Here is a 57,671-nt window from a genome sequence, read left to right as displayed (position 1 = left end):
CCCGGAACTCATCCAACATAGCCTGATGCTGCCCGTTCAGTCCGTTGATCACCTCAATGACTTTCGTGGCCTGCTTCAGCTTCTGATTAGCTTGTCTCTCCATCGCCTTGCGTTCCTTATCTGATGTCCGGAATTGCTCCAATGCTGCCTGCTGCCGGTCTATTATGTTGCTGCCGCCTGAAGTTCCGTAATTGGAGATATAATTCTGCAGGGCATGGCTAGCTTCAAGCACAGCCCCTTTCATACCCTCTCCGCCCAGTGAAGATTGAAGTGAAGAGACCGCATGAACAACCTGCTGGTATAGGCTCTCCTGCCCCTCAATCTCTTGCCGGAAACTGTTCATCAATTCATCGCTGTGAACTAATTTGTCCGCCTGTTTCCGGATAGATTGAATCATCTCCGCTTCTGACCCGGATGAATCGGTTGATCCCGGTGTTACATCATTCGTGACCTGATCATACCCTTTATTGGATGAACGATTCTCCGAATCCTTGATAACCTGCTTCATCTCATCGTTCAGATTCCTTGCTTCCTCCCACAGCTTATATGCATCTTCGAGAAGTTTGTCTTTCTCCTTCTGAAACCTGCTGGCCTCACTCGAAATTTCTGAACCAATGGAAGAAATTCCGTTCTGATAAGCCATAAGCTGCAGCGTGTACAGCTTCTCCTTAGGAGGCCTGTCCGCATCCTCCTGCTGTTTAGCCTTATAATCGGGGTACTGTGATGCCCCATCGGCAGCAGTAGAAATACTTCCTCCAAGCGAAGCATCGTAGATGGATCGTCCGGGCGGATCCATAACCAGCTTCGAAAGTTTGATTGCATATTCGCCTGCCCTGCGCTGCTTGACCAGCATTTCATCGAGGGCCTCTTCCCGCCTGTCATACAATTTGCGAAGCTGCTTAAGCACATCTACCGTATTAGAAGCTTCCTTCATGGACTGCGACAACGGTTTAAACTTGTTGACAAGCTCCAGCGTGAAATCAATCGGCGCTTTATACTTCATATCCTCGATAATCTGCCGGTTGAATATGTCATAGGTACCCAGCGGACGCTGCAGTTCAAGTCCTGAACTGTCGAGCTCCATTGCCATTAACCGAAATGCATCGCTTCGATCTCCTGGATTGAGGCTATCATTCAACACATTGCCCATGATCAAATCCCCGCTGCTGTCGCCAAAGGCATATAATCCATATTCCTTCTGCAGCTGCGGATCATAAGATGACATCACAGAACGTACGGCTGCTCTTGTCAGGCGTTCGCTCTGCACCTTCATGGCGGCTATACGCGAATAATCAATAAATATGGCAACAAACATGAATACAGCAGCCAATGCGATAATCAAAAAAACAGATACAGATCCATCAGACGACCGGACTCCCTGTTTTCTTCTCCTGCTCGACTTTGTTTCCCCTTGTTTCCCCATGACTATCGCGGACCTCCGAACTTTTGTAGAACTTCTCCTGCAGCAGCCTTATCCGTTCCATTGCCTCCGCCTTGAAACTTCGATCCGTAATAGCGCATCAAATCTACCGTCCGAATAAACTCGACAGGATCAACCACAATTGATTGTCCGCTTACCTTGATCTGACCGCCATCATCTAACATCCGGCTGAGCGGCGTAAGCGATACTTGCTCGTTTAATGACGTTGTTACTTTTCGAATGAGCAGTTGATTGGTATACCGCATCTCTCCCGCCATACTTGACGGCACAGCCATACCTCCCTTGTACATCTTAAGCTCAGGCAGCTTTCCGCCAGCAGACTCGCCTTGCGGCAATGAGATTGACCTCGTCTCGTCTCCCCCGGCCAAACCAAATAGAGTTCCTAACACATGATCATCCGTCAACCGCCAATATAGTGAATCATGCTGCCCCAGCTCCACAGATCCCGAGGCTGAAACCTTATGGCTGTTGTCCCAGGCATACGCAGTCCGTTCGGAAGCTGCAGCTGAAGCTTGGACCAGCATAGACTGTTGATAGATATATAAGCATAGAAACAGAAGCAAAGCCGTCACCATCAACACAATGGGAAGAACCAGGGAAGCTTCAACCGTGAAGCTTCCTCTCTCGTCCTTCCATTTCCTCGCAAGCATCTTATTCAAGGAACTCCTCGCTCTTGTTATTCACAGAATCAAACAGATTATTAACCAGCGACGTAATCTGATCCTTGAATATGAGCGCAATAATTAAAATAACAACGAGGATTAGGATCATCTCGAGCGTTCCAATCCCTTTCTCATCCTTCCAAAAAGCCTTCATTCCATTCTTCATCACGGTTAGCATCATATTCATACACCGATCCCTTCTACATGTTCATCATCATAAATGCAGGTGCTCCAAGCAAAACAATTACAATCATAAAAATTACGACCATCGGCAGCACCAGCTTCGAGGAGGCCTGCTCCCCCCTTGTTCTTCCGATGGCCTTGCGCTTCTCCCACAGCACACGCGACAGATCCCGAAGCGCCAGTACAAAGTCATTTCCGCCTCGACGAAAATTAAGCAGAACCGTAGTTGTAAATATCGACACTTCCTGAACGCCGCATCGTTTGTTAAACTGCTCGAAGGCTTGCTGGAACGGATGGCCTCCCTCCCATTCCAGCACCATTCTCTTAAGCTCGGCATACAGGGGATGATTCATATCCTTGTTCCGTTCTACACAGTGAATCACTGCCCGCTGCACCGTTTCTCCTGCCCCAACAAGCAGCACAATCTTGTTTAGAAGCTCCGGCAGCTCCATAATGATTTCTTGCTCGCGCAGCATCACTTTTTTATGCAGATCCTTAACCAAAGCAACGGGTAGCAATGCGCCTAACCCCAATCCCGCTATAAGCCCCATAACCTCTCCCGATAACAATGCCCATATACATCCACCGATCCAAATTAGCCATGTATACGCAAGTGCCTCGGCCATAAACAGCAGCGTCATTTCTGCACTGTGCCGCAAGCCGTATATTTTCTGGACGGAGCCCTGCATCCGATAGAAGACAATCGGAATGCGCATCGGAACCTTCCCCCGCTCCAGCATGAACAGCAGAGGCGGAGCCAGCCTTTGCAGTCTCAGTCCCGCCATGGACAACTTGCTAAGACGATGGTATCGTTCGCCGCACATTTGATTCAGCACCACCCAACCACCCACAAGCAGAACCATCAGCGCACCGGATATCCATGTCAACATGCCCGCTTCACCTCCTTACACCTTGATGTTCATCATTTTGCTAATCCACAGGAAACAGCCTCCTAAAGCAGCCAATGCAAAGGTTGAAATCAAGATCCCGGCTCCGCTGTACATAGGCTCCATGTAATCGGGAGACGTCATATTCATGAACAGCAGCAGCAGGAACGGCGCAGCCAGCAGCGCCTTGGATTCAAACCGCTTCTGGGCAATCATCACGGATATCTCCTGCTGTATGTCCAGCTTTTCTCCGATGACGGAAGAGGTTCTGCGAACGACTTCAACCAGATCGCCGCCTGTTCGTTTGCACGTTGAGAAAACATCTGCGAAATTCGTAATATCCTCCATCCCTGCTCTCCGGGCAAAATCCTGCAGCGCCACTTCAATCGGTTCACCGTATTCCAAACGGGACACAATGACTTTAAGCTCAAAGATCAGATCACTGCTAGCTCCGGGATCGAGCAGCAGTAAATCCTGTACCGCATCCCTGAACCCGTTCTCTACGGAACGGCCAGCCGACAGCGATGAGGACAAAGAGTACAGAGCCTGCTTAAAGTGGAGATTCAACGTCTTGCGTCTGCGATCCAACATAAATCGGCGCCAAAACTTAGGAATCATCAAACCACCGGCGCCAAGCAACAATGACAAAATCAAATGGTGATAAAATAGATAACCGATGAAAGAAAACAGAACTCCGCCAAGGATGACACATGCCGCTCTTTGTCTTATCGAGAGGTGATATACACTGTAATCCGGAAGGGTGTTCGTTCGTTGAGCGGTAATTCGCTCGGCCTTCCCGCCAGCCTTACGCCGTTTCATCGCCTGCTCGCCTTGTTCCTTCTCGGAAATCGGGACTGAGCTGTGAGGCCGGTTCATTCCGCCACCCCCACGATCTTCCTCAGCGGCCAATCCGTAATCCCGGCCATTTGAAGCTTGTCCGAGCATCGAAGTGGGTTACCGCAAGGTTCAAGGCCCCCAATAACCCGGCCGGACGCTTCCCCGCTCTCACGGAATCGATACAGCGGGTTCAAGAGCACTTCCCCGCCGTTCATCCCGATCACTTCGCTAATCTCCGTTACGCGCCGCGAACGATCTCTTAGCCGCGATAAATGAACGAATACATCAATAGCCGAGCTGATTTGCTGACGGACCACACTGATTGGGAGATCCGCACTGCTCAGCACCATTGTCTCCAGGCGGCTGATCATATCCTGTGTGCTGTTGGCATGACCTGTCGACAGACTTCCGTCATGCCCGGTATTCATCGCCTGCAGCATATCCAGCGCCTCGCTTCCACGAACCTCACCCACCACGATCCGATTGGGACGCATCCGCAGCGATGAACGGATCAGATCGCGCATGGCGATTTCCCCCCGGCCTTCTGTGTTGGCATTCCGTGTCTCAAGTGACACCAGGTTTGGAATGGTTACGATCTTCAATTCTGCCGAATCCTCAATCGTTATGACCCTTTCATCAGGCGGAATATACTGCGATAGGGCATTCAGGAAGGTTGTCTTCCCCGAGCCTGTTCCACCGCCTATAAAAATGTTGTACTTGCCCTTGACCAATACCCGGAGCAGTTCTGCCGCTTCCTCCGATAACGCCCCCCTTTCGACCAGATCATGCATCGTCATCGGCGATTCCGGAAATTTGCGAATCGTCATGGTCGGGCCTTTCAGTGCTATGGGGGGAAGCACAATGTTAACCCGCGAGCCATCCTTCAATCTCGCGTCTACAATAGGTGTTGACTCGTTTACTACACGGTTTACCGTACCGACAATGCTCTGAATGATATCTTCGAGGCGGCTCTGCGACTCGAATTGGAGCGGCAGCTTCTTCACCTCACCATCCTGCTCAATGAAAATATCCTGATGGCTGTTGATCATAATCTCCGTTATTCTGGGGTTATCCACTAAGGGCTGAAGCACATCCAACCCGCGAAAGGAATCATACACTCTCCGCACCAGCCTGCGCTTCTCTGCGGCCGTTAGCTCCAAAAGCTCGCGCCTTCTCCACACCATCTCCTCGATGCGGGCCATCAACTCCGAGTTGTTCACGCTGGAGCTCATGTCCAGCTCAGACCGAACCTGATCACGGACGGACTTGAATTGATCTTCCATCATATTCGCTACCCTCCGCCTGCAAGAGCTGGCCTAATACCCGAGTTATCCAACAGCTGCTGACAGAGCTTCAATACTTCCCTCTGGTATATGGGTGAGGACAACAGCAGCTCCTCTTGATGGAGCTGCTTCCATGAAGGAATATAAGGCAGTACATCGTCAATACCAATATCCTTGCGGGGGAGACTGTTCACCAGTTGGCCAGTAAACCGATTGACAATGAATCGACTGCGCTTCTTCATACTTCCGAAGAGTGCAGTGTTCTTTAATTCCAACTGATCCATCCATACACAGCACTTATGCATACTAATAAGATCATCCAATAGAACCCAGATCAGCAGCTCGGCTTGTTCGAGAACGGCCTGCATTCGTTCCCCCATGTACCCTTCCGTATCCACCACAATGGCATCGTAGTGATGACAAGAAACTAGAGAGGTCAACAGCAAAGACGTATCCTCCAGGGTCATCTCCGTCATTTCCTTCACATTGAAACTCGGCTCAAAGGAATCACACTTCAGGCTATGATGCCTGACAATGTAAGGGGTTATCGACACCTCTGTCCTTGGAGCCAACTCTTGCGAGGCCTTCATGTCGTACAGCAATCTGGAGAAGCTTCCCTCCATGCCTACCGAGCCGGAAGGAAACAATGCGCTGCTGTTCACCGTCTCCAAGTTAAGATAGAACACTCTCAGCCCCAACACGCCCAGCTGCTTCGCCATATTCATTGCGATCGTCGACTTGCCGCTCCCTCCAAGAGGAGATACAATGCCGATAACCGGTGTCGTTTCGGCATTCTGTTTCTCTAAAGAGCCGCCATTTCTCTTACAGCAGGCTATCATGACCTCCAGCAGCTGAGGCAGGGGCTGATACTTGGGCGTACTGCTGCCGTCTTCCATCCGTGAGAGTGGTGAATCACCTTCGCTAAGAAGCAGCCAAGGCACGGGGGCATCCCCCCGGCTGAGCCAGCTCTCCAACATTTCAGCATCCCCCACGACCAGATTCGGTACTTCCCCCGAGCTCATATAATGAAGAAATGAATCCATGCGGGTAAATGCCGTCACTTGCAGAGCTGATCCGTAGGAACTGCCATACGCATAGTTCAGCAGCGGTTCGACATACCGGGAATCCTGCACTGCCAGCACAATTCGGGCCGGTATCATAAAGCCAATCCCTCTCTTCTGCAACAACGCAAAAAAGCACCGTTCATGCCGCGTAATCGCGGTCAATGAACGGTGCTTCCGTTGTCTGCTATAATTTGACATTAGAATATCACAGTTGCTGCAGAACGGCAAGATTTATTTTTATTACATAGATAGCCCTTAATCACTATTGTCAAAACGTGGATATATGCACTACTATATAGGATTAGAACTAATGTTCTCTAAATAGTAACTACTTATATAGAATGAACCTATATAAACTCCTATACTATCTGGACGAATACATACATGCCAGGAGAGTGACAACAAGTGAAACAACGAATGTTAACCGCTATACTAGCTGCCTTGCTTCTATTATCAGGCTGCAGCCAGCCAATAATGTCTCCAGCAACATCCAGCGAGCAGACTTCAACCCAAGCCAAGTCCGGCACGGACACGGCCAGCTCCAATACAGCGGCCTACCCAACCGATGACCTCAATCTCCCGAGGGTTGCGGTAGAGCTGGTCAAAGCCATAGACGGAGACACCATCAGTGTTATGTTTGAAGGAAAAAAGGAAAATGTTCGGCTGCTGCTGATCGATACGCCCGAAACCAGTCATCCGAAATTGGGCGTACAGCCATTCGGGCCCGAGGCCAAAGCCTTTACAAAGGAACTGGTGGAACAAGCCGATCGGCTGGAACTGGAATTTGACATCGGTCCGAACCGCGATAAATACTCCAGGCTGCTCGCCTACGTTTATGCCGATGGAACCATGGTTCAGGAAGCGCTGCTTCAGGAAGGACTCGCACGTGTCGCCTACATCTATCCGCCCAACACCCGGTACGTTGACAAATTCGACGATTTGCAGCGAATCAGCCGGGAGCAGGCTCTCGGCATATGGAGCGTAGAGAACTACGCCCAGGAAGACGGATTCCATCCGGAAGAACAGGACGCGAATAAAAACAACAATAATAACAATAGCGCCCCAACAACCAAAACGCCGATTGAGAACCGCGAGAAGCCCAAGCAAGGCTGCGACATTAAAGGGAATATCAATTCCAAAGGCGAAAAAATCTACCATACTCCCCAATCTCCCTATTATGATCGCACGAAGCAGGAGCAGTGGTTCTGCACGGAGGAAGAAGCCGTCCAGGCCGGCTTCCGGGCGCCTCGCAATTAGAATTGAATTTCAGGATATGAAATGAACATTCATGTTCATCTTATATACATTTTAGCCGTATGTGAAAAGGAGCCACGAGTCATGGGGAAAAAGAAAACACCAGCAGCCCAGCCCAATGAAAGCCAGCCGCTTAATCCAAGCTCTGCCGCACTGTACAAAACCGTCTGGAGATGGCACTTCTATGCCGGCATCCTATTTGCTCCTTTTCTGATCATCCTGGCTATAACCGGCTCCGTTTACTTATTTAAGCCCCAGATTGAACAAGCGCTATATCGGGACTACTACACGGTAACCCCTCAGGTTGAACGGGTAACTCCAAGCAAGCTGGTCGGACAAGTTAAAGAGCTCTACCCTGATGCTACCATTACCAAGTATCGCCCCGGCGAGTCGGACTCCCGCTCCACGGAAATCAGCATGACCTCTGGCAATGAATCCATGACCGTCTTCATGAATCCTTATACGGGAGAGAAAATTGGCGAGCTGAAAGACAAAGACCGCATAATGGACAAGATCGAGGAATTCCACGGTGAGCTGATGGTCGGGACGATCGGAGACCGAATCGTCGAACTAGCCGCCTGCTGGGCGATTGTGCTCATCCTGACCGGCCTGTATTTATGGCTTCCGAAAAATAAAAACAAAAGCAAAACCAAGAAGAAGAGAAGCCTTGCCGGCGTCCTGTATCCAAGGCTCGGCAAGGGCAAGCAAATTCTCCGCAGGGATCTGCATGCCGTTCCCGCCTTCTGGGTTGCAGCAGGCATGTTATTTCTCATCATGACCGGATTGCCATGGTCAGGCCTGTGGGGCAGCAACTTTCAGACCGTGGCAACCAATACCGGTGCCGGCTACCCTCCGTCCATCTGGTCTGGCAGCGCGCCATCCTCCCATGTGGTGCAGACCAAGGACGTGGCAGAAGTACCCTGGGCTGCAGAGAATCTGGAGGTGCCGAACTCCAGCATCTCCGACTTCACTCCGCTTCCGATCGAAGATGTAATGTATGTCGCGAGAAGCGAGGGCATTCATCCGAGCTATACGATCAGCATCCCGCAGCAAGCGGATGGTGTCTATACGCTGTCCGCCTATCCGCCTAAAGCCCAGGATGAGGCCACGATGCATATCGACCAGTACAGCGGAGCGGTTTTGGCAGATTATCGCTATGATCATTACGGATCGGTCGGCAAAGCCGTCGCCCTTGGGATTACGCTGCATAAAGGAACCCAATTCGGCATCGTAAACCAGATCTTCAGTTTGCTTATATGCGTGGGAATCGTTCTAATCGCGGTAAGCGGTCTGTACTTGTGGTGGAAGAGAAAACCGGAACATGGGCTGGGAGCACCGAAGGCACCCGAGGTGGATGCCAAGCATAGGAGAGTATTCCTTCTGCTCTTCATCGCTCTGGGGATTCTGTTCCCGCTGGTGGGATTATCGCTCATCATCGTCTGGCTCATCGATCGGTTTATCGTTCGGAGAATATCGGCTGTCAAGACATTTCTGAATGCCTGAACAACATATTCAAACCATAACAAGGGGTGGCGGTTTCATGATCGTAAAAAGCCGTTTTATAATGTCCATTCTGCTGTCGGTCCTATTGCTGAGTGCTTGTTCGGCCAATCCTGACGCAGCCAATCGGTTCGAAAAGGAAATTCCGCTGATCGCCGAGGTTAATATCCCCGACACACTATCCGTGAGTCAACCGGAGACCATCGAGATCATCCTTACCCAGGGCGGCCAAAGAGTGCCGGGTGCGGACTTTGTCCATTACGAGCTGTGGAGCCATGACGGCTCCCTGCGTGAGCCTATGACGGATGCGGTAGAGGTAGGAGAAGGTGTGTATACAGTAACCAAAACCTTCGATAAAGAGGGGCTTTATTTCTTTAAACTTCATTGCGGCAATAACGGCTCCATCATCATTCCCCAAAAACCGTTCGCCGTCGGAGCATTGTCCGAGGCAGAGCTTGCCTATCTCCAAGCGGAAACCCCGACATTTCAAGAAGGCACAGCTGAACATCAGCATTAAAAATAAGACTTCATCTAGGATAAAAACCGGCGCCGAATCTCCGGCGTCGGAACCATGCATTCGTTGGAGCGTCCAAACCAGCGGTAACGGTTCTTTGCTACCCAGCGGTACACCAGGTTCCGTAAGACAGGCGGAATCAGGATGAGCGCATACGACAGCGACCATGGAAAGCGAAGACGCCGTGCAATGCGAAGAGCACCTGTCGACCTTGTATAATACTTCCCATTTTCAATCAATATCATCGTTTCGGTTGACTCTCCATCAAATCCCCCTTGGCGCAGCAGCTCCTGTCCAATCTCCGATTGCAGCGAAGCAAAGCGGAACGCCCCCGCAGGATCTCTCCGAATAATGAATTGGGTCAACCCCTGGCACAAATGGCACACGCCATCGATCAGCACAACGGCATAGTCCTCATTATTTACGATGCGTTGATCCTCCATAGTTCGCAGCCCCCTCGTATTATATAAAAAAACACGTCTCTCGACGTACTTTCTCAGACAACAGATTGCATACAGCAAAACTCATTCTTGCAAGTTAAGATTAGCAAGCCGCTAATCGAATAGTTTACACTTTCTTCCTTAAAGAAAAAACGCAGGAGCCCTCTCCTACGCTTGATCAAGTACGCTATTTTTGGTTTTACTACTCAGCAGCTTTACTCAGCCACTCGCCGTCTTTCATCTGCTGGTCGAATTCGTTCGAGAATTTCTCCATGCATTTGCATATGAAATCTTTACGACAAACCGGGCAAGGTACTTTCCCAAGTCGGCTGAGCGCAGTCAGTTTCCATTCCGGGAAGCGGTTGTAGAATACGCGAATATCCGTTCCGTCAGCCGTGTGGATAATGAATTCGTATAGCCCTTCTTTGTCATTGCTTCCAGCTGTGGTCACACTTGCAATATGCGGTCTGTATGGCATGTCATCACCCGTTTATTTTATTTAAATTCCTTATGACTGGTTTGTACTTTCTGGTACTTAGTCATATTAAAGAATTTTAGAGGTGATGTCAACCGAAGAACACATCCAGGATCGAGCCAAGCTGGCCTCGCTTTTTCCCTTCCAATATATCCGGGTTGAACACTTCCACATATCCGCAGTTTGTGCAGGAAACAAACAGGAAATGGTTGTGCTGAATATCAAACATCTTGCTTAGTCCTGCTCCCGACATGGAGACCTCCTTCGTCTGGCAGTGATTGCCTCCGCATTTACTGCACACAAACCGTTCCTCGATCATTTGTTCAATACGCATCCCAGGTGCCCCTTTCTCAATACTTAATCATAAGGAGAAATACGGAGTTTCATGTAAAAAGTTTCATATATGCAAGCTGAGCTGACAAAAAAAGATGACCCTCATATAAGAGAGTCATCCCCATTTCTTATTCTTGTTCTTATGGTTAGCTTACGCTTAACTCCACGTCGATGTTGCCTCGGGTTGCCTTGGAATAGGGGCAGAACGCATGCGCTTTTTTGGCGAGGTCCTCGGCCTGGCTTCGTTCGATACCCGGCATTTCAATCTTCAGCTTCACCGCAAGCTTGAAGCCGTCAGCACCTTCGTCTTTTCCGATCATCACCTGGGAGTGGATCACAACATCCTTAAGCTGCACGCCTTCTTTACGGGCTATATTAGCCAAGGCGCTTTCGTAACAAGCCCCGTATCCAGCCGCAAACAGCTGCTCCGGGTTGGTTCCATCCCCGCCGGGTCCTCCCAGTTCCTTCGGCATGCTTAATTTGTGATGAAGAACTCCATCCGTAGATTCAACGGAACCTTCACGTCCTCCAATGACTTTTACATCTGCTGTGTATAATGGTTTCATGCTCGTTCATCTCCTTCATACCCTATTATGATCTCTACATGTACTCTTTAAACTTATGGCACAGATTGAAACGACAAATAGGGCAGTTCTCAGGAAACACCTTATTTACCAATCATAAAAAACAGCAAAAAAAGCTGTGATTCAAATGGATGATTCCACTTCAATCACAGCTTTTTCTAAAGTATGCGGTAGAGAGGACTCGAACCTCCACGGGTATACACCCACTACCCCCTCAAGATAGCGTGTCTGCCATTCCACCACTACCGCATAGTATAAGGGAAGTTCTGTAGCGAACATTCCCTATTATACTGTTCTGCAATACAAAAGTAAAGAGTTAATTATTGAGCTCCAAATTCGGCACCTGCATAGCTATGTCTTGTCATTTCTCTTATCCTTGCGGTAAGCAGAAAATTCAATATATTCGCGAATGAACTCCTTCTCATTCTCTGCAAGTCCCGACATGGCAAGATCAGCCGCTTCCGGGTCCACTTCATATTCTCCCCGGGATTCCCTGACCCGAGTATTGGGACTGCCCTTGCCAATAATCAGCCAATCCAGACTCACGGAGAAGAATGCAGCGATCTCAATCAATTTATTTGTGCTCGGCGTTGTTTTCCCCCTCTTCCAGTCACCAAAATTTCCTGTGCTGATCCCGAGGGTTTCGCAAAACGCCTTCTTGGTCATACCCCGGCTTTCTATGAGATGTTCGATTCGTTGGTAAATAGACTGCATTAAACAACCGCCTTCCTAATTCTCTCTAAAAAGAAAATATCTTATGTACGTAATTTTTTCTTGCACAATGACTTAATTAAGTGTATAATCAATATATATTGCCTAAATTATACCATAGTACTCATAGATCGTTGTATCTTTTACTCATGAGTCTATTTAGTACGAGGAGCGAGTAATTTTGCCCTACGATACCATAATCACATCTTGGAACAATGCAGTTCACTCCTTGAACAAGGGACTGATGATCATTACCCCCGACGGCATCATCGACAAAATGAACGATCCGCTCATTGCCATGGCCGAACAATACGGTGTTTCCCCTGAGTTCAAGTGGCAGGGGACATCCTTTTTTGATATCACTTCCCAGCAGTTGGGACAGGCCTCATTCGATCATTTTTTTGATGTGGTGGACTTCCCTGCCATCAAGGATGTTATAGCAGGAAAGCTGCCTGAATATTCCTTTGAATATGCAGTGAATGGGAACGGTCAAGATATCTGGGTGCTATGCGAGGTCATGCCGCTGCTTATGAGTGATGACAACCTTATCCATGGAGCCATGCTCTCCTTCACTGACATTACGAAGTTTAAGCACAAGGAGCTGCTGCTGGAGCAAGCACTGGCCCACAGCTATCCCTTGCCGGGACACATTCCGATCTGTGCCGTATGCAAATACGTGCGCCATGCCGAAGAATGGGAGCCGGTCGAGAGCTATTTGGAGAGTCGTCTCCCGATTGAATTCACACATGATATTTGTCCCGATTGCATCCGCAGATTATACCCCAAATATTCCTCCATCCTGGATGATCCCCAGATACCTGATTAGATGAATACATAATACAGCACAAATAAGCAGCTTCGTCATCCGAATAATACGGAAGGCGAAGCTGCTTATTCATCATTCGGCGATCTTTCGTATATTACGCGCTCACAAAACGAAGCAGAGGGCTTATGAGAGCCGGCAGCACCGATACATGCCCTTCCCCCTCAATTTCGGTAAAAGCGGTTTCCAGCACGTCTTCTTGCCCCTTGAGAAACGCATACAGCTCTCTGGCGTCTTGAACCATGGACGGTTTCTCCTGAGCTCCGACATATATGTGCAGCTCTTTGCGCTGTCCAGTTTGCAGTATACGCGCTTTCCCTTCTTCCCATTGCTTGTACAGCATGTAGTTCTTCCACCATACGGAGGGACATGCCGCTATGTACCGCTGAAAGGCCTGCGGCCTGGTAAACAGTGTATGCAAGGTAAAATAACCCCCCAGCGAGTGCCCAAATAACGCCTGCTTCGCAAGGTTTACCGGATACTGCCGTTCTACTGCTGGCTTCAGCTGATCCTCGATGAACGCATGAAATGCCTCGACACCGCCTGTCTCCGGCCATTGAAATCCATTGGGACGGACCGGCAGCTCATCGGTATCCGCATATTCCGTAAAGTTATAGAAACGCTCATTACTCACGATAGGACTGTCGCTGTCAAAGCCGATGCCCACAATAAGAGCCGCAGGGATGCCGCGGGGCGTACGAGACTGAATGCGAATCGCCTCTGCAAGCGATCCGAAGGTAGCATTGGCATCCAGTGAATACAACACAGGATACCCGCCCTCGGGCGGAGGTCCCATCGGCTCGGCGATGAAGATACGGTATTCACGGCCCGTAAGGTCGGACTGCATAGACCAGGTCACCGTCCCGGGTATGTGAAACAAGCTGTCGTTAGGCTGGGCGCTTGGCCCCTCACCCTGAGCTTGCTTCGCCTTCAGCTCCTCCCCTTGGGCCTCCTTCATGAACAACCATTGCAGTGCATCGGGAAATCTTCTGGCCATAAAGATGGCGTCATGGGTTCCATCCGGATCTACCTTCAGCTGCAGTCGCTGCTTGCTCATCCCATTTTCACCCCAAAACCGATGGGCCTCAAGGTTATTAGGGAACATATTCTTCTGTGCATTTTTCTTATATACACCCTCTTGACGCCCCACAGACATAAATACCCTCAGGCTGGCTGGCAGGCTCCCCTGCTGCCTGATGAAATCCATAACCCCCTCATACCACAGCGAAGCCGACAGCATCCCGATTCTTCCAAAACTCTCGGGACGCCAATATCCCGCAAACATCGAGATCAGCCCGCCAAAGGAGCCGCCGATAATCGCCGTATGTCCAGGCTCAGGTAGTGTCCGGTATTGTCCGTCAATGTGGACTTTAATGACGTCAGCCACTTCGTCTACGTAGGCTCTGCCCTGCCCTCCGAAGGGGGGATTCCCATCCAGCAGAGAATCTGCCGGCCATGGCGTATACTCATCATTGCGGTTTACAGGTGATATTCCGACCAGGATAACTTCATCCAATTGCCCGGTTGAAAACAAATGCTCCACATAATTCAGGCAGTCCATGAACAAATCTCCATGATCCTGCACATAGGCAACAGGATAAAAGCGTTCCGAATCATCCTGATAAGAAGGAGGCAAATACAGTTTGAGTTCCCTGTTCTCAACCACCAGCTGCTGATAACGATTCATGTAATCCTCCCGAAAGCTTCTTTTATTTTCTCATGCGAATCAATAGATAGATGAAATAAGGCACTCCGATCACAGACACCACAATCCCTGCAGCCAGTTCGGCCGGAGCAAATATCGTTCGGCCGATGAAATCGCCGATGACAACAATCGCCATCCCGGCTATGCCGCTGACAGGTATGATATGCCTGTGCCGCAGTCCCACCAGCTGTCTGGCCAGATGCGGAGCGATCAGACCGACAAATCCAATGCTGCCGGACACGGCAACACTCGCGCTGATCAAGCCGATGCTGCACAGCAGCAAAATATTTTTCTCACGTTCTACAGATACCCCTACACTCTTCACGCTTTCTTCACTAAGCTGGAACAAGTCGAGCACCTGTGAGCGGAACCATATAACAGGCGGCAAAATAATGAGCCAAGGCAGCATAGTGACCACGAACTTCCAATTGGCACTGTGAAGGCTGCCGGCCAGCCAAGCTACGGCCATCTCGTAATCCGACGGGTTCATTTTGAGAGAGAAGAACATCGTTATGGCCCCAAAACCGGAAGCAATCGCAATACCCACCAGGATAAGCCGCTGCGGGTCCAGCTTCCCGCCTTCTCTGGCAAACATAAATATGGCCGTTGTCGCTGCTAACCCGCCTGCAACGCCAAACATGGGCATCATCATAACCCCAAGCCAGCCTGACATCGTGATCTGCCCCTGCAGTAAGAACATGAACAGAACAACCGCCATGCCTGCGCCGGCATTGATGCCGAGAATGCCCGGGTCTGCAAGTCCATTACGCGTTACGCCCTGAATAACGGCCCCGGCCATGCCCAGCGCAAATCCTACGAGTGCACCAAGTACAATGCGCGGAAGACGGAATTCAAACACAACGAGATCGAAGTCCGAATTGGGATTCAACCGGAGCAGCGTCTGGAATACTTCCTTAATCGACATGTCAAAGGTTCCGTTCGTCAAACTGAAGTATATCGCCGTCAAGACAATAGCAATTCCTCCAGCAACCACAAGCGGGAATCGATAATACGTGTTACGCACGCTGCGCCCCTCCCCTCGTCTTGATCAGATACAGGAAGAAAGGAACCCCGATTATTGATGTAATGACACCGACCGGCGTTTCAAACGGGAAATTCACAAAGCGCGCAAGAATATCACATAACGCAAGAAACATGCCGCCTAATACTCCCGAGACGGGTACAATCCATCGATAATCGGAACCTGACAGGAACCGGGCTATATGAGGGATAATCAAGCCCACAAAGGCAACCTTGCCCGCCAGCGCCACCGACACGCCTGTCAGAATAACAACCGCCAGCATCGCGAGGGCTTTGATCAGCCATGTATTCACACCAAGCCCCTTGGCCGTCTCATCTCCAAGCGACAGGAGTGTGATCGATTTGGACAATGCGATGGCAAGGCATAGACCAACGATAGCAAAAGGAATGCTCAGCTTGATCAGCTCAGGGTCCATTGCATGCAGCCGGGCATTGTACCAGAAGCTGATGTTTTGCGAGATTTGAAAATAGGCGGCTATCGCCTCTGCAGTCCCGCTAAGAAACGTACCGATCACGGTACCGAGTATAGCCAGCCGAACCGGACTGAGCCCATTCGGTATGAGCCACGCCAATCCGAACACAACGGCAGCCCCGATGGCCGAACCGATCAATGAACTGACGATGTACATATTGGAGCTGGCATTCGGGATAAATACCATAAACAGCGTGACGGCAAACACAGAACCGTCAGACACCCCCATAATGGATGGTGAAGCCAGATAGTTCCGCGTCATGCCCTGCATTAAAGCTCCTGAAACCGCGAGGAAGGCACCGATGAGCATCGCGCCTACTACCCTTGGCATTCGGGAGCTCATAATAATCTGATGATCAACACTCTCCGAGTCAAAAGCAAAGATGGAATCCCAGACGGTATCCATCGTAATATTCTTGGCCCCATACAGGATGGAGGCCGCTATGAGTAATAAACAGACTGCCGGGGCCATCACAAGGATGACAGCCGGCAGTGATTTTTTGAACCCCATGAACAACACGCCTTATACGTTTATACTGGAACTTTTATTTACTTAGTCAGATTCTCGACTGCAGCTTTCAGGAACATAATTTTGCTGTATGCTGTTCCGCCTTGAGCAAGCGGATCGACCACATTGACAAATGCGGTGCCGTTCTTGAATGCGTTCAGGTTCTTCATGATTGGATCATTCTGCAGCTCTTCCAGTGCATTGGGCGTATCCTTGTTCTCATCTGGTGAGAACTGTACGAATACATAATCCGGATTCATCTCCGCAATTTTCTCTTTTGAGATCAATTCCTGTGCCTTGGCTGCCGCTACTTCTGCTGGTACTGCAATCCCCAAATCCTCATACAACACCGGGTTAAAGAATACGCCGGCAGGGTATATGTACATCTCGCCTGCACGAATACGAATCGCCAGAACCTTCTTGTCCTTCAGGCTATCTCCAAGGGTAGTTTTGACTTCTTCCAAATCTTCTTTATATTTGGCTATTTCCTGCTCAGCCTGCTCCTGCTTACCGCTTAACTCGCCAAGCAGTTTCAAGTTGCTTTCCCAGTTGGTTGACACATGGGAGTATGGAATCGTAGGCGCAATTTTGTTCAACTGTTCAATAACTTCAGGTTTGGCTTTGGACGATCCCAAAATGACATCAGGCTTCAGAGACAGGATCGATTCAAAATTCGGCTCCATTTTCTCACCGACCGACGTGGCTTCCTTCGTAATCGACTCAAACATCGGCGGGAATTTGCCTGAGAAGGTGATGGCTCCAACCGGATTTACATCCAGTACAATGGCGTCCTCCATCGCTTCAACCGCACCGGTGATGACAATACGATCCGTTTTTGCCGGAAGTGTGTATTCCTGATCGAGGTATTTCACAACCTTTGTATCTGACTCAGCGGTTTTCGCTTCTTCATTCGAAGTGCTCTCCTCCGCGGGTTTGCTCGTTTCTGCCGCACCGTTCGTGCTTGCTGCGTCCGTATCCTTAACTTCGTTGCCCTCTCCACAAGCGGATAACACCAAAGTGAATACCATCAACAGCCCTAAGACCCATTTCATTCTCTTCATCTCTCTCCATTTACCCCTTCCATGATCAATGATCACTTAATAATTGATAATGATTATCATTATTGATTATGGTATAGGATTTGCCCTTTTTTCACCATGGACAAATAACCGGATTCATCATGGACATTTTCCGGAAAACAACCGGAAGGCCTCCTCAGCCATATGCTCCATCGCGATGGGCGAGTACTCGCGCCAAGGATAAGAGGATAATTGATGGAATGATCCCTCTCTCACTGCTGGGAGCGTCATCCATTCCGGCGTAGCCTGCAATCTTCTCCAATGGGCCAGTGTCTCGGAATCCTGACGAATCAGAAGCAGAATATGCCCTGCGCAGCTCTCTTTGATCTGCTCCATCGTCAGCCCCCTGCCGTTCTCGAAATCCAAAGACAGCGCGGGCTGGAAATTAAAATCATCATATAATAATTCCTTCATGCCCGGATGACTGTAACTCATCAGCTCATCCTGATGCAGGCGTGCGGTCAAAAGGGTCCGCTGTCCCATCCTGCCAGGGGGGAGCTTCTCGCGGTAGGACGATATTTTCCGATGAAACCCTTCAATCCACTGCTCCGCCTCCGGCAGCTTGTCCAGCACTTCCGCCAACCCAAGCAGATTGCTCTGCCATCCCTCATGCTCTCCCGGCATCTCGTAGAGAGGGGCGATCAGCCGAAGCTGGTCCTTCTCCCATTCTTCTATTCCGTATGCACAAACAATAAGCTCCGGACGCGCCGAAGCAAGCTTCTCCAGATTCGCATATTTATTATGATTCTGACGGTACGCATCGAGATGCACCGGAATATCCGGACCGAGAACATTATAATAGTGTTGCGACCACTTGGGATGAAGCGGAGCTGCATATGGCGTGAAATCCAGCGGCATGACATAGCCCAGTAGGGTAGTTGAACCATACAGGGCCATTTTATTTTTCCTTGTCTTCATATACACCGAGGGAGAGATTCCAAATGCCTTCTTAAACTTGCGGCTAAAATAAAACTCATCCTTGTATCCCACCATATGCGCAACTTCCCGCAGCAAAGAATCCGAACCCAGCATCAGCTGCTTCGCCTTGTTCAAGCGCACATTCGCCAAATAGTCCATCGCGCTATGACCATACGTCTTCTTATACACCTCTACAAAATATTTAGGACTCAGCTCGGACAGGCCGGCTAGTTCGTCGATCGTTAAATCTTCATTATAATGTTCTTCAATATACTCCTTCACCCGCTCCAGCGCTTGTCTCTTGTCGTTCTTGGCGTATGGACCGCATCCAGCGACCATTGTATATAACAGCTCTTGAAAATCAATCTGTACCCTCCACTGTTTTAGGGGGTCCTTGCTGTGAAATTCCTTGTGCATCGTGCGGCAGACAAGATTCAAGCGGTCAGGGGAGCTGACAACGAATATGCCGTCATAGGGCGTGAAAGCTGCGTCGTCCACCTCATGCAATCGACCACAGCCCAACTCGCCTTCATAAAAACCAAAATGAAGGATCGCAACCGCCGTCAACTCTTGTTCCTCCACACTTCGATGATCGTCGCTCGTAATACCAAACGTGGATCCCGCCGCACAAAAATAAACACACCCCTTATTCATTCGGGTGATTTGTTCTGCCTGCTGCAAAGAGGCCTCCCCGCTAAGGGGGACGACCAGGGCCGACTGTACGGTCAGCTGTTGGTCAAGGGACAAGCTGTGTCCATGAACGATATCGATATTCCATAAACGGGCCATCAGCCCTCCGTATTCTTTCGGATCATTCTTATCACTGCTATTGCTCATCAGATTTAACATATATATTAGATCCCAACCTTAATTAATGAGAATGGTTATCATTATCATATAATTATCACACACCCTGTCAAATGTCCAGTGGGACCATCCTCTTTTCAGAATTGTCACAAGTATAGACCCAACATAAAAAAGCAGCCTTGCCTCCACAGGGAGTCATGACTGCTTCTTCAAATGGGATATATCTAATGAAGGTACATACAGGTGGGTCTTTAGAATGCGATATTTTCCTTCCCCTCCATGAGGAGCCTCTTCCTAGGCCCGCATATTCAGGGTTAATTCCGCCGAAGGCGCTGCCGGTTGCGAGCCCGGGCCTCGCCGCCCTTGCGGCCTGCCTCTTCGCGGCTCATCTTGGCATCTTCGGTATGGTTCTGATTTCTCGACTCTCCACCCATCTGGCCGATTTCTTGATAGAACTCACGTCCATGTGAGCTTGAGGTTGACTCTCCGCCTTTGCGTCCGATATCCTCATAGAAGTCCTTGCCATGGGTATCCGAAGTAGCTTCTCCGCCCTTCTGGCCGATCTCCTGATAAAACTCCTGATTATGCGAATTAGACGTAGATTCTCCACCTTTCCTGCCGATTTCCTGGTAGAAATCTCTATCATGAGCACGAGAGGTTGCCTCCCCGCCCTTTCGTCCAATCTCTTGATAAAATTCTTTGTTATGGTTGTTCGCAGTAGCTTCTCCACCTAAACGTCCTGCTTCTTCACGGCTCATCTTTCCATTGTTGTTGTTCTTAGCCATTCTGAATCACTCCTTATAGGTTATTGGAAGTTGTTGCTCGTCCACGGTATCATATTAACCTTGTGAACGGCGATGAAACATAAATTTTGCATAAATGCGCAAGTTTGCATCAAGGTCATCCTGCACAAAGTATTGATATACACGAAAAAAAAGCCCCGCACAAAGTGCGGGACTTTTTATCAAAATCTGTATGCGGTAGAGAGGACTCGAACCTCCACGGGTATACACCCACTACCCCCTCAAGATAGCGTGTCTGCCATTCCACCACTACCGCATAATACAAGGGTACATCCATCGATACTAAATAAAAAATGGTGAGCCATGAAGGACTCGAACCTTCGACACCCTGATTAAAAGTCAGGTGCTCTACCAACTGAGCTAATGGCTCTCGATGACAATCTTGCAGCTGCCATATAAGAAAAATGGTGACCTGTAGGGAATAACCTCTCTTCGTTCGAGACTGCGATGCTTATCCTAACGAAGATCTTGCTCCGACGAATCGACGGGGTTCTCATCCCTGAGGTTATATAAGAAAGTGGTGACCCGTAGGGGATTCGAACCCCTGTTACCTCCGTGAAAGGGAGGTGTCTTAACCCCTTGACCAACGGGCCACTTTAACCACGTCGCCGTGACGACAAGATTGAGTATAGCATAAATTTAAAAATGCTGGCAAGCTTTTTTTTCGTAAATTTTAATATTTATTTTCAGTGTTTTTTCGGCCCATAATCAGCCCAAGAAACCAGCCGCTAGCTGCGTTTCTGTGACGGTATTTCCCACACCCTGCACATGGTATGCATGAGCGTCCACTCTCGAGCTTACGATCTTATGCAGCTGTTCATCTATAAAATGCAAAGCAGCCCCATCATCGGCAGCATATCCGGATTGCGCCTCACCATTAAGTACAAGATTATGGTACGACGGCCTTCTCTTACTCTCGCCATCATAGTGAGGGCAATGGCTTCCCTTCAGCATACCCAACCCCTCAAGCTTGTACAAGGGTGCATTCAGCGGATCTGTAATCCCTTCTTCAAACCAGCATATGGAGCCAGCGCTTAACCCCGTTAATAAAACACCGAGACTGCGACGTATGCCTAACGCTGCTTATGCTCCGACGAACCCTATCCAGGGTTCTCATCCCTTTGCAAAAAAAAGCCCCCAATCACTTTGTGATGGGAGCTTTCTTCGATGTAACGCTAAACGGAGAGAGAGGGATTCGAACCCTCGCACCACTTACGCAGTCTAACCCCTTAGCAGAGGGTCCCCTTATAGCCACTTGGGTATCTCTCCATATGGCTCCCCGAACAGGACTCGAACCTGTGACAACTCGATTAACAGTCGAGTGCTCTACCAACTGAGCTATCAGGGAACATTAAATAGAATACTAATAATTTATCATGACTTCTTAGGGGAGTCAAGCGATAGAAGCGTAAGACGTCCGCTGCACTTGCCGCACCTGTACCGGGCCGGGTTCATCTTCCGTTTCCGCAAATACTCGGTCCCGCAGGCGCCGCAGCGCAGCATATAGCGATAAGGTTCCGGCTGGCGACCCGTTGCCTTGCCCTTCGGCAAAGATTTGCAGAATCGGCTTCCTCCAACGGCTTGCAGCAATTTTTTGAAATCGGCATCCCGATGCTGATACCCCCTCCCTGCAATATGCAAATGGTAATGGCACAGCTCATGCTTAATAATCTTCTCGACCTCTTCCCTGCCGTGCGTAGCAAGCTGATGCGGATTGATCTCGATATGATGGCTCTTCATAAAATACCGGCCGCCCGTTGAGGACAAACGCCGGTTAAAGGTCGCCTGATGCCTGAACGGAACCCGGAAGCTCTCCAGCGAAATTTTCTCAACCCAAGCCTGCAGTTCTTCATTGCTCATCTCGTTCATCATAACAATATCTGATCCTTCCTTTACCTTATAAATGCTACTTGAATTTTAACTTCTCTCTGGGCTACACTGTCAAGTAGAAAGTATGGAGGGAGAACCTGCAATCATGCCGAACATGCGTTACGTTATATTAAAGGGACACGAGGGGCTGCAGTTCGTCGAAATGCCTGGTGACCACGCTTACCAGCTCAGTGCTCTGAATTTACGCCTTAACAAGGAAATCGATAAACTCACCGCCCCAGGCAAACCTCAGCTGCCTCTTGCTGTAGCTGAATGCGACAATCTTGATCTGCTGCAGGAATCGCTGAGCATTCAAGGTGGTCTGGACTACATAAATGAGCTTGAGCAGGCTTTTGCTTCCCTTAACGAAACAGAGTATCCACTCATCTCGCTGCTAACCGAGATTCGGGCTCTTCAAGCCCAGCTTGAGCAGTGGTACGAGGAAGAGGCGTAATAATCGAGGTAGACCTGCACGCTTTGGGCTTTTTCCCCATATGCTATCCATACAGATGGAATTAGCAAGAGGAGGAGATACCCTTGCCGCAATGGCTCTGCAATCAATTAATACGTGCTTTCCGTAAAAAGGACAGACGTCAGATCAAGCTGCTGAACGAGTGCTGGTACTTTTACCGGAATTCACCGGGCGAAGAGAATTCGAATGCCCGATAGGGCGCTGCAACCGATCCATAAGTATGACAATAAGCCGGACTGCTGTCCGGCTTATTTTTGTGTGTATTTTATCATGATAGCTGAAGGGGAGCACGATCTACTGCAACTTACAGAAAGCTGCGCTTAGCCGGCCAGGAGCCTTGTAGCTTCCGCAGAAAAATAATTTGTCCCGTATGGTATGCATCATGCGTAATTAAGCTGGCTATCCGCTGTGGAGATTCGGTGATCTCTTCTTCCGGCATCTGTTCTATTTTTTGTCTTAGCGCAGTATGAACTTCCTTCAGCTGCTCCTGAGCTGTTTCCCACGCCTGCTGGCTTGGATCGTGTATGAGAAAAGTCTCGTCATTGCCGATTCCTTCGTTACTTAGGGGTGTCCCTTCCAATCTTGCGAGCAGCCGCTGCTTATAATACAGCAAATGCTGCACGTTCTCCCAAATGGAATTCGCTGCCTCCCCCTCCGGTTTCCAAAGAGCCTGCTCAGCCGTCACATCCTTCAGCGCAGGAAGAAGCGGCGGATACCAGTCCTCCTGCTCCATAGCGTTATCCCAGTAAAGTAACAACAGTTCTCGCATGTTCATATTCGATCGCCTCCATTTTAATATGTAACTACCTTAAATAAAATAGATCGTTACTGATAAACTAACATACTGCCGCCTCCATTACAAGTAACTAGCAACATAAATTTTTACTTGTTACAATAATGGAATGAGAAAGGATGAGTTTCATGTTATGGGATGATTTTCTGAACAGTGAATGGCATGACTGGAGAGGCAGCGGCCGGTCAGAGGACAGGCTTTATCGTGAGGATTGGCTCACCGATTTTATAAACGAATATCATCTTCAAATGACCCTGCCGCTAAAATCGGATGAACTGGATCTGTTAAAACAGCTTCGCTCCTTCCTCCGAAAATGCGTGCAGCACATCGTTGCGGGAGAACCCCCTTCCCGCCAGCAATTGGAGGAATTGAACCGCTGGATGGCCGCAGGGCCAGTCGTGCGCCAGCTTGGGATGCAGGGGGACCAGAAATTCGTGCTGACCTACACCCCTGTAAATCCGGATTTGCAGGTGTTATCCGCGGAGATAGCGGGTTCTTTTGCGCAAACCTTGGAACAAGGCGAGCTGACTCGATTCCGCATCTGCACCAACCCGGATTGTCTGTGGGTGTATTACGACGATACGCGCAACCGCTCCAAGCGATACTGTGATGACAAGGCCTGTGGCAACCTCATGAAAGTGAGACGGTTTCGGGCGAAGAAAAAGCAGCAAGCCGATATCGAGAACTAGGCTAGGGTTAGGGCGCTCAGTAGATCGTTTCTTATATTTAAATGGGTTGGAGGTAAAAATCATGAGTATAAAGAGGGTTACTGAAGCAGAATTAGCTTGGGTTAACCGGCAGTATGAACAAATCGGATTTATGCCAAGCAAGCTACAGAATGAAATCATTGCCATCGTTATGTCTCAAGGCCACTATGCCGGTGTTGGCAGACTGGTTATGTTGAATGCGCATGAGGCTGAGATGGGCGGCATTTATATACTGGATGCATTTCGAGGACAATCCCTTGCACAAGAGCTCGTTTCATACCTGGTAGAAGAATCGAAAAGACAGAACCTCAAGACGGTGTATTGCATTCCGTTTGAAGAGTTGCAGCATTTCTATGAGAAATTCGGCTTTCATGCATTCGATGCCCCTGCCTCCAATGCCAATCCCCGGATTTTAGAAAAATATCACTGGTGCCTCAAAACATACGATAAAAACGTCCTGCTTCTAAAGCTGACCCATGACGGGTAAGCTCTGGGTAATAAAAAGCAGCGGTATGCCGCTGTCTGAGCTTCACAAGCAGTAGAACGAATAAGAGCCGTAACTCCCAATGGGAGATACGGCTCTTTCATCATTTTATACGCCATTGCGTAAGGTTCGTTCGATCCGGGGATTGCTTGGATTGCTGTCGGCCAGGTGTTGAACTAATATGGGATCCTGTTACTGGTCCTTTGGCTTACGCATCGTCAAACCGACGCGGCCTTTCTTCAAATCAACGTTCAGCACCCATACCGTAACGTTATCTCCCACGGAGACAACATCCATCGGATGTTTCACAAATCCATCACTCAGCTGGGAAATATGCACCAGACCGTCGCTCTTGATGCCGATATCAACAAAAGCACCAAAGTCGATAACATTGCGCACCGTTCCCTGAAGCTCCATTCCCGGCAGAAGATCTTCGATCTTCAGCACGTCCTGACGGAAGATTGGCAGCGGCAGTTCCTCACGCGGATCGCGTCCCGGACGCTGCAAGCTGTCCAGAATATCACGCAGCGTTGGCACGCCAACCTCCAGCTTCACCGCGAGGTTCTCCGGCTGCTGCGCATCCAGCAGCTCAGCCAGCTCCTTGCTTCCGAGCTTGTCCAGCCCTACCTGAAGCTCCTGGAACAAACGGTCAACGACCGCATATGATTCCGGGTGAATCGGCGTACGGTCCAGAACGTTCTCCCCTTCCGAAATCCGCATAAAGCCCACGCACTGCTCAAACGTCTTGGCGCCTAGCCGCGGAACCTTTTGCAGCTGCTTGCGGCTTACAAACTTCCCGTTCTCTTCCCGGTATTTCACGATATTCTTGGCAATGGTTGCGTTGATCCCTGCCACGTACGAAAGCAGGGATGGCGATGCGGTATTCACGTCAACTCCGACATGGTTAACCGCAGACTCCACGACAGCTTTCAGGCTTTCCTCCAGATGCTTCTGGGTTACATCATGCTGATATTGACCCACGCCGATCGATTTCGGATCGATCTTCACCAGCTCGGCAAGCGGATCTTGTACCCTGCGCGCAATTGAAGCCGCGCTGCGCTCGGCTACATCCAGATCCGGGAATTCTTCCTGTGCCAGCTTGGAGGCAGAGTACACACTTGCTCCGGCTTCATTAACGATGAGGTAAGCAAGCTCAGGGTCAGCGATTTCCGCAATAATCTCTTCTGCTACAAATTGCTCCGTCTCACGGGACGCCGTCCCGTTGCCAATGACAATGAGCTTGATCCCGTATTTCGCAATCAGCTGTTTGAATTTCGCAGCAGCCTCCTGCCTCTTGTTCGCTGGCGGCGTCGGGTACGTTACCGCTACTTCAAGCAGCTTGCCCGTGTCATCAACCACAGCAAGCTTGCAGCCGGTGCGATAGGCCGGATCGACACCCAATACACAGCGTCCCTTCACCGGTGGCTGCAGCAGCAAGCTGCGCAGGTTCCCTGCAAAAATAGAGATCGCCTGATTCTCCCCTTTTTCCGTAAGCTCGCCCCGAACCTCCCGTTCAATGGATGGTGCGATGAGTCGCTTGTACGAATCCTCGATCACCGCGGTAAGAATATCCGATACGGATGACGGGCCCTTAAGCACCTGTTTGCCGATGTACCCATGAATGGATTCGGAAGGAACCTCAAGCCCCACCTTCAGAATGTTCTCGCGCTCCCCGCGGTTAATGGCCAAAATCCGGTGTGGCGGCATTTTCTTCGCCAGTTCCCGGTAGTTGTAATAGTTCTCATACACGGATTCCGCCTCGGTATCCTTCGCCTCTGAAGTCAATATGCCATGGTCCATACTGAATCTGCGCACCCAGGAACGAACGGTTGCATCGTCGGCTATATTTTCAGCCAAAATATCCATCGCGCCTTGCACTGCCTCTTCGGCCGAAGCCACACCCTTCTCTTCATCAACATACTTGACGGCCTCAAGCATCACATCGGCTTGCTTCGGCTGCGACCAAATCCACTCGGACAGCGGCTCGAGCCCCTTTTCCTTCGCGACGCTTGCCCGTGTCTTGCGCTTCTGCTTATACGGACGGTATAAATCTTCTACTTCCTGAAGCTTGACAGCAGCCGTGATCGACTTCCTCAGCTCTTCCGTCAGCTTGCCCTGCTCCTCTATGATGCGAATGACTTCCCGCTTACGGACTTCCAAATTGCGCAAATAGTTTGTCCGCTCTTCAATGTCACGTAATTGATTCTCATCCAGTTCGCCTGTCATTTCCTTACGATAACGTGCAATAAACGGTATGGTATTGCCCTCATCCAGAAGCTCAACGGTCGTACGCACCTGTTTCTCGGACAATTGAAGCTCTTTCGCCATTTGCTTGACGATCCGTTTTAATTCTTCCTTGCGAATCTGTTCTTCATTTACTTCCACAACAGCTTCTAATTCAGACAATGATATCCCTCTTTCTTCAATGAAACTATATTACCTATTATCCCAAACTTAAGCGCTCATTTCCACCTCATAGCTTACATCATAAGGGTTTAAGCTGTTTTTAATGTCGATTTCATCTCATTTTAAGATTCGCTTTATATTCTTAATAGTAAGAAAATGCTGCTGCCGGATATCCACACCTTCATGATGATCAGGGGGTCACCTTAGATGAATGACAAACAAGCCATTGCCTGGTCCGTTGCCTGCCTCCTGTTTATTGCAGTCGCGGTCACCACGGCCTACATTCTCATCCCAACTAACACCTAAATACGAATCTTCAATAAGAAGCGTGCTCCCAGCTTCTCATGCGCATCGCAGGCAGATGGCAGTGCGGCCATCTACGTAAAAACCCTCAAGGAGTTCGTCCTTGAGGGTTTTTATGGCCATCGTTCTATGTGGAACATGCAACGCTTGGATTGAATTAAAAATCAATCAAGCCCAGACTTATTTGCAGGGAATCATCCACCTTGCTCATCATTTCATCATCAAGATGGGTGATTTTGTCAGTTAGCCGCTGCTTATCAATCGTCCGGATCTGCTCTAGCAAAATGACGGAATCCCGATCAAATCCATGCGACGCCGCGTCGATTTCGACGTGAGTCGGCAGCTTGGCTTTTTGAATCTGTGCCGTAATGGCTGCAACAATCACAGTCGGACTAAACCGGTTGCCGATATCGTTCTGGATCACAAGAACCGGCCTTACGCCGCCCTGCTCCGAACCGACAACGGGTGATAAATCCGCAAAAAATACGTCGCCCCGTTTAACGATCACTGTCTACACCCCGCTTACTAAGCGGTCTAGAGTGTTGTCTGCATCTTCCTCCGCGTGAAACGCCTCAGAAGCCATGGTCAGGTTAATTTTGGCCATCTCCATATAACCTCGCTGCATGGATTCACGAATGTAACGTTTCTTCCGTTCATTCAGGTACAACTTCATGGCCTGCCTAATAAGCTCACTGCGGTTGGAATTTTCCAGCTGAGCGATCCCGTCCACTTCCTGCAAAAGATGATCCGGCAAACTGATCATGATTCGTTTGGTGTTCTGCATATTGGCCACCTTCTATCACACCCCCACAACCTTCTCGCCCTGTGCACCAGTATTACATTATTCAAGGAAATTTATACAAAAGAATATATATGCCGAAGGTATATCAAGTATGCTGCATATCATTATAAACTACAATCGACACTTTCGTACAGACTTTAGCGACATATTCCTATTTCGAGGGTGTCTGTACGTATTCCTTCTTTCCTGAATAAATTACTTGGGGCACAAAAGGCCTTTAAAGGTGATTCCAGAGTGCATTTACCGTCTTAACGGGTATATCGTCGCGTATATACTGACGTGGTACCCGGTGGGCAATCATGCAGACGACCTCGTAGTGGATCGTTCCCAGCTTGGCTGCCAGCTCATCTGCCGTGATGCATTCGCCAGATTGCTGGCCGATGAGTACAACCTCTTCACCAGCTTTAATTTGTTCCGCCTCCTCGGCGAAAGGTTTGAGCGATACCATACATTGGTCCATACAGATATTTCCGATTACAGGGGCGCGGCGGCCGCGTATCAGCACTTCCGCTTTACCGCTCAGCATACGTGAGAAACCGTCGGCGTAACCGATAGGAAGGGTTCCAATTCTCTCTTCCTGCTCTGTTACATATTTCGACCCGTAACTGATGCCGGAATGCGGAGGCAGATTTTTGACGTAGACAAGCTTGGTCTTTAACGTCATGACAGGGCGGAGGCTCACTGCCTTCCGATTCACCTCATCCGAAGGATACAATCCATACAGGCTAATGCCAATACGAACCATATTATAAGATAATTCGGGTGTATCGATGGCAGCAGCGCTGTTACCCGTATGTATGATCGGGATATGGTAGCCCTTATCCCGAAGAGCGTCCGCTACGCCCTGAAAACGGCGGTACTGTTCCAATGTATAGTCTTTGTTGTGTTCATCCGCTCTTGCAAAATGGGTAAACATTCCTTCGACAACAACCTGCGGTAGTGAACATGCTTCTTCTATAAAAGTAAGAGCATCTTCACCAGGAAGCAGGCCCAAACGACCCATTCCGCTGTCAATCTTGATGTGTACCTTAAGTGGCTTCTCCGGCTTGACCGGCAGTGCCTTTATCGCTTTGAGCACTTCCGAACTGAACAGGGTTATGGTTACATCATACTCATAAGCGGTCTCTACCGCCTCCGGTGGTGTATAACCGAGCACCAGGATCGGAATAGAAATGCCTCCTTGCCGAAGCTCGAGCGCCTCATCAAGGAAAGCTACGCTTAAGTAAGCCGCTCCCAGTTGCTGAAGTTCGCGTCCCACTTCTACAGCTCCGTGACCATACGCGTTAGCCTTCACACACGCAAGCAACTCCATGTGCTTGGGCAGCGCCTCACGAAAAGCGTTATAGTTAGCGCGCAGATGGTCCAGGTTGATTTCCGCCAGGGTAGGTCGATATATCGCTTGCAATTCCAGTCACCTTCTTACCATTTTGAAAAAAGCATTAGGTTTACATTAGATTAATGGTAATGTTCCCGCGAGCAACTGTCAATTGAGCCAAACTGCTTATTTCTGAAGCTCGCGGTACCCTTGTAGTGACGAAACTTGGTGAAACATCGGAATATCTGCAAGAAATGCAGGCAGAACCCCTGACGGATTGCCTTTATTTGGAAAATAGGCGAATGGCCCCATTGTCGGAATTTTGCCCTCCTTCAATGCTTGGTATCCGCCTACTTTGTATTATTTACCCGATTCTCCCTGCATGGAAGCAGCGACTTTCACCATTTCACTCACAGGAAGATTTGCGCTGGTGATTCGGTATTCGACTCCTTCTGTATTCCAGGTCAGCGTTCTTTGCTGATCGCCAGTGAGCAGCCCTACCGTTGTGAAGTCGATGTAAATCGCTTCGCCCGGTACGAGGGAAACCGCACGATCCACCGGTCTGGATTCCATAATCGTGTATTGGTACACGCCGTCATACTTCAGGATGACCGCATGATCCTTGCTCTCTGCAACCTCCATGGTGTCCTTATTGGTAACCCCGGCAGGAAGATACTCCGGATAAATAATGCCGAACGATCCCATGTCGCCGCCGGAGGCCGTTGGCGTCAAACCATCTGTTCCCTGGGCCCCATTGCCATCTGCTCCGGAAGCCACCGGCACTCCATTCTCGTCCACTTCCGCAAGCGTTCCCTTCGCATCACTCATTGCGCTCAGATTCTTGTTGGTATCAAACGATTCCTTCGTCAGATTGGTGTCAAATGTAAAGGTATTGAATTTAACCTCAACTACGACATTAGCTTCCGAATCCGATACTTGTACCTGTTTCGGAGTGTAATTGTCCTTGGCGAGCCATATCTTCTGACGAATCAGGGAATGGCTGTGGTAGTTCGCCGCCACATCGAACACGTAGCTATCCTTATCCTCGGCAAACTGACGGGTATTGTCGCTCAGAATGCTGCCCAGCAGCGTCTGATACAGATATACCTGTCCCTGATTATCCGGCCAGTCGCTCTTGAAGCGGAAGCTCTTGTTCAGGCTTGGCGTCAGGACGAACACACCGTCATCATTACGAAGCACGATTTGCGTAATATCCTTTTGCCCATTCGTTAAGCTGATCCGGTAGTAAGATGGTGACTGATACCATACCTCCACCTGGTACTCCTGCGGCGCCGAACCGGTATGTATGGTCATAACGCCCGCTCCCTGGTAAGCACCCTTGGCACTTTCCAGCTTATCAGCCACCTTGCCCAGATCCTTCACAACGCTGTCCGCATTTTTCTTCCCGCATCCCGCCAGTATTGTTGTTAAGCATAATACTACCGCGAGCAGCACCCATGAAATCCGGCGCATGTCATCATCCCCTTCAACACTTGTTTTGACTTGATTGATACATGTCTATGAGGGACTTGGTCACATTATGCAGACTAGCCTGACAAGCACCGTTACGGCAGGCCTCGCAAGGGGTTCATTGTCTCGGACAAGAAAAAAAGCCCTGGCGGATTCAGCGGATCGTTGATTCCATAAGGGCATATTTTCTTAAAACATCTTGATTGCTCTCATAAGTCATCCAGAGCATCCCCTCTTAAGGAGCTGAGTGAAGAGCAACAGACTCATCAGGGACAGCATTCGTATAGGGCGCGAACCATTCCTCATCCACATGGTCTGGAGATGGAAGGCCTCGTGTCATCGGATCAAAAATCCAGAATATACCTACAGCGAGGACAGCAGCCCCACACCCGGCGATCACAGATGAACCAGCAAACACAACACCCAGGGTTCCTCCGATCAAACTTCCCAGCGGCATCGCAATCCCGCTGATTCCGCTGGCTGCCGCCAATACGGTTCCCAGTCTCTTCTCGGGAATTGCCTTCTGGATGACCGAAATAATGATGACGTTCGTAACGCCTCCAGGAAACCAGGCCAAGCCGTACACCAAAACGACAAGCCAGGTCCATGGGGTAAATACGCTTAATCCCCAGGCAGCTCCGGACAAACAGAATGCACCGGCAAACAGATAGCCGAGCGGTAAGCGCTCAAGCTTCATATAAGGCGTCAATATGGCACCCAGGAGGCTTCCGCAAGCCGAAGCCATAAGCAGCATTCCATAGATGCTGGCCCCACCAAGACTGTCAGCAAATGCTGGCATGACCGTAAATGTTGCCCCGCCTGCTGCATTAATGACGATAATCCCGATTTGGATCCGTGCAAGAGGCGTTGCCAGCATGTAGCGAAGCCCTTCCTTCATGTCACTCCAATAACTTCCCATCGTGTTCCGAATACTTTTAGATTTTGATGAACTCGCCTCTGATATATTATTATCGTTGTTATCAGAAGTTTTGGTAGATTTCTTGATCTTCAATTGCGCGAACAACAGCGCACCGATGAAAAATCCGGCCGAATTCCATAAGTAGAGTGAAACTGCACCTAAAACCACAATCAGTACGCCGGAGATGGCGTTACATGCAACATCGATGCCCTGATTTGCAATCGAGAATAACGAATTGCCCTGTGTCAGCTGTCTTTTCTCAAGAATACGGGGGAGCGCCGTCATTTGCGCCGGATAGACCCACATATTCAGTGTCGATAAAATCGGGGTGATGGTCAGGACCAGACCAACCGTCAAGAAGTCAAAATAGAACGCAAGCGGTATGATCAATAACATTACCGCCTGAACCAGCTGGGTGTTTACCAGCAGTCCACGTAAGGGAACACGATCAATCATCGGACCGGACAGAATCTGAATGATTCGCGGCAGGATGGACAGGAAGCCGGCAATTCCGGTATACAAGGTTGAACCGCCGAGGTCATAGACCAGCCACATCGCTGCAACCGCATATAAACTGTCACCAATATTCGTTAAAATCCGGCCGATAAACAGCAGCACAAAATTTCGGTTCTTGAAAATTTCCATTCAGCTTCTCTCCATTTCGAAGTTTAATAGTTAAGCCTGGTAGAGGCCGTGTTGGCCTCTATTTATCTTCGAGCTCCGTTGAAATCACATTGATTCCGATTGCAAATTCCTGACTGTCGCTTGATTTCGTCGCGATGGTTTTGTTCACCCATTTCTCGAGCAGTTCCTTGAATTCCGTAGTCATCTCTTGATATTGATCGCCGTTCAGCTGCAGCCTCAGGCTTATCCTGGTTCGGGTCGCCGCCGCATAATCGTCGGCAAGGACGGGGTCCATCATTTGCGTTCCCTTGGTGTTAAACCACTTGGCTTTGGATTTATAATATTTCTCTACAATGCCGCCGACAGTCCGGGTCTCCACCAAATCTATTAATCCGCCGTCGTATAACTTCTGAATATGATAGTGAATGCTCCCTGGCGATTCTCCCAATTCGTCCGCTACTTGCTTGGCGGTTTTGGCCGTATCCAGCATGGTTCCGAGAATCTTCACGCGTTGTGCACTGCCGAGCAGCTTGGCTTGTTCCACCGATATCTCAATGCTCTGATTATGATCTTGATCCATGTTTGCCAGCACTCCATTCTAATTGAATTGTTCATTCCAATTCTGTAATTTGATTTGTTATTTCCGTTCATTCCATTTTAGTTTATCATTCTAATTTTCTAGATCGGTATGTCACAATAATAAACCACCTATTACCATTTGTAAATAGGCGGTTTATTTTTTTGTGTTTTTTTTCTAAAGAGGTTTGACCATGTGGTAATAAACGTGCCCGTTAATCATAATTTCCTTATCCGTGCTATACCCTCTTCTTTCATATAAAGAATGAGCGCGATGATTGTCCGTCACAACAGCGAGCGCGATTTTATCATACTGAAGTTCCTTCGCCTTCTTCTCCGCATGGCTTATAAGTGCCGAACCTATTCCCTTTCCGCCAAACTGCGGGGAAACGGATAAGGTATCGATATAATACTCATCCTCATCGGATTCTTTATCCAGGGCGATGGCCTTGTCATTTTTCAGCTTCCGCAAACGCTCCAGGATCGGACGATCCAGTTCCGCCACCTTATCGCCCCCGTATGCCACGATAATGCCCGCTACTTCGCCGTCTACCTCTTTTACGGCAGCCTGCCGGTGACTGAGCCTGCCTTCATCCGCATGAAAATATTGCTCCAGCACTCCAATCGCCTTCTCTTCGCTTTCTTCCCCTGTCAATTGGTGCGCTACATCGTGCAGCGCATCATACAATAGCCTTACCGCTGCAGGAGCATCTTGTTGTCTTGCTAATCTGATTGTCATGTCAGTTAAGCCTCCGATTACATTCAATAATTCAAACATCCCAGTCCTCAACCTCATAAAATAAATCCATCTCGGATGAAGCTGTAAAGGATCGACGGTTTAATCCGCTGGTTCCGATCTTCTCATGCAGTCCAAAACCTCTGGATACCTTGAAAGCAAAAGTTAAACCATGAGGTATCATTGCACTTCCTCTATACAAACCCTCTCCGCAGTATGGAAGCTCAAATCCGGCATAAATGGATGGATAGGGCGGTGTGGATGGTGGCACTTTCACCTGGACGGTGACCTTCACAAACTCGGGCATCTCATCCACGACCCTCATTTCTTTATCCGCGGTCAAACCCCCATATTGAAGAAACATACGGGTGCTGCCAAGAGCTCTGGGTGTGATGCTTCCGTCAGGCCATACACGAAGCACATCCGGATCCTCGACATGGAATGTCCCGTTCATGAGCGTTTGAACAAATCCACTGGTATATGTAATAACCGGATTCAGCTGTTTGAGAGGTCCGTTTATGCCCACAACGCTATCCCCATGGAGTTGAATAGAAGCTGGTTCTCCGATATGGCCAAAAAAATATAACAACGGCGCTTGAGCTCTGCCTGCCCAGTCTCTCTGACTGTGGCCTGCGCCCGGATCGAGGAACAGCATAAGATCCTCTCCCGGTACAAAGCCGTCATGAATGAGTCGCTCTGCTTCCACTCGGGCGTATTTTTCCATGAAGACCCCTTCTGCTCCGCCCATATCCAGCCATATTCGCAGGTTCGGATGCGTACCGTATCTTTGGTAAAATGGATATTCCTGCAGTTGGCCCTCAGTGTCAAACTCAGTCTTCACGAAAAAGGGTGACATCACGGCGATGCTTCCAAAAATCTCCGGACGGCGAAATCCTGTGTTATAGGTGACAATGCCGCCTGCCGAGGAACCCATCATAGCCGTGTATTCGGCCCTTGCAGCGTTCGAAAGGTTGCATTCATGTAGGGCATCACTTCTTCAATGATAAAGGCTTCATATTGTTCACCCGCAAACGGGGGGTCGGTCACCTCATGCATCCTTGGATTGTCATGGAAGTATTCGTTCAGTCTTTGATGGGGAACCGTTGCGATACCAACGATAATAATCTCCTCCATCCGTCCTTCGGAAACAAGTCGATCTGCTGTCTCATGCATCTCCCAGGACTCCCCGGTCACGTCTGCAGAAAAAACATGCTGCCCATCATGCATATAGAGTACAGCATAACGCTTCTCCGTATTCACATGATAGCTGGGCGGAAGATATACATACAAACTTCGGGTATTACCAAGGTTAACCGATGGAAAATCCGCGATTTCCACCATTCTTGAGGACATATTGACCATTCTAACCCCTCCTGCCTATTTTTGCACCACAAGGACCACTAAATGCTGCTTACACTGGCAAAAAACGTTACCTGAACAACAAAAAAGGCACAACCCGATAAATCAGGTTGTACCTCTGAGGTAAGCATTGCCTTACCCGTCATTATACTGGGGAATTTCCCCAATTTCAATATCAGGATTTACCCTCGGGCGGCTCTTTGGGCACATAATTAAAGATATCGCCATCCACAAAAGTATCGATCAAACGCTCCAGCCATTTATAATAGGCGACGGCCTCACGCATTTTAGCCTGATCCTCTTGCAGCACCGCTGCCAATACTTCATCATGCTCATGCTCCTTATGGAGCTTCTCGGTTTCATCCAGCGCTTTGCGCAGAACCATAATGTTGCTCTCCACCGATTTTCGCCACTTAATATCAAAGAAGTCCACGAAGCTCTGATACCAATCGTACTCGACTTCATACAGATCTTTGCGGGAACCCTTCTCCCACACTTTGTTTACCATTTTATAATCGAGCAGTGTCCGCACGCCTGTACTCATGCTGGTCTTGCTCATCTTCATTTCCTGTCCCATTTCATCCAGGTTCATCGGTTTATCCGCAAAATAAAGCAGTCCGTATAAATGCCCCGTTGAGAGTGGAATGCCGTACAAATCCATATTTCGTCCAATATTCTCAATGACACGCTTACGAATCTTATGCACGGCTGCCTGCCGTTCATCATCTAAATGGTACAAGCCCATGCTTGCAGCCTCCTCTATCTGTAGCCATCCAAGAAGTCATATCAACCTAACCAAACCAGGTGGACTCGAATTGTAGTGTGAACGATCTCAAAGAAATCTAATCAATCCCAATTCAACACACATTCTCTGATCTATTGTAGGGAAAGCTATTTTAAAAGTAAAGAAGATCGCTCCAGAGGATATAGGAGCATATGGGAGCATATGAAAGGATAACTTTGTACAGTTTTTACTGTACGTACTTTATGTACGGATATAACGTTTGATACTTTACGTATCGGTTGTTACAATGGGTGACATGGGTTTACGAGACGACATCGGTACAGACTCGGTCAATTGGACGCGTCTCTATACATTCTAAAAGGAGGAGTACTTTTGGCTATTCTGCAAGTTAACAAGGTCAGCAAATTGTTCGGCACGAATCCGGAACAAGGGATTCAACTGCTTGAGCAGGGCTGGGGTAAAACGCGAATTGCGAAAGAGAAAAATATAACGGTTGGCGTTAACCGTGTCAGCTTCGACATTCATGAAGGCGAAATCTTTGTCATCATGGGGCTGTCCGGCAGCGGCAAGTCTACATTGGTCCGTTTGCTAAATCGGTTGATTGAACCAACATCGGGTGAAATATTGATTCATGGCAAAGATCTTCGAAAAATGAATAAGGAACAGCTGCGGGAGGTTCGACGCAAGAAAATCAGCATGGTGTTCCAGAAGTTCGCTTTGTTTCCCCATCGCTCGGTTGTAGAAAATGTGGAGTACGGATTAGAGATTCAAAAGGTAGACAAGAGCAAGAGACGCGAAGCCGCCATGAAGTCACTTGAGCTCGTAGGCTTGAAGGGCTGGGAAGAAAAAATGCCCGACCAGCTTAGTGGCGGGATGCAGCAGCGCGTCGGGCTAGCCCGCGCACTGGCCAATGATCCAGAGATTCTGCTTATGGATGAAGCATTCAGCGCACTCGATCCCCTCATCCGCCGAGATATGCAGGACGAATTGATTGAGCTTCAGGACAAAATGAAGAAGACGATTGTGTTCATCACGCATGACCTGGACGAAGCCCTGCGAATCGGCGATCGCATTGCCCTGATGAAGGACGGCTCCATCGTTCAAATCGGAACACCGGAAGAGATCCTGACTCAGCCTGCCAACGACTACGTGGAACGTTTCGTGGAAGATGTGGATCTGTCCAAGGTGCTCACGGCTTCCCGGGTTATGCGCCGTCCCGAGACCATTACGATGGATCGCGGACCACGCGTTGCACTTGAGCTTATGCGCGAACGTGGAATCTCGAACCTGTTTGTCATTGACCGTTCCAAGAAGCTGCTTGGCGTCATAACGGCCGAAGATGCATCCGATGCGATGAAGAATAACCGCAAGCTTGAGGACATTCTTATCACGGACGGCCCGAGCGTCGGACCCGATACACTGCTGAATGAATTGTTTGAAATTACAAGTATGTCCAAAGTGCCATTAGCCGTTGTGGATGATAACGGCAGGTTGATGGGCGTCATCGTCCGCGGTGCTGTGCTCGGTGCTCTGGCTGGAGAAAGCAAGAGTGGGGAGGTGACGCAAGATGCCTAAGATTCCTCTCGCAAGCTGGGTTGATTCACTGGTCGAATGGATGGGAGACGTATTCTCCGGCTTCTTTGACGCGATCTCTTTGATCATCGAGAAAATCGTGCAGCTGTTTACGGATCTGTTCATGCTTCCTCATCCGTATCTGTTCATTGTCATTCTGGCTGTCATCGCCTATTTCTTGGGCCGCCTGCCACTGACTTTATTCACGGCGATCGGTTTTCTGCTCATTGATAACCTCGGCTACTGGTCGCAAACGATGAGCACGCTGAGTCTGGTCATCACGGCAGCTTTAATATCGGTTCTACTGGGTGTTCCGCTTGGGATATGGGCGGCTTACAGCAGGTCCGCATCCCGGATTATTATACCGGTTCTCGATTTTATGCAGACGATGCCGGCGTTTGTATACTTACTCCCTGCCGTCACATTCTTCAGTCTGGGTGTTGTTCCAGGGGTTATTGCTTCGGTTATCTTCGCGATTCCGCCAACGATTCGTCTGACTCGTCTCGGGATTATGCAGGTATCCGGTGAATTAACGGAGGCTGCGGATGCATTCGGTTCGACTTCCGGACAGAAATTGTTCAAGGTTCAGCTTCCGCTGGCCATGCCAACCCTGATGGCCGGCATTAATCAGACCATCATGCTGTCCTTGTCGATGGTCGTTATCGCTTCGATGATCGGTGCTCAAGGCATTGGTGCCGAAGTTTATCGTGCAGTGACTCAGCTGCAAATCGGGAAAGGGTTTGAAGCTGGCTTGGCCGTCGTTATTTTGGCGATTGTCCTCGACCGCTTTACACAAAATATATTTAAATCGAAAAAAAGGGGTGCTTAATTTTGAAAAATCAAAAGTTTTGGTTGTCGCTAAGCTTGGTCGCTATTTTAATCCTGTCCGCATGCGGCGGAAACGGCGGTACGGATGGAACTACGGATAATGGAGCAAACAGCGGCTCCACCGCTTCCCTCGGCGAACAAGTAAAACATGAAATCATCGGTATTGATCCAGGTGCAGGTATTATGAAAGCAACGGCTGCTGCTATCGAGGAATATGGATTGACAGACTGGAAACTGATCGAGGGTTCCGGTGCAGCCATGACGGCAACACTGAATAAAGCTATCAAGAACGAGGATCCTATCATCATTACCGGTTGGACGCCTCACTGGATGTTCGCCAAATATGATCTGAAGTATCTGGAAGATCCGAAAAAAGTATTCGGCGAAGCTGAAGAAATTCACACGATTGCCCGTCTCGGACTGAAGGAAGATCATCCGGAAGCTTACAAATTCCTAAGCAATTTCAAATGGACCTCTGACGATATGGGTCAAATTATGACTGCTATTCAAGAAGGGCAAGATCCGGAAGCTGCTGCTAAGGAATGGGCTGACAGCAACACAGAGAAAGTGGATGCCTGGCTTGAAGGCGTGCAGCCGGTTGAAGGCAAAACTTTCAAATTCAGTTATGTCGCATGGGATTCCGAGATTGCCAGCACCAACCTGCTGAAGGTCATCATGGAAGACAAACTGGGCTATAAAGTAGAGGCGCTTCAGGTCGAAGCAGGCCCGATGTGGACCGGCGTTGCCAACGGCGACGTTGATGCAACCGTAGCAGCTTGGCTGCCATTGACACATGCCGACTACTGGGATAAATTCAAGGACAAGGTCGAAGACCTTGGCGCTAACATGGAAGGTGTAAAAACCGGCCTGGTGGTTCCATCCTACGTGGAAGCTAATTCGATTGAGGATTTAAAATAAATACTTGTGAAGCCATCCCATGGAATATGGGGTGGCTTTTCTTCTAAAGAATGAGTCAAGATTGTCGGCCTGTGTTGGAGAGAGGATGTATCCGTTCCGGTCGCTGTTGAAACCAGGAAAACAGGATGATACTCTTGCGGCATTTTCCCGGTTTCAAAGGCGAACGCCAGGTCTCCTCCCTTGATACATCCTCTTTTCTTGACTTCGGCCTCCAATCTTTCCACGTAAAAAGAGCCCTCCCATTCATCTTGGGATGGCTCTTTGCGGTGGCGGGGCTTGGCTGACCCGTATTCTACACGGTCAGCTAGCCTGAGTTATTGCCAGGCAAGCTGTGAGGTCCCCATTGGGACTCACAGGCTTGCCGGCCGCTTCTTGCGGGCTGTAAGTCCCTTTGAGAGACTTGCAGCTTTTGCTGGCGCGCACGCGGCTAATCTTTTATCGTTACCGTTACTGGCGAGTATTCGGCGATCACGGTTTGACCGTGCACCGATACGCTGCCTTGCGGCGTGAGGTCTTTTTCAGTCATGATGCCAAGGGCAATGGTGAATTTATTGAATTTGATCGGGATGTTGTTCTCCCGGCGAATTTCTTCTCCATTTACGTAGAACACCGCTTCGTCCTCGGCACGGTTATACGTAATTTTGTAAGTATTGAACTCCAGTGGTGTAAAGTGTGTGTCTTCCTCTTTAAAAATACAGAAGTAGCGGGTCTTGTCCGATTCCGGCACCTGAACGCCCGGGAACGGCAGAACAGCATATACGCTGGCATACTTGTCGTTCGAAGCAAAGAAATCCAAGGCTCCGCCGGTGCTAAAATCAAGCAGGTTCAGGGATACATAGCCGTCATACAGGTCGCCAGGCACCGTGCCCTGGGTGCGCGCCCGGATCTGCAGCTCGAAGGTGACCTCACCGGATTCCGGCACTTCCACTTCCTCGTTGGAATAATACATATGCTTGGCATTATCGAGAATTTGGATCTGGTTATTCTGGCGGCTCAGCGGCGCGCGAACGTACAGGATTCCGTTGCGTACGATAACGACAGCATTCGGCTCCCGATACTCCCAGAACGAACCGTCCGGCAGCGGGAAACCGCCGATCTTCCATACCTCGCTCTCGGACAGGATGGAGTGAAAATCACCAAAAACGCGTTGTTGTTCCATCTAATTCCCCTTCTTTCTTACAAAGTCTGAATAATTCCCTGGATGATCAACGACAGGATCAGCACGCCGCCGCAGCGCATGGTGGTCATGGTTGACGCGCCCATTAGCGGTAAATACGCTTCGGAACGGTTACTGTCCTTCAGTCTTCCATATACAAGATACAACGGAATAATCGTAAGCAGTGCTATCAGTGCGTAAGGCGGAAGCGCTCCGGCTAATACGCAGACTATCAAAGACAGGCAGGCCAGCAGCAGCAGAACACGCGAGAAGTTCAGCGCTCTTTTTTCACCCCATACCACGACCAGGGTCTTCTTCCCGGCCTGACGGTCCGCCTGCCAATGCAAGAAGTGATGATTGAACAAAATAAGCGTTGTCAGCAGCCCGATAGGCAGTGACAGCAGCAGCGCCCGTATATCCAGATGTGAGGTTTGAACGTAGTATGCACCCATCACAGGCAAAATACCGAAGGACAGCAAAATAGCAATTTCACTGAAGCCCTTGCCCCGATATCCGAATTGGATGGGCGGTGCGACATAGAAATACGCAATCAATCCGCCAAGTGCACCGAAAACGAATGCCCACCAGCCACTGATTAAACTTAGAATAATGCCGCTCAGTGCAGCTAATCCGAACAGAGACCAGGTGATGAGCTCGAATTTGCGAAGCGACCAGACGCCTTTCGTAAGGAAGCCCGAATTCGTGGAGATGGCATCGACATGCTCCTGCGCTTCCGTATCGGTTCCGTTCTTATAGTCCCACAGATCGTTCACCATGTTGGAGAACAGATGCGCAGCCCCGCTTCCGATCAAAGTCAACAAAAAGAGGCCTATATGAAATTGGCCTGTCCATACATAAGCCCCGAGTGCTCCCAAAGCAACCGGAATCAGCATGACGGGAATGACTTTGATTCGGGAAGCTTTTTTAAACTGTGTAAGGGCATCCACGTTGATATGCTCCTTTCTCTTCTATTAATACAGAATAGAACGCCTGCAAGTAGCTTGCAGACGTTTAGCGTTGTGAAACATAGAACTTGCATAAATAAGAATATCATAATTGTCGAACTTTGTAATCCGTTTGTTAGAACTTGGCTTCCCAGCCATTATACCGATGACCGTTCGATGAGCTCGAAGGCAAGCTCCTTGCGAACCGGTTCCTTCAGCTCTCCTTGAATATGTGCATAAACAAGCCTGAAGGCCTCCGACCCCATATCGAACAATCGGTTATCAATGGTGGTCAGCCCCAGCATTTTGCCGATCGGCTGATTGTCGAACCCGATAACAGCAAGCTCTTGCGGTACGTTCAGTCCTCTCTTCTCCGCTTCATAGATCAACCCGGCTGCCACATGGTCGCCCGTGACCAACAAGGCACTGGGACGTTCCTTCATGCCCGACAGCCGATCCATAATGGCAGCGCCGTCCTCAAGATCTATACAGCCATCCAGGATCCACTCCTCGCGGTAAGGCTCCCCGATCTCCTGAAGCACTGCTCCGTATGCCTTTTGACGTGCTCTCGTGCTCGGGCTGTCCAGTCTGCCTACCGTGAATCCGATGCGCCGATGTCCCCGCTCCATTAAATAATGCATAGCGCTGCGAAATGCCTCCGCATGGTTAATATATATAGAAGAAAATAATCGTTCCCCTGCATCCCGGCAGCATACAATCGGTCCATACGTGCAGTAGGCTTCGATCTGTTTAGGAGTAACCGACGACGATAAAATAATGATGCCGTCAATCTCGCGGTTGCGCAGCATCTCCAGCACTTCCAGCTCCTTATCCGGCGCATATCCGGTCTGGCACAGGATCAGGCGATAACTGGCGGCAAGCGCTTCTTGGCCGGCTCCCTCCATCAGTAAGGAGAAGTAGGCATGATTAATAAACGGCAGCATGATGGCAATATTCATCGTTTTACCTGTAATCAGATGAACCGCATTCATATTCCGGGCGTATTTCAGCTGTTTCATCGTCTCCAGCACACGTGTCCGCTTATCTTCACTGACATAGGGATGATTATTCAGGACCCTGGATACCGTTGATACTGATACGCCTGCCAGCTTAGCGATCTCTTTGATATTTGCCATATTCCGTCATGCCTCCTTTTATCCACTGGTTCCTTCCTGATACTATCATGATTGCCTCTCCTATTCAAAGGGAGGCCATGAGCGGGTTAAAGCCACTGAACCAGCATAAAGATCATATCCACTAATTACTTTTTTTTGGTACTATGAATGAGTGACGAATGACTTCAGCTCTATGGAGGGATCGGTATGTCTAAACTGTTCAAGGCCCTTGGTGCCATATGGCTTATCGGCGGTTTTATTGGAGGGGTCATCGTATTCATCATCATGGAGGGCAATTGGTTGACAGGGATTACTTGGCTTATCAGCGGTGCGATCATGGGCGCATTGTTCTATACGGTGGGCGAAATCCATGAAATCGTATGGGAGAATAATGCCCTGCTCCGGGAGGTGCTTCACCGTCTTCCACAGCAGCCTGGCGATAAGAAGCCGCCCCTTGGAAATTCCAGAGCCAATCTTAGCGCGTTGAAGGATTATAAGATGAACGCAAAAGATTAAGTCACCATAAAAGAGTGCTTGCTCTGGTATGCTTTTCATACTTTACACTGAATCTGGGTGGAAACCTTCATTCATTGTCAGCGTGACCCAAAGGGCGTGATGGCAAGAGCAAGGCTTCTGCCTTTTTATCGAAAGACTGAAACTTACATCCTGTCCGTCACGTTATCCTTGTCAAAAGGAGTTGATGGATGATGGAGCCATTCGGCAGAGGCTGTTTGTACATTATTATTGGTATGGTTGTGGTGCTGCTGCTGGCCATACTGATCGGGAGCACCATTACAATCCCTTGGTTCATCTTCATTCCGCTTGTCATTATTGCCTTTGCTGTGGCTGCATCCAAGAGCAAGCGGAGGGATGATGATTAGACGCTGGCTTGGAGGTTCGCCTAAAGAACCCTTGACACAGGTAGTATTTTGAATACAGACTCATATCCTATGTAAAAAGAAGAGGGACCCCGCCGGAGTCCCTTTTTCTTTATGCAAAATCTGAATAGGCTTCGGCCGTAAAGCTTTCCGGACCGACGCGGGTAGGAAATAAAGTAATACCACCAGGCACGCTGATCAGAGCCTGATAAATAATAAATCCGGGATTTGGCGGATGGTAGTCGACTCCGCTTCCCGACAGGAGAGTAATCTCCGTGACTCCTGCCAGTAAAGGCAGTGTCTCGGTGGCAGTATAGACAGTTGTTGTTACCCCGCTTACAATACGATTAACCGTCACTGTAAGAGGAGTCAACACCGATAACAAACTGCTCACTGCCACGGTAAAATCAAATACAACTCTTAAATCTGCTCCTGCTCCTGACGTATTCAAACCGAGTGTACCGAACAACTCAGGCGTAGTCGATACCGGGATTGCAATCGATCCGCTTGTAGCAGCATTCAGGGAAACTTGGCTATCCACTAGAAAATTCGCCATTTTATCAAAACCTCCCAACCTTTGAGATATTATAGAGTATGTTGGATTACAAGGATTGGTATAGACGGGCCGGGTATCTATCACTAGAAAATAAATATATTCCATGAAAGACGAGTAATTTGCTGTAAGATTCTATATTTAAATCTATATAAAGACAAAAAAGACTCCTGCCAGGGAGTCTTTTATAATTAATGACCTAACCAAGACACGCTGCTGTATCCTGGTCATATCTTACTTCGAGATATTCTTAAATGCCTCTGTTTGCTGCTTGATACCAACCTCTGTGGCAAAACGCTCAATGCTGGAAGCTCCGAAGAATCCTTCGACACCCTTGGTTCGGGATAATACATACGCTGCATCCTCTGGCTCCGCGATGGGTCCGCCATGGCACAGAATCATAATGTCCGGGTTAACCGCTTTTCCGGCATCGCAGATCGCTTGAATCTTGTCCACGCAATCATCCAGCGTCAAGGCCGTCTTGGCACCAATCGTTCCCTTGGTAGTCAGGCCCATATGGGCAACCAGTACATCGGCTCCGGCTTCCGCCATCTTCTTCGCTTGATCAACGTCAAACACATAGGGGGTAGTCAGCATATCCATCTCATGCGCCTTCCGGATCATCTCAACTTCAAGATCATACCCCATGCCGGTCTCCTCCAGATTGGCACGGAATACACCATCGATCAGGCCTACCGTCGGGAAGTTCTGAACTCCCGCAAAGCCCTGCTCCTTAAGCTGCTTTAGAAAAATATCCATGATCCGGAACGGATCCGTGCCGCAAACACCTGCCAATACAGGCGTATTCTTCACAACCGGCAGCACCTCGTTTCCCATGTCCACCACGATCTGGTTCGCATCTCCGTATGCCATAAGTCCGGCCAGGGAGCCGCGTCCAGCCATCCGGTAACGGCCAGAATTATAAATGATGATGAGGTCCACGCCACCGGCTTCGGCACTCTTGGCCGATATACCCGTACCTGCTCCCGCTCCCAGTAATACCTTGCCCTCTGCTACCTCTGCCTTTAACTTGGCTAATACGTCCGCTCTCGTGCTCATTGCCATGATATGTTCCTCCTTCAGATATGAATACTTGGTGTATTGGTGAGCTATTGCTCCAATCTTACTTACGCTTCATCAGTTCCATCAATTTATCGGCGGCTGCCACTGCAAAAGCTTGATCGTTAATGTCGGTCTCCATCTCCACCAGTTCCACCTTCTCACGATTGATGCGTTGTCTCAGCGTATTGAACAGCATCTCATCCTCTTGTGCCCCCCGGAATGCCTCGCCCTCCACATCCAGCATGGATACGCCTTGCAGGGGAAGCATCAACACCGTAGGACCCTCCGAAAGATTCAGTTTGTCCGCAATGATCTCGCCAAGCTGCCGGTTCTCCTCCACCGTCGTCCGCATCAGTGTAACCGAGGGGTTATGCTTGTACAGGTTCCGACCCCGGTATGCCTCAGGCACAGTATCATAAGGACCGAAGTTGACCATATCCAATGCTCCAGTTGATACGACCTGCGGTACCTGGCAGCGTCCAGCGGCTTCGAGCCGATGAGGTCCTGCTGCCAAAACGCCGCCGAACAGCTCATCGCACCATTCCGTTGTTGTCAAATCCAGTACACCGTCTATAAACCCGGCATCAATCAGACTTTCCATCGTTTGCCCGCCTGTACCTGTTGCGTGAAACACAAGCACCTCGTACCCATGCCGCTCCAAATGCTCCCTGGCATAATCAATGCAGGGTGTCGTTACACCAAACATCGTTGCTGCAATCAACGGCTTTTTATCCATCGGTGGTGCCGATTCGAACGACACCATACCTGCTACCGCATGAGCCGCATTGGTAAAAATCTTCGTGGAGAACGAGTTCAGACCGGATACATCCACAATGGAGGGAAACATGATAATGTCACTCGTCCCTACGTAAGGTGCCGTATTCCCGGATGCAACGGTAGATACCATCAGTTTCGGAACTCCGATCGGCAAGGCTCTCATGCCTGTGGTTACAATCGACGTTCCCCCTGTACCGCCGAAAGACATAATGGCGTCGAATTTCCCCTCGGCATACAGCTTCGGCACGATTTTTTCCATCCCTTGAGCCAAAACCTCGGTCCCGGCCGACCGGTCCTTCCGGGCAGCGATCTCGCGTATATCCGCCCCAGCCGCCTCTGCAACTTCGATGTTGGATACATCCGGCGCAAACATCGGCTCGAACACACCGCTGTGGATCGTAAACGTTTTTAGCCCCAGGCTCTCGATAACGGATTTCACGTATAAAAACTCGGCACCCTTGGAATCCAATGTTCCCGCTATGGCTATTGTCTTCACCGTACAGACCTCCTCAATGTCGCTTATCAGGATCGTTTGCACCAGTCCTAAAGAGGCCCGGCATGTGATCCCTATACATAAATAATACAGCGCTTTCAAATAAAAAAGATCGTATCCATGTACGATCTTTATGTATATTTGTCTTCGATGTGCTGACGATAGGTTTGGGGAGAGGTTCCCGCGTACTTTTTGAAGGTTTTGCTGAAATGGACATAGTCGGGATAGCCGACCAGCTCCGCAATTCGAGCGAGCGCCAGCTTGCTCTGCTTCATGATCTCCTGGGCTTTGTGGATGCGGTATTTGGCTATATATTCAGGAAAGCTGCACCCCACTTCTCTGTTGAACAGCGCGCTCAGATGCGTTCTGGAAACATGAATCTGTTCTGCCAGCTCCGTCAATGAAATATTGTCCGCATAATGGTCGGCAATATACTCTTTTACGTAAGTTACATAATCCATCGGCTCCGCGAGGTGTGCAAGCTTATCCATCAGCTGCTGGTCCTGCTCCAGATGGCCGGTTGCCTTGAAGCGATGTGTTGCATCCACGATGGCTTCCTCCGTCGGTGTCCGTTCAAAGCTGGAGCCGCCCACGTAGCCCATAGCCGATGTGTTGTCATACATATACTGGACATCCACCGGCGTGTGGACCGGACCGCCATACACCAGCTTGATCGGCTTCTTGCCCGAAGCGTCACATACGTCAAAAATTTCTCTGGCGATCTCGGCTCCCTTCTCCAGCGACCATGCTTTTTTGGTTCCCATCAAACCGCCCGCCGTGACGCCCAGGTGTGCGCAGATGATATCGGCTCCCGCGTCCAGCATCCACAAGGCATGCTCCGGGTTAAACACAAAAGCCATCGTAAACATTCCATGCTCATGGGCGAGCCGGATGGCTTCTACCTCTTGCCGGTAAGTGATTCCCTCTTCCTCCAGGGCTTCGCGGAATTGCCCGTCGATCAATCCCAGCGTAGGGTAGTTGATAATGCCGGAAAAACCGCTGCTCCGAATTAAATCCAGGTAACCCGGCAGATGAATGGTCGGATCCGTTCCGCACAAACCGAATATAACCGGCGCATCCCGGACCACCGACAGGATCTCCCGTGAACCGAACTCCATCACCATATCATTGCAGTTCGCGTAAGGCATCAGCCCCGCAAGGGAGCCGAGCCCCATCTGCCGGAAACGCCCTGAATTCAGGGCCAGTATAAGATCCGCACCGCCCTTTACCGCATATTTGGCCGAGATCCCGGCTCCGACTGCCACGCCGATGATTCGTTCCTGGGTCTGGATTCCTTTATGTAATGTATCTAAAATCTGTTCTCTGGTCGTTATCAAAGCTACTGGTCCCCTTATCTTCAATGTGACCGGGCTTATATGTATCGTTTCCTAATGCCGCAAACCTATTATAAACCAACTTTAATAGAGACGTTTCTTATAACTGTCCTGAAGCGCCTGGGCAACGGACTCTTCCGTCACATGGTCTTGATTCACATGATCCGCTATAATCCTGGACGGATTCGGCAGCTGTTCTCTGGATAACCAGGAACCAGAATCCCAAACCTGTGAACGCATAAAAGCTTTTGCGCAGTGAATGAAACATTCCTCCACTCGTACCCCAATCCCAAGCCATGGCCTTTTTCCCTGTACGCTCAGCAGGTCAAGCAGGTCCTCATCTCTGATTAAGACGGCGCTGCCGTTGATCCGCAAAGTCTCCTTCAAACCGGGAATGACAAACACGAGGCCGACCCTCGGGTTGGACAGTATATTTCGCAGCGAATCAAACCGTCGATTACCCGGCCTTTCCGGAATGACCAACCAGGATTCATCCATGATGTGAACAAACCCCGCCGCATCTCCCCTCGGTGAGACATCACAATACCCCGATGCATCGGAGGTTGCCATAAACAGCAGCGGACTCTTTGCTATGAAGTCTTTACAGTGATGATCCATTCGATCCAACGTTTTATGCTTGACCACATGACTGGATTCCCCGAACAAACCGCGAAGCTCCTCCTCCGATGTCATCACGGATTGAAAAGGTCCTTTTATCATCAGAATCACTCTCCCATTAGATACCTAACTTCAAAAAGTACCCTTTCTGTTTCTCATCCTCGGCTGCTGGTACGGTAGATACGGTATAAAAGAAGCTCCCCACAAGTTCACGGAACCTATGCGAAGCCCTTCTTCATTCTTATAAGAACACCAGCAGCAGAATACCGACAACAAAGCAATAATATGCAAAATACTTCAAATTCCCACGCGCCATAATGTTCATGAACCATTTCATTGCAAAATAAGTACAGATCAGTGTAGCTATAAACGCGAGCAGATAAGGCATCATCAGCTTGGAAATGTCAGGATCGGACGCAATATCCGAAATGCCCAGCACCATGCCTCCAAGGCTGATTGGAATATAGAGCATAAAAGAAAAACGCAGCGCTGTCTCCTGCTTCATGCCCACAGCAATCGAAGTGATTACGGTTGAGCCAGATCTGCTAATGCCTGGTATCAGCGCAACAGCCTGGGCCAGCCCTACGATAAGCGCGTCCTTGAAGGACAGATCATTATCCTGCTTGCGGCCGCGAAGATTCCGAATCAGCCAGAGGGCAACTCCCGTGAACAGCAGCGCGATTCCTACCGTACGTACGGAGGAGAATATCGACTCGATCTGATCCTTAAACAGCAAGCCAATAAGCACAGCGGGGATCGTACCCACAACAATATACAAAATGAACATGAAATCGGATTTATACTCCGGTTTTCGTGTGCGCAAATAATTCAGGCCATTCACAATCAATCTCTGCAGATCCTTGCGAAAAATAAACACAATCGCAATCAGCGACGCCGTATTGGTCAAAATTTCAAATGACAGCCCGTTCTGCTCCATGCCCATTAATCGTTGGGCTACAATCAGATGACCGCTGGAGGATACCGGAATCGGCTCCGTAACCCCCTGCACGATGCCCAGCAGCAAGTACTTCAACCACAAGATCAAATCTTCCATAACTCTCCTACTCTCTTTGAAACATTTGTGTTTCTTATAAAAAACACTAGTCTATCATAGCCCAAAAAAATAGCAACAATCAAACCTCGCATATGTGTATGTTGATATATTGTAGAAAAACGACAGATTTTGTCGAGTTTTTGTAGAGATCGATTTTATATACTGCTTTAGTGATTTCTTGCGGTTTTTGGAGGAGGCGTCCCTGTTTCATTTCCGCAGGGGATACAACAATATGAGAGTAGAAAGGGGTAAAGTTTTGAAAAGATTTGAATCAGGACCAAGGCGCAGCGCCAAGAGCTGGATCAGCTCCTGCCTGGCATTTGTGTTTTGTTTCACTGCTGTTTTTCCGCTATGGTCGACCGGTACAGCTTCAGCGGCCGCGAATGTAGCAGTGGATGAGACGAAAAACTACATATCACTCAAGAACACCGATTTTTCGTCAAACAATCCGAGGGTCGGAAATTATGCGAATTTTGCGTACCAAACCGAAACACCTCCAACCGGCCTAACCCAATTGGGTAAAGTCATCGCTAAAGACCTGCAGTATAACTACGGTGTGAGAACCAGCACCGCTCCATACAGCGATTCTCAAATCAAGAGCCCAAACAATATTGTGGGCTTCAAGGATGCCGGAAACGGCCTGTTTCCGATGCGTCTGGCTACCAACAAGCCGGAATCGTTTGGAAGCATGTTTAACAAAGAGCGCGTAACCTTATCCAACAACCGCTCATTCAGTACGTATTTCAGTTTTAAAATGCATGGGGGAACCCAAGCGGACGGCATCGTGTTCGTGGTACAAACTGCGTCCAACGAAGCAGGTGCCAGCGGCGGCGGGCTCGGTTATTCCGGCGTAGCCAAGAGCATCGGTGTGGAATACGATACCTGGTACAACAAGGGTCTGGACAACGGCACACCACGGAATGATCCCCGAGCTATTGGAACTTCAAGCGGCAACCGCGCCTCCCACGTAGCCCTCGTCCTGGACGGCAACGTGGATCATGATGCTCAACCGAAAGGTGCGGTCGACGGCAAGAACATCGCCAATATGGATATCAAAAAGCTGTCCCTTGCCCAAACTCCTGGCGAGGCGGCATCGGATCCGTACAAGCTGTTCCATACCTGGATCGACTATGACGGACTGACAAAGAAGTTTAATGTCTATCTGATCCGCGAGAACAATAACGGCACCTATCTTGTGCCTCAAGTCGGAACCGACGGCAAACTGGTTATCGCCGGGAACGAAGTTGCAACCCAGGAGGTTACCCAATTCCCGTATTTGGAAAATGGACAGCTCGTATCCCGTACTTCGGGCGGATCTGTCATTCCCGTGAAACCCATCATGTCTGACACGCAGGACCTTTCGTCCATGCTGCTTCAGGATGATGCCTACATCGGATTTACGGCAGCCACGGGCGGTTCCTATCAGGACCATGACATCTATTCCTGGCAGTTTAACAACTACAGCGGACTGATTGTGCCTGGCACGAATCAAGGACAACAGGAAGTAGAGCAGGCCCCGACCCATATCCAAATTGTAAATACGGTGCCTTTAAGAAATGCAAGCGGCCTACCTGTTTTCTTCCAGAAGGATACTAATGGCAGTAACGGCGTACTGGGCGTTAAGCCTGTGACCGGTGCAGCCGGAGATACTCCAATGGACGGCATAAAAGCCGGGGGATCTACTGCAGAGATCCAAGCGGAGGTCCGAACTATCGATGGGGACCTTATCGCCGGTTATCCGGTTACCTTCTCCATGTATTATGTATTGGCAAATACTCAGGTCGACATCGGCAGCGGACGCAAGGTATGGTCCGAAACGCTTGCCGACGATTCCGATATGTATCTGACCGCAGACGGGTACGAGGTTCGAACACAACGTTATGATCGGAATGGACAAGAGGTTCTGGTCCGGGAAATCACCGTTCCGAGTGATGCCAACGGTGTTGCCAGCGTCAACCTCTGGAACCTTGGCGACTACCCGCACCTGAGCTATGCCAAGGCACGGATCGGCGGCGAGCTGAACGGCAAAGTGTATGGCGGCGGCAACTTCGATACGACGCCTGTCTACTTCGAGTCAGGAAGCGCTCCTGTCGTCACAAATGCCAAGGTCGGTGACGACCGTAAAACGATTGTCACCACACTTGATATGCCGGTAACTTACGATCCTCATGATACCGGCGGCTTTTACATTGAAGTTCCTGACCCGGCGGATCCCTCAGCAACGGTGAAGATTCCGCTTGTTGTAAAGGGGCATGCCAAGGACTCTCAGGATGAAGACGATCCTTTCCGGCTTGTACTGGAGATCGATGCCGATTCTCCCGACTATCCTCCAAGCCTGCCGGTGGATTATGTGATACCTCCCAATGTGCAAACGCCCTTGAACTATGACAAGGATAAGGGCTCTGTCACCGGAACCGGTACAGGCGGCCTCCCATTGGAGAGCTTCCCGGTCAATGGAGGCGTTACCGTGCCTGTTGAGAACCGCTTTGCTCCCGTAAATCATGAGGTCGTGAATACTCAGGATCGCGACTCGATCCGCATCACGTTCCCTGATTCTATCGAACCTGTGGCAGCTAATGCTATGACCGCGTTCACAGTGACGATTAGCGACGGTGTGCTGCCGCCGGTGAAACTGGTGTTGACGCCAGCGGGAACTTCATTCACGCAGGATACGGACAAGCATTTAACGCTTAAGCTGGATCTGAACAGCGCTCCTGGCGTACCGCCAGCTTGGAACGGGAAGATCCCACTGGCTGCTGAAGTGAGCATTTCGTATGAGCCCGGTAAGCTGAATGCTGCTGACCTCATTAAGAAGGCCGACGGTTCGAACGAGCAGCTGGATCTGTTCCTGAACGACCCGGTGCGCAACCAGATGCAGCCGACAGCGGCTGAAGTGATCAATGATGAGTCACGCAACAAGGTCAAGGTGGAATTTGCGGAGCCGCTGAACGCGGCGAGTCTCCCTGGAAGCGCCCCGGCATTTAGCTTCAAGCTTGATGGGATCGCTGCTCCGGTGAGTGCAATAAATGTGGAGATGGATCCGGCCGATCCGACAGGCCAAACGCTGATCTTCACGTTGGATGCTGCCAATCTGCCTGCAACAGGCATTCCTTTCAAAGCAGATGACAGCGCGCCAACCAATATCACCATGAATTACAGCACAGGTATTACCGGTGCAGATATCAAGGAACTCCTCCCCCTTCAGCGCAGTCTGGGATGGCTCGAACATTTTGATGTCAAGAACCAGACCTCGGCTTTTGAACCGGCCGCTGCTGCTGTGGGTACAGACCGCAATACCGTGACCGTCAAATTTGAACGGACCGTGGATGTGATCGGTCAGCCCGAACTATCTCTCACATGGGATAACGGTGCCACGGTATATCCGGTTGATATGATCGGAAATGGGACAACGGATCAAGATACCCTGGTTCTGGCTCTCCCGAACGGTATCGAAATACCGGAGAACGCCAATGTACAACTAACGTATACTCCCAAGGCAGGGGATCGCATTATCGATCATCTTGACCCGTCTCGTGTTCTGCGGCCGCTTGGACCGGTTTCCGGGGTGAACGGAGACTTTCCGGTAAGCAATGTGGGGATTGCCATAACCGCTCCGGCAAACGGCTCCACGATTCAGCACATTACACTGCCTGTTCAGGGGACTTACAGGGATGCTGGCACTCCGGTTCATGATCATGTTGTGGTGACTGTGACTGGCGCAACCTATGGTCCTGTAAATGGAACCGTAACTGTTCTTCCTAATGGAGAATGGACATTTACGCCAGACTCGTACTGGAGAGACGATATCTATACGGTGACAGCCACCGCGAAGGACGTACTCGGCAAAATCGTGGATGACACCATGACCTTCACCGTTGTCGGACCTCGCATCTCGGTTACTGGCCCTATGCAGTATGGTCAACACATTCAAGGTCCCGTAACCGTAATTACCGGTATGATCGAGTCTTCTGCCGATCTGATTGAAGTTGAAGTCAGAGATGGACTGGGCCAATTGATTCCGGGGCAAGCCCTTAAGCTGTCAAACGATCCGGAGCGCTGGACCTTCATACCGGATGAGCCGATAGCTGCTGACGGAACCTATACCGTTATCTCCAAAGGAAGAGACGCAAATGGTGATGAGTTTTCCAGCGAAGCCTATCCTTTTACCATCGATACGGTTGCACCTGTAGTTACCATTGATTCACCGGCAGACGGCTACATTGGAAGTCCAAACGCCCCGGTGGATAAAATCGTTGTGAGTCCTAATGAACCCGCCACCAGCGTAACCGTTTCGGTCTACGACCGGAACAATCGCGTTGTTGCACAAGGCCTGGCTATTCCGGGTCCCGGGGATCAATGGACATTCACGCCGGATCGTCCGATCTCCTCTGTCGGTACGTACCGTGTAGAGGCTCTTGCCATGGACATGGCTGGCAATCTGAGTACGGTGTCGATCCGTACGTTCACCATCCGGTCGGCCAACTCTGGAGGTTCCGACGATTCAGGCTCTTCCGGCGGCATTGGAGTACCTATCCAACCTCAGCCAAAGCCTGACCCTGAGGCACCAAAACCGGTGCCCATTGATCTATCAGCCGTAAATGTGAACCTGGAGATCAGCCGCTCTATCCATCCGGATGGAGGCCAGGCCTCTGTAAAATTAAGCTACAAGAATCTTTCCGGCTCCACCGTTCATGGTGGACAAATTGAACTTATCCTGCCAAAAGGCGTTGAAGTCATCGATGCCGCCGGCGGTAAAGTGATCGACGGCAAGATCGTATGGGACGTAGACAAGCTGGATGCCGGCCAATTGAAGAGTTATCATATTAAACTTAAATGGCCACAACTGGCTCAAGGCGTAGATGAACAAGCATTTACGCTGTCCGCTCAATATACAGCATCTGGAGACCATGTATCGGGCAAAGCCAATACCGATCGGCTTCAGCTGCTCGTGTATGGTGCAAATGCGGGAGCTTTGAAGCATGAGCGTTACATTCTTGGCTTCCCGGACGGCGACTTCAAGCCGCATAAATCATTGACCCGCGCCGAGCTTGCCGCTATTATCGCAAGATTGCTTGGGGATTACGAGAGTGCAGCCGACAGCTATAAGGATGTACCGAAAGGCCACTGGGCCTATTCATACATTCGTACCGTCACCAAGCATCAAATATTTGAAGGCTACCAGGATGGCTCCTTCCATCCGGACCAGCCTGTCAGCCGGGGCGAGCTCGCCTCTGTCATGGCACGTTATTTGAAGCTGGACCAAGCGACGTCGCTGGAGCTTCACTTCAACGACGTAACGGCAGGCAGCTGGTCTGCCTCCGCCATTGAAACACTGGCTCGTCACGGTATGCTTCAAGGCTATTCGGACGGAACCTTCCGACCGAACCAAGCCATCGTCCGTTCCGAAGCAGTAGCCTTAATTAACCGCATGCTGTACCGCGGACCGCTGGTGGACATCGATCCTACCTGGCCGGATGTACCAAAGAGCTTCTGGGCTTTTGGTGACATCCAGGAGGCGTCCGTCTCCCACCAATCCGCCCGCAAAGAGCGGAATGGCGAGATCGTGGAAGCCTTTAAAGAACAGTTGAACGACCTCGTAAAATAAAAATAAACCCGCCTCCGGTTCAGCGATCTACCGGAGGCGGGTTTTTGCATGCGTTTATGGTCTATACAACCATATGCAGACAAGCATATACAGACAAGCATATACAGACAAGAGAAGCCCCTCTAACCACGGAATTAGAGGGGCTCCTGATCTATATGTTAAGAGGTGATTCCATCATAAGAGATGTAGCTTAATGGAACCTTAAAGCTTCATTAGGGGGACATAAAAAGTGTGGGTGGGTCATCGACACTGTGCCAAGCATCGAGAACGTCCGGTATTCATCAGAAATAGTTCTTTAATCCTACCGAATTCTATTTTTCTACATTTTCTTCTTTTTTCAGATTAATTATAGAAAAATATACCTAGTTCTGATAGACTACTTTGTAATATCCTTATTTTTCTCTTATAAGTATAACGGAAACAAAGATGCACCAGATTGACAACAAGCGGAATCATTTCCGGTGGAGCAAATACCCTAACCGATGGGGACTTAAGAAATGAGAAGAACAAATGAAAAGCACAGTAAAATCAACGATATTCATTCTATTCCTATTGGCCCTTCTTACTGCGTGCGGTGCTGAGGAAGATACAACCGGAACTTCATCCGTTCCTGCACCAGCAGAAAACGAAGTGGTGAACAATACAGTTTCTGCAAGTACAGAAGCAAAAGAAGAAACCCAACTCTTTACGGGTGAGAGTTTCTCGTTTTCTTACCCATCATCCTGGAAAGACGCAGACCTTAACATACCTCAAGTTGTTGCTGCATTTGTAAATCCTAATCCCAAGGGAGGTTTTGTTGATAATTTAAATTTGATTATCGAGGAATCATCTGCCACCCCTGAGGAAGCGGCTAATTTATCGGCGCAAGGTTTATCGAATGGAGATGGCGGGGAATTAATTCAAAATTACAAGAAGTTGAATTACGTCGACGTTCCAGAGAAAGCAGCGGGAATTTTAGAGGCTGAATACACTCACGGAGAGTTAAACCAACAGGTAGTATTGACTCAATATTTTGTTTCCAATGGCAATGCGCTTTATACTCTTTCGACTTCCTACTCCAAAACGTCCTACGATAACGGTGGAAAAGCGACGATCCAAAACATATTGGACTCATTCAAGATTACAGAAAGTGCTATGAATAGCATTGATACCAGTGCAAACGCCGACAGTAGTCTTGAGGGCTTTACGGAAGAAAATATATTTGCCGAAATGATGGCTTACATTATCCCTACGGAAATTGAAGACGGAGCTCTTGATGAAAAAACGTATAACTATATTATTCAACATCATCAGTTATTCCCAGCGGTAACACCTGAGGATCAAAAGAGTGCAAAGGCTGAAGTCGATCCAACAATTACTTCACGTCACCTCCTCAAAAATTTAAATCCTTATCTTGATAAAATGATGGAGGTAAGTGGCTACGTTATTGATATCACAGAAGAAGAACTCGACGGGGGCATTACCATTGCAGAAATACACATCATCGATGATAACGATAACTCCATCGTTGGTTTTTATGCCAACTCTACGGGCGATATTCTGGAAGACGACTATGTAACTTTGCGAGGAGTGCCGGCAACATATTATTCATTTGATAATATTAGTGGTGGAACCACCATTTCAATTCTTCTGGGCGTTTCGACTATTGATAAGGTTGAATAAACGAATAGTGTTCCTGGACATGCCCTGTTCCAGAATAATGATATGGATTCAGAAGAAAAAGCACCGCGCAGGTGCTTTTTTTCTTTATTGTTTATAAATGATTAAAATATCATATGTTCCATCGGCAGATGAAAGCTTAACATCCTTGACATCATCAGGATGAAGTTTATAGAGGAACTCATTAACCTGATCCTGCAGCTGATCCAAATCAGAATCGCTAAAGAGTTCAACTTTCAATGTTTTTAGCATGTAAGCACCCCCCCCACTACAAACTTCGACATCAGTCGGGTTTTCCCTGCCTGGAATGGAGCAAATGGCTATCCTGTTGTTCATGCGACTTGTTTTTTATCGAACGGAAATAATCTCATCGATCTTAATCCAATGCCATTCACGGTCAGCCATGGACAGCTTGATCTCTCGTCTAACCGTATGAATAAGAACGACAATGCCTGTCAGCTCCTTATCCTCGTACTCATCGAATAATCGAACTTTAATTGCAGTATGCTCGTGAAAAGACTCGGCCAACGCGCTTTCGATCAATTCCATTTCCTGTGGATCCAATGTCGGTCGTTCTTTTCTTCCCTCTTCCAGTTGTCTTCGAATAATGGTTTCTTTATGCTCTGGAAGCATCATCCGACTTGATTCCCATAACCCGTTACCCTCCAGCTTTTTTCGTGTTGTCATTTATAGTGTCCTCCTATCTTAGCTGATCGGTCCAGCGCTTGGCCTGCATCTGTCTTGGATACCGCTCTAATAACAATCGAATTCCCATATTTATTCTTAAGGGCATCCGTCACGCGCTCAAGAGCCATCGACCGCTCCCGTCCTGTATCAAACAAAGACATTTGATATTCCGTATCCGGGGAAAACTGCGACAAACTAATACCCACCCTCCGGATCGGCAAGCCGTCCCAATAGGACTCAAGCAGCCGGCATGCCCAGCGATAAACCTGGTTCGTTATATTCGAGGGATCATCCATCTTCATTTGTCGGCTAAATCCTGTGGGACGGTCAAAGTCAGCCCCCATACAACCGACTGATACTACATGCCCCATAAAACCAAGACCACGGCATCGCTGGCAAACCAGCTCCGTGAGCTCAAGCAGTATCTATAAAATTTTGAGCATATTTTGTTGTGTGCATTAATAATTAGCATAAACCTTGATTTATCAAGGCTTTATACTAATTTGAGGACCTT

The 57,671-nt window shown here is 49.3% G+C and carries 61 protein-coding genes and 6 tRNA genes (1 of these 67 running past the window's edge); 15 read left to right on the top strand and 52 right to left on the bottom strand.

Translation table 11 applies throughout. The features are described from left to right. The 7 genes in view from M2277_RS29870 to M2277_RS29840 are tightly spaced (at most 53 nt apart) and all read right to left on the bottom strand, a layout consistent with a single transcriptional unit that may run on beyond the window. Positions 1-1,423, bottom strand: partial view of a hypothetical protein gene (locus M2277_RS29870; protein WP_280756285.1) — the 5' portion only. Its footprint begins 809 nt before the window's first position; the window shows 1,423 of its 2,232 coding nt (coding positions 1-1,423); it begins with the start codon at positions 1,421-1,423; its stop codon lies off the left edge, out of view. A gap of 2 nt (positions 1,424-1,425) precedes the next feature. Beyond that, positions 1,426-2,091 (bottom strand): TadE/TadG family type IV pilus assembly protein, encoded by a 666-nt coding sequence (locus M2277_RS29865; protein ID WP_006212358.1) that lies wholly within the window; start codon positions 2,089-2,091, stop codon positions 1,426-1,428. Between the two features lies 1 nt (position 2,092). Beyond that, a complete protein-coding gene (locus M2277_RS29860; RefSeq protein WP_036642627.1) occupies positions 2,093-2,284 on the bottom strand; it encodes a Flp1 family type IVb pilin in 192 nt (63 codons plus the stop codon). A gap of 19 nt (positions 2,285-2,303) precedes the next feature. Further along, a complete protein-coding gene (locus tag M2277_RS29855; protein ID WP_280756284.1) occupies positions 2,304-3,176 on the bottom strand; it encodes a type II secretion system F family protein in 873 nt (290 codons plus the stop codon). 15 nt (positions 3,177-3,191) lie between these two features. Then, positions 3,192-3,992: a type II secretion system F family protein gene (locus M2277_RS29850; protein ID WP_172964031.1), complete on the bottom strand. Its 801-nt coding sequence runs from the start codon at positions 3,990-3,992 to the stop codon at positions 3,192-3,194. 53 nt (positions 3,993-4,045) lie between these two features. Continuing rightward, positions 4,046-5,296: a TadA family conjugal transfer-associated ATPase gene (locus tag M2277_RS29845; protein WP_280756283.1), complete on the bottom strand. Its 1,251-nt coding sequence runs from the start codon at positions 5,294-5,296 to the stop codon at positions 4,046-4,048. 5 nt (positions 5,297-5,301) lie between these two features. Then, positions 5,302-6,453, bottom strand: a complete 1,152-nt coding sequence (locus tag M2277_RS29840; RefSeq protein WP_036642573.1) for a P-loop NTPase family protein — start codon at positions 6,451-6,453, stop codon at positions 5,302-5,304. Between the two features lie 321 nt (positions 6,454-6,774). Here M2277_RS29840 and M2277_RS29835 point away from each other — a divergent pair, with 321 nt between their 5' ends. From M2277_RS29835 to M2277_RS29825, 3 genes are all read left to right on the top strand, one after another. Further along, positions 6,775-7,614, top strand: a complete 840-nt coding sequence (locus tag M2277_RS29835) for a thermonuclease family protein (protein ID WP_440971544.1) — start codon at positions 6,775-6,777, stop codon at positions 7,612-7,614. Between the two features lie 81 nt (positions 7,615-7,695). Further along, positions 7,696-9,114: a PepSY-associated TM helix domain-containing protein gene (locus tag M2277_RS29830; protein ID WP_006212365.1), complete on the top strand. Its 1,419-nt coding sequence runs from the start codon at positions 7,696-7,698 to the stop codon at positions 9,112-9,114. A gap of 37 nt (positions 9,115-9,151) precedes the next feature. Then, the gene (locus M2277_RS29825; RefSeq protein WP_280756282.1) at positions 9,152-9,628 is read left to right on the top strand and encodes a FixH family protein; all 477 of its coding nucleotides are present in this window, start codon (positions 9,152-9,154) and stop codon (positions 9,626-9,628) included. A 14-nt stretch (positions 9,629-9,642) separates the two neighbouring features. Here M2277_RS29825 and M2277_RS29820 read toward each other — a convergent pair whose 3' ends face one another. The 6 genes from M2277_RS29820 to M2277_RS29795 all read right to left on the bottom strand — a co-directional run bounded on the left by M2277_RS29820 (position 9,643) and on the right by M2277_RS29795 (position 12,171). Continuing rightward, on the bottom strand, positions 9,643-10,068 hold the full coding sequence (locus M2277_RS29820; RefSeq protein ID WP_006212367.1) for a thiol-disulfide oxidoreductase DCC family protein: 426 nt from the start codon (positions 10,066-10,068) through the stop codon (positions 9,643-9,645). Between the two features lie 199 nt (positions 10,069-10,267). Next, positions 10,268-10,543, bottom strand: coding sequence for a hypothetical protein (locus tag M2277_RS29815; RefSeq protein ID WP_006212368.1), 276 nt, complete (start codon positions 10,541-10,543; stop codon positions 10,268-10,270). An 88-nt stretch (positions 10,544-10,631) separates the two neighbouring features. Next, entirely contained in the window at positions 10,632-10,874 is a 243-nt protein-coding gene (locus M2277_RS29810) for a zinc ribbon domain-containing protein (protein ID WP_006212369.1), read from the bottom strand. Between the two features lie 145 nt (positions 10,875-11,019). Next, positions 11,020-11,439: an organic hydroperoxide resistance protein gene (locus M2277_RS29805; RefSeq protein WP_006212370.1), complete on the bottom strand. Its 420-nt coding sequence runs from the start codon at positions 11,437-11,439 to the stop codon at positions 11,020-11,022. Between the two features lie 184 nt (positions 11,440-11,623). After that, positions 11,624-11,706 (bottom strand) — tRNA-Leu (locus tag M2277_RS29800). A 102-nt stretch (positions 11,707-11,808) separates the two neighbouring features. Continuing rightward, positions 11,809-12,171, bottom strand: coding sequence for a helix-turn-helix domain-containing protein (locus tag M2277_RS29795; protein ID WP_006212371.1), 363 nt, complete (start codon positions 12,169-12,171; stop codon positions 11,809-11,811). 178 nt (positions 12,172-12,349) lie between these two features. On the opposite strand from M2277_RS29795, the gene M2277_RS29790 reads away from it, so the two are divergent. Next, positions 12,350-12,994: a hypothetical protein gene (locus M2277_RS29790; RefSeq protein ID WP_006212372.1), complete on the top strand. Its 645-nt coding sequence runs from the start codon at positions 12,350-12,352 to the stop codon at positions 12,992-12,994. Positions 12,995-13,088: 94 nt separating this feature from the next. On the opposite strand, the gene M2277_RS29785 is transcribed toward M2277_RS29790, so the two are convergent. From M2277_RS29785 to M2277_RS29725, 13 genes are all read right to left on the bottom strand, one after another. Next, positions 13,089-14,678 carry an alpha/beta hydrolase gene (locus M2277_RS29785; RefSeq protein WP_280756281.1) on the bottom strand — a complete coding sequence of 530 codons (1,590 nt, stop codon included), beginning with the start codon at positions 14,676-14,678 and terminating at the stop codon, positions 13,089-13,091. Positions 14,679-14,700: 22 nt separating this feature from the next. Further along, a complete protein-coding gene (locus M2277_RS29780) occupies positions 14,701-15,720 on the bottom strand; it encodes a FecCD family ABC transporter permease (protein ID WP_006212374.1) in 1,020 nt (339 codons plus the stop codon). Further along, on the bottom strand, positions 15,713-16,720 hold the full coding sequence (locus M2277_RS29775) for a FecCD family ABC transporter permease (RefSeq protein ID WP_063480489.1): 1,008 nt from the start codon (positions 16,718-16,720) through the stop codon (positions 15,713-15,715). Before M2277_RS29775 ends, M2277_RS29780 begins: the two co-directional genes overlap by 8 nt. A 38-nt stretch (positions 16,721-16,758) precedes the next feature. Further along, on the bottom strand, positions 16,759-17,778 hold the full coding sequence (locus tag M2277_RS29770) for an ABC transporter substrate-binding protein (RefSeq protein ID WP_040681000.1): 1,020 nt from the start codon (positions 17,776-17,778) through the stop codon (positions 16,759-16,761). Between the two features lie 117 nt (positions 17,779-17,895). Further along, the gene (locus tag M2277_RS29765; RefSeq protein WP_280756280.1) at positions 17,896-19,563 is read right to left on the bottom strand and encodes an AraC family transcriptional regulator; all 1,668 of its coding nucleotides are present in this window, start codon (positions 19,561-19,563) and stop codon (positions 17,896-17,898) included. A gap of 272 nt (positions 19,564-19,835) precedes the next feature. Next, the gene (locus M2277_RS29760; protein WP_006212378.1) at positions 19,836-20,306 is read right to left on the bottom strand and encodes a KGG domain-containing protein; all 471 of its coding nucleotides are present in this window, start codon (positions 20,304-20,306) and stop codon (positions 19,836-19,838) included. A 191-nt stretch (positions 20,307-20,497) separates the two neighbouring features. Continuing rightward, positions 20,498-20,580, bottom strand: a tRNA-Leu gene (locus M2277_RS29755). 38 nt (positions 20,581-20,618) lie between these two features. Next, positions 20,619-20,694, bottom strand: a tRNA-Lys gene (locus tag M2277_RS29750). A gap of 148 nt (positions 20,695-20,842) precedes the next feature. Then, positions 20,843-20,917 (bottom strand) — tRNA-Glu (locus M2277_RS29745). A 115-nt stretch (positions 20,918-21,032) separates the two neighbouring features. After that, positions 21,033-21,395: a Type 1 glutamine amidotransferase-like domain-containing protein gene (locus tag M2277_RS29740; protein ID WP_348537796.1), complete on the bottom strand. Its 363-nt coding sequence runs from the start codon at positions 21,393-21,395 to the stop codon at positions 21,033-21,035. Between the two features lie 109 nt (positions 21,396-21,504). Continuing rightward, positions 21,505-21,593, bottom strand: a tRNA-Ser gene (locus M2277_RS29735). Between the two features lie 3 nt (positions 21,594-21,596). Beyond that, a tRNA-Asn gene (locus M2277_RS29730) sits at positions 21,597-21,672 on the bottom strand. A gap of 26 nt (positions 21,673-21,698) precedes the next feature. Beyond that, positions 21,699-22,196 carry a SprT family protein gene (locus tag M2277_RS29725; RefSeq protein WP_280756279.1) on the bottom strand — a complete coding sequence of 166 codons (498 nt, stop codon included), beginning with the start codon at positions 22,194-22,196 and terminating at the stop codon, positions 21,699-21,701. Positions 22,197-22,299: 103 nt separating this feature from the next. Between M2277_RS29725 and M2277_RS29720 the strand changes: the two genes are divergently transcribed. Next, positions 22,300-22,647, top strand: a complete 348-nt coding sequence (locus M2277_RS29720) for a hypothetical protein (RefSeq protein WP_006212381.1) — start codon at positions 22,300-22,302, stop codon at positions 22,645-22,647. An 83-nt stretch (positions 22,648-22,730) separates the two neighbouring features. Continuing rightward, the gene (gene cmpA, locus M2277_RS29715; protein WP_006212382.1) at positions 22,731-22,862 is read left to right on the top strand and encodes a cortex morphogenetic protein CmpA; all 132 of its coding nucleotides are present in this window, start codon (positions 22,731-22,733) and stop codon (positions 22,860-22,862) included. A 107-nt stretch (positions 22,863-22,969) separates the two neighbouring features. Here cmpA and M2277_RS29710 read toward each other — a convergent pair whose 3' ends face one another. Beyond that, positions 22,970-23,440 carry a DinB family protein gene (locus M2277_RS29710; protein ID WP_280756278.1) on the bottom strand — a complete coding sequence of 157 codons (471 nt, stop codon included), beginning with the start codon at positions 23,438-23,440 and terminating at the stop codon, positions 22,970-22,972. Between the two features lie 146 nt (positions 23,441-23,586). Here M2277_RS29710 and M2277_RS29705 point away from each other — a divergent pair, with 146 nt between their 5' ends. Together M2277_RS29705 and M2277_RS29700 are read left to right on the top strand one after the other, a co-directional pair. Further along, positions 23,587-24,147, top strand: coding sequence for a CGNR zinc finger domain-containing protein (locus tag M2277_RS29705; RefSeq protein ID WP_280756277.1), 561 nt, complete (start codon positions 23,587-23,589; stop codon positions 24,145-24,147). A 61-nt stretch (positions 24,148-24,208) separates the two neighbouring features. Next, positions 24,209-24,652 (top strand): GNAT family N-acetyltransferase, encoded by a 444-nt coding sequence (locus M2277_RS29700; protein WP_280756276.1) that lies wholly within the window; start codon positions 24,209-24,211, stop codon positions 24,650-24,652. A 189-nt stretch (positions 24,653-24,841) separates the two neighbouring features. On the opposite strand, the gene M2277_RS29695 is transcribed toward M2277_RS29700, so the two are convergent. The 12 genes from M2277_RS29695 to M2277_RS29640 form a co-directional block, all read right to left on the bottom strand. Next, positions 24,842-26,977 carry a Tex family protein gene (locus M2277_RS29695; protein ID WP_197477180.1) on the bottom strand — a complete coding sequence of 712 codons (2,136 nt, stop codon included), beginning with the start codon at positions 26,975-26,977 and terminating at the stop codon, positions 24,842-24,844. A 538-nt stretch (positions 26,978-27,515) separates the two neighbouring features. Beyond that, on the bottom strand, positions 27,516-27,866 hold the full coding sequence (locus M2277_RS29690; RefSeq protein WP_006212388.1) for a type II toxin-antitoxin system PemK/MazF family toxin: 351 nt from the start codon (positions 27,864-27,866) through the stop codon (positions 27,516-27,518). A gap of 3 nt (positions 27,867-27,869) precedes the next feature. Then, complete coding sequence (locus tag M2277_RS29685) at positions 27,870-28,151, bottom strand: CopG family ribbon-helix-helix protein (RefSeq protein ID WP_028406492.1); 282 nt, start codon at positions 28,149-28,151, stop codon at positions 27,870-27,872. Positions 28,152-28,377: 226 nt separating this feature from the next. Then, positions 28,378-29,565 carry an alanine racemase gene (alr, locus tag M2277_RS29680; protein WP_148246550.1) on the bottom strand — a complete coding sequence of 396 codons (1,188 nt, stop codon included), beginning with the start codon at positions 29,563-29,565 and terminating at the stop codon, positions 28,378-28,380. 96 nt (positions 29,566-29,661) lie between these two features. Next, on the bottom strand, positions 29,662-29,811 hold the full coding sequence (locus tag M2277_RS29675; RefSeq protein WP_160164035.1) for a hypothetical protein: 150 nt from the start codon (positions 29,809-29,811) through the stop codon (positions 29,662-29,664). A 24-nt stretch (positions 29,812-29,835) separates the two neighbouring features. After that, positions 29,836-30,948, bottom strand: a complete 1,113-nt coding sequence (locus M2277_RS29670; RefSeq protein ID WP_036642606.1) for a LolA family protein — start codon at positions 30,946-30,948, stop codon at positions 29,836-29,838. A 232-nt stretch (positions 30,949-31,180) separates the two neighbouring features. After that, positions 31,181-32,509: an MFS transporter gene (locus M2277_RS29665; protein WP_063480495.1), complete on the bottom strand. Its 1,329-nt coding sequence runs from the start codon at positions 32,507-32,509 to the stop codon at positions 31,181-31,183. Positions 32,510-32,567: 58 nt separating this feature from the next. Further along, a complete protein-coding gene (locus M2277_RS29660; protein ID WP_006212393.1) occupies positions 32,568-33,068 on the bottom strand; it encodes a winged helix-turn-helix domain-containing protein in 501 nt (166 codons plus the stop codon). A gap of 174 nt (positions 33,069-33,242) precedes the next feature. Continuing rightward, positions 33,243-33,803, bottom strand: a complete 561-nt coding sequence (locus tag M2277_RS29655) for a GNAT family N-acetyltransferase (protein ID WP_280756275.1) — start codon at positions 33,801-33,803, stop codon at positions 33,243-33,245. Between the two features lie 31 nt (positions 33,804-33,834). Continuing rightward, positions 33,835-34,737 carry an alpha/beta hydrolase gene (locus M2277_RS29650; protein ID WP_280756274.1) on the bottom strand — a complete coding sequence of 301 codons (903 nt, stop codon included), beginning with the start codon at positions 34,735-34,737 and terminating at the stop codon, positions 33,835-33,837. Further along, complete coding sequence (locus M2277_RS29645) at positions 34,734-35,162, bottom strand: alpha/beta hydrolase (RefSeq protein ID WP_280756273.1); 429 nt, start codon at positions 35,160-35,162, stop codon at positions 34,734-34,736. The genes M2277_RS29650 and M2277_RS29645 overlap by 4 nt, the downstream gene beginning before the upstream one ends. A gap of 172 nt (positions 35,163-35,334) precedes the next feature. Next, positions 35,335-35,904: a GbsR/MarR family transcriptional regulator gene (locus tag M2277_RS29640; protein WP_006212396.1), complete on the bottom strand. Its 570-nt coding sequence runs from the start codon at positions 35,902-35,904 to the stop codon at positions 35,335-35,337. Between the two features lie 372 nt (positions 35,905-36,276). Between M2277_RS29640 and M2277_RS29635 the strand changes: the two genes are divergently transcribed. From M2277_RS29635 to M2277_RS29625, 3 genes are read left to right on the top strand one after another with little or no spacing between them, the layout of a single operon-like run. After that, positions 36,277-37,479, top strand: coding sequence for a quaternary amine ABC transporter ATP-binding protein (locus M2277_RS29635; RefSeq protein WP_006212397.1), 1,203 nt, complete (start codon positions 36,277-36,279; stop codon positions 37,477-37,479). Continuing rightward, complete coding sequence (locus M2277_RS29630; protein WP_006212398.1) at positions 37,472-38,305, top strand: ABC transporter permease; 834 nt, start codon at positions 37,472-37,474, stop codon at positions 38,303-38,305. Before M2277_RS29635 ends, M2277_RS29630 begins: the two co-directional genes overlap by 8 nt. 2 nt (positions 38,306-38,307) lie before the next feature. Further along, positions 38,308-39,222, top strand: coding sequence for a glycine betaine ABC transporter substrate-binding protein (locus M2277_RS29625; protein ID WP_006212399.1), 915 nt, complete (start codon positions 38,308-38,310; stop codon positions 39,220-39,222). Here M2277_RS29625 and M2277_RS29620 read toward each other — a convergent pair. From M2277_RS29620 to M2277_RS29605, 4 genes are all read right to left on the bottom strand, one after another. Next, positions 39,186-39,446, bottom strand: a complete 261-nt coding sequence (locus M2277_RS29620) for a hypothetical protein (protein WP_280756272.1) — start codon at positions 39,444-39,446, stop codon at positions 39,186-39,188. The genes M2277_RS29625 and M2277_RS29620 overlap by 37 nt on opposite strands. Before the next feature lie 203 nt (positions 39,447-39,649). Next, positions 39,650-40,381: a DUF6081 family protein gene (locus tag M2277_RS29615; RefSeq protein WP_006212401.1), complete on the bottom strand. Its 732-nt coding sequence runs from the start codon at positions 40,379-40,381 to the stop codon at positions 39,650-39,652. A 17-nt stretch (positions 40,382-40,398) separates the two neighbouring features. Then, a complete protein-coding gene (locus M2277_RS29610) occupies positions 40,399-41,325 on the bottom strand; it encodes a prenyltransferase (RefSeq protein ID WP_148246546.1) in 927 nt (308 codons plus the stop codon). A 155-nt stretch (positions 41,326-41,480) separates the two neighbouring features. After that, the gene (locus M2277_RS29605; protein ID WP_063480497.1) at positions 41,481-42,458 is read right to left on the bottom strand and encodes a LacI family DNA-binding transcriptional regulator; all 978 of its coding nucleotides are present in this window, start codon (positions 42,456-42,458) and stop codon (positions 41,481-41,483) included. A 186-nt stretch (positions 42,459-42,644) separates the two neighbouring features. Here M2277_RS29605 and M2277_RS29600 point away from each other — a divergent pair, with 186 nt between their 5' ends. Together M2277_RS29600 and M2277_RS29595 are read left to right on the top strand one after the other, a co-directional pair. Continuing rightward, positions 42,645-42,953, top strand: a complete 309-nt coding sequence (locus M2277_RS29600; protein ID WP_006212403.1) for a hypothetical protein — start codon at positions 42,645-42,647, stop codon at positions 42,951-42,953. A gap of 188 nt (positions 42,954-43,141) precedes the next feature. Beyond that, positions 43,142-43,318 carry a hypothetical protein gene (locus tag M2277_RS29595; protein ID WP_280756287.1) on the top strand — a complete coding sequence of 59 codons (177 nt, stop codon included), beginning with the start codon at positions 43,142-43,144 and terminating at the stop codon, positions 43,316-43,318. 109 nt (positions 43,319-43,427) lie between these two features. On the opposite strand, the gene M2277_RS29590 is transcribed toward M2277_RS29595, so the two are convergent. The 6 genes from M2277_RS29590 to M2277_RS29565 form a co-directional block, all read right to left on the bottom strand. Further along, entirely contained in the window at positions 43,428-43,871 is a 444-nt protein-coding gene (locus M2277_RS29590) for a hypothetical protein (protein WP_006212405.1), read from the bottom strand. A 231-nt stretch (positions 43,872-44,102) separates the two neighbouring features. Next, positions 44,103-44,933 carry a phosphoenolpyruvate hydrolase family protein gene (locus tag M2277_RS29585; protein ID WP_280756271.1) on the bottom strand — a complete coding sequence of 277 codons (831 nt, stop codon included), beginning with the start codon at positions 44,931-44,933 and terminating at the stop codon, positions 44,103-44,105. 58 nt (positions 44,934-44,991) lie between these two features. After that, positions 44,992-46,203 (bottom strand): Tm-1-like ATP-binding domain-containing protein, encoded by a 1,212-nt coding sequence (locus M2277_RS29580; protein WP_280756270.1) that lies wholly within the window; start codon positions 46,201-46,203, stop codon positions 44,992-44,994. Between the two features lie 128 nt (positions 46,204-46,331). Then, positions 46,332-47,537 (bottom strand): phosphoenolpyruvate hydrolase family protein, encoded by a 1,206-nt coding sequence (locus M2277_RS29575; protein WP_194166103.1) that lies wholly within the window; start codon positions 47,535-47,537, stop codon positions 46,332-46,334. An 81-nt stretch (positions 47,538-47,618) separates the two neighbouring features. Next, complete coding sequence (locus M2277_RS29570) at positions 47,619-48,254, bottom strand: pyridoxamine 5'-phosphate oxidase family protein (protein WP_006212409.1); 636 nt, start codon at positions 48,252-48,254, stop codon at positions 47,619-47,621. 139 nt (positions 48,255-48,393) lie between these two features. Then, positions 48,394-49,206 (bottom strand): undecaprenyl-diphosphate phosphatase, encoded by an 813-nt coding sequence (locus M2277_RS29565; RefSeq protein ID WP_036642621.1) that lies wholly within the window; start codon positions 49,204-49,206, stop codon positions 48,394-48,396. 256 nt (positions 49,207-49,462) lie between these two features. On the opposite strand from M2277_RS29565, the gene M2277_RS29560 reads away from it, so the two are divergent. Beyond that, complete coding sequence (locus M2277_RS29560; protein WP_280756269.1) at positions 49,463-54,811, top strand: S-layer homology domain-containing protein; 5,349 nt, start codon at positions 49,463-49,465, stop codon at positions 54,809-54,811. Positions 54,812-55,321: 510 nt separating this feature from the next. Continuing rightward, entirely contained in the window at positions 55,322-56,473 is a 1,152-nt protein-coding gene (locus M2277_RS29555; protein ID WP_006212414.1) for a PsbP-related protein, read from the top strand. Positions 56,474-56,557: 84 nt separating this feature from the next. Here the strand turns inward: M2277_RS29555 and M2277_RS29550 are convergent, their stop codons facing one another. From M2277_RS29550 to M2277_RS29540, 3 genes are all read right to left on the bottom strand, one after another. Then, on the bottom strand, positions 56,558-56,722 hold the full coding sequence (locus M2277_RS29550) for a sporulation protein Cse60 (protein ID WP_006212415.1): 165 nt from the start codon (positions 56,720-56,722) through the stop codon (positions 56,558-56,560). A gap of 96 nt (positions 56,723-56,818) precedes the next feature. Continuing rightward, positions 56,819-57,157: a YolD-like family protein gene (locus tag M2277_RS29545; RefSeq protein ID WP_006212416.1), complete on the bottom strand. Its 339-nt coding sequence runs from the start codon at positions 57,155-57,157 to the stop codon at positions 56,819-56,821. Beyond that, the gene (locus tag M2277_RS29540) at positions 57,154-57,579 is read right to left on the bottom strand and encodes a DinB/UmuC family translesion DNA polymerase (RefSeq protein ID WP_348537795.1); all 426 of its coding nucleotides are present in this window, start codon (positions 57,577-57,579) and stop codon (positions 57,154-57,156) included. The genes M2277_RS29545 and M2277_RS29540 overlap by 4 nt, the downstream gene beginning before the upstream one ends. Between the last annotated feature and the right edge of the window lie 92 nt (positions 57,580-57,671).

This window comes from Paenibacillus sp. LBL, from assembly GCF_029893715.1.
GTDB classification, from domain to species: Bacteria; Bacillota; Bacilli; order Paenibacillales; family Paenibacillaceae; genus Paenibacillus_AQ; species Paenibacillus_AQ glucanolyticus.
The sequence above is the reverse complement of the archived record's forward strand: the minus strand, read 5'-3'. Positions and strand labels throughout refer to the sequence as shown.

Bases quoted from the DNA above. Each gene is read 5' to 3' on its own strand.
- M2277_RS29865 (WP_006212358.1), bottom strand. From the start codon at position 2,091: ATGCTTGCGAGGAAATGGAAGGACGAGAGAGGAAGCTTCACGGTTGAA.
- M2277_RS29860 (WP_036642627.1), bottom strand. From the start codon at position 2,284: ATGATGCTAACCGTGATGAAGAATGGAATGAAGGCTTTTTGGAAGGAT.
- M2277_RS29855 (WP_280756284.1), bottom strand. From the start codon at position 3,176: ATGTTGACATGGATATCCGGTGCGCTGATGGTTCTGCTTGTGGGTGGT.
- M2277_RS29850 (WP_172964031.1), bottom strand. From the start codon at position 3,992: ATGAAACGGCGTAAGGCTGGCGGGAAGGCCGAGCGAATTACCGCTCAA.
- M2277_RS29845 (WP_280756283.1), bottom strand. From the start codon at position 5,296: ATGATGGAAGATCAATTCAAGTCCGTCCGTGATCAGGTTCGGTCTGAG.
- M2277_RS29840 (WP_036642573.1), bottom strand. From the start codon at position 6,453: ATGATACCGGCCCGAATTGTGCTGGCAGTGCAGGATTCCCGGTATGTC.
- M2277_RS29835 (WP_440971544.1), top strand. From the start codon at position 6,775: ATGTTAACCGCTATACTAGCTGCCTTGCTTCTATTATCAGGCTGCAGC.
- M2277_RS29830 (WP_006212365.1), top strand. From the start codon at position 7,696: ATGGGGAAAAAGAAAACACCAGCAGCCCAGCCCAATGAAAGCCAGCCG.
- M2277_RS29825 (WP_280756282.1), top strand. From the start codon at position 9,152: ATGATCGTAAAAAGCCGTTTTATAATGTCCATTCTGCTGTCGGTCCTA.
- M2277_RS29820 (WP_006212367.1), bottom strand. From the start codon at position 10,068: ATGGAGGATCAACGCATCGTAAATAATGAGGACTATGCCGTTGTGCTG.
- M2277_RS29815 (WP_006212368.1), bottom strand. From the start codon at position 10,543: ATGCCATACAGACCGCATATTGCAAGTGTGACCACAGCTGGAAGCAAT.
- M2277_RS29810 (WP_006212369.1), bottom strand. From the start codon at position 10,874: ATGCGTATTGAACAAATGATCGAGGAACGGTTTGTGTGCAGTAAATGC.
- M2277_RS29805 (WP_006212370.1), bottom strand. From the start codon at position 11,439: ATGAAACCATTATACACAGCAGATGTAAAAGTCATTGGAGGACGTGAA.
- M2277_RS29795 (WP_006212371.1), bottom strand. From the start codon at position 12,171: ATGCAGTCTATTTACCAACGAATCGAACATCTCATAGAAAGCCGGGGT.
- M2277_RS29785 (WP_280756281.1), bottom strand. From the start codon at position 14,678: ATGAATCGTTATCAGCAGCTGGTGGTTGAGAACAGGGAACTCAAACTG.
- M2277_RS29775 (WP_063480489.1), bottom strand. From the start codon at position 16,720: ATGGGGTTCAAAAAATCACTGCCGGCTGTCATCCTTGTGATGGCCCCG.
- M2277_RS29770 (WP_040681000.1), bottom strand. From the start codon at position 17,778: ATGAAGAGAATGAAATGGGTCTTAGGGCTGTTGATGGTATTCACTTTG.
- M2277_RS29765 (WP_280756280.1), bottom strand. From the start codon at position 19,563: ATGTTAAATCTGATGAGCAATAGCAGTGATAAGAATGATCCGAAAGAA.
- M2277_RS29760 (WP_006212378.1), bottom strand. From the start codon at position 20,306: ATGGCTAAGAACAACAACAATGGAAAGATGAGCCGTGAAGAAGCAGGA.
- M2277_RS29725 (WP_280756279.1), bottom strand. From the start codon at position 22,196: ATGATGAACGAGATGAGCAATGAAGAACTGCAGGCTTGGGTTGAGAAA.
- M2277_RS29720 (WP_006212381.1), top strand. From the start codon at position 22,300: ATGCCGAACATGCGTTACGTTATATTAAAGGGACACGAGGGGCTGCAG.
- M2277_RS29710 (WP_280756278.1), bottom strand. From the start codon at position 23,440: ATGAACATGCGAGAACTGTTGTTACTTTACTGGGATAACGCTATGGAG.
- M2277_RS29705 (WP_280756277.1), top strand. From the start codon at position 23,587: ATGTTATGGGATGATTTTCTGAACAGTGAATGGCATGACTGGAGAGGC.
- M2277_RS29700 (WP_280756276.1), top strand. From the start codon at position 24,209: ATGAGTATAAAGAGGGTTACTGAAGCAGAATTAGCTTGGGTTAACCGG.
- M2277_RS29695 (WP_197477180.1), bottom strand. From the start codon at position 26,977: ATGGCGAAAGAGCTTCAATTGTCCGAGAAACAGGTGCGTACGACCGTT.
- M2277_RS29670 (WP_036642606.1), bottom strand. From the start codon at position 30,948: ATGCGCCGGATTTCATGGGTGCTGCTCGCGGTAGTATTATGCTTAACA.
- M2277_RS29665 (WP_063480495.1), bottom strand. From the start codon at position 32,509: ATGGAAATTTTCAAGAACCGAAATTTTGTGCTGCTGTTTATCGGCCGG.
- M2277_RS29660 (WP_006212393.1), bottom strand. From the start codon at position 33,068: ATGGATCAAGATCATAATCAGAGCATTGAGATATCGGTGGAACAAGCC.
- M2277_RS29655 (WP_280756275.1), bottom strand. From the start codon at position 33,803: ATGACAATCAGATTAGCAAGACAACAAGATGCTCCTGCAGCGGTAAGG.
- M2277_RS29650 (WP_280756274.1), bottom strand. From the start codon at position 34,737: ATGATGGGTTCCTCGGCAGGCGGCATTGTCACCTATAACACAGGATTT.
- M2277_RS29645 (WP_280756273.1), bottom strand. From the start codon at position 35,162: ATGGTCAATATGTCCTCAAGAATGGTGGAAATCGCGGATTTTCCATCG.
- M2277_RS29640 (WP_006212396.1), bottom strand. From the start codon at position 35,904: ATGGGCTTGTACCATTTAGATGATGAACGGCAGGCAGCCGTGCATAAG.
- M2277_RS29630 (WP_006212398.1), top strand. From the start codon at position 37,472: ATGCCTAAGATTCCTCTCGCAAGCTGGGTTGATTCACTGGTCGAATGG.
- M2277_RS29615 (WP_006212401.1), bottom strand. From the start codon at position 40,381: ATGGAACAACAACGCGTTTTTGGTGATTTTCACTCCATCCTGTCCGAG.
- M2277_RS29605 (WP_063480497.1), bottom strand. From the start codon at position 42,458: ATGGCAAATATCAAAGAGATCGCTAAGCTGGCAGGCGTATCAGTATCA.
- M2277_RS29600 (WP_006212403.1), top strand. From the start codon at position 42,645: ATGTCTAAACTGTTCAAGGCCCTTGGTGCCATATGGCTTATCGGCGGT.
- M2277_RS29595 (WP_280756287.1), top strand. From the start codon at position 43,142: ATGATGGAGCCATTCGGCAGAGGCTGTTTGTACATTATTATTGGTATG.
- M2277_RS29590 (WP_006212405.1), bottom strand. From the start codon at position 43,871: ATGGCGAATTTTCTAGTGGATAGCCAAGTTTCCCTGAATGCTGCTACA.
- M2277_RS29585 (WP_280756271.1), bottom strand. From the start codon at position 44,933: ATGGCAATGAGCACGAGAGCGGACGTATTAGCCAAGTTAAAGGCAGAG.
- M2277_RS29570 (WP_006212409.1), bottom strand. From the start codon at position 48,254: ATGATAAAAGGACCTTTTCAATCCGTGATGACATCGGAGGAGGAGCTT.
- M2277_RS29565 (WP_036642621.1), bottom strand. From the start codon at position 49,206: ATGGAAGATTTGATCTTGTGGTTGAAGTACTTGCTGCTGGGCATCGTG.
- M2277_RS29555 (WP_006212414.1), top strand. From the start codon at position 55,322: ATGAAAAGCACAGTAAAATCAACGATATTCATTCTATTCCTATTGGCC.
- M2277_RS29550 (WP_006212415.1), bottom strand. From the start codon at position 56,722: ATGCTAAAAACATTGAAAGTTGAACTCTTTAGCGATTCTGATTTGGAT.
- M2277_RS29545 (WP_006212416.1), bottom strand. From the start codon at position 57,157: ATGACAACACGAAAAAAGCTGGAGGGTAACGGGTTATGGGAATCAAGT.